39 protein-coding genes and 2 pseudogenes are annotated in these 46,431 nt (G+C 62.2%); 21 read left to right on the forward strand and 20 right to left on the reverse strand.

Annotated elements, in window-relative coordinates:
- A pseudogene (locus BM160_RS18800) lies at positions 1–329 on the forward strand (DDE transposase); the annotation flags it as partial.
- A 132-nt stretch (positions 330–461) separates the two neighbouring features.
- Here BM160_RS18800 and BM160_RS18805 read toward each other — a convergent pair.
- On the reverse strand, positions 462–1,283 hold the full coding sequence (locus BM160_RS18805) for a posphoenolpyruvate synthetase regulatory kinase/phosphorylase PpsR (protein WP_092007708.1): 822 nt from the start codon (positions 1,281–1,283) through the stop codon (positions 462–464).
- A gap of 178 nt (positions 1,284–1,461) precedes the next feature.
- Here BM160_RS18805 and ppsA point away from each other — a divergent pair, with 178 nt between their 5' ends.
- The 5 genes from ppsA (at position 1,462) to BM160_RS18830 (ending at position 7,437) form a co-directional block, all read left to right on the forward strand.
- Positions 1,462–3,861: a phosphoenolpyruvate synthase gene (gene ppsA, locus BM160_RS18810; protein WP_092007709.1), complete on the forward strand. Its 2,400-nt coding sequence runs from the start codon at positions 1,462–1,464 to the stop codon at positions 3,859–3,861.
- A 115-nt stretch (positions 3,862–3,976) separates the two neighbouring features.
- On the forward strand, positions 3,977–4,273 hold the full coding sequence (locus BM160_RS18815) for a hypothetical protein (RefSeq protein ID WP_092007710.1): 297 nt from the start codon (positions 3,977–3,979) through the stop codon (positions 4,271–4,273).
- Between the two features lie 35 nt (positions 4,274–4,308).
- On the forward strand, positions 4,309–4,902 hold the full coding sequence (locus tag BM160_RS18820; RefSeq protein ID WP_255369003.1) for a tetratricopeptide repeat protein: 594 nt from the start codon (positions 4,309–4,311) through the stop codon (positions 4,900–4,902).
- Positions 4,889–5,149, forward strand: coding sequence for a DUF4212 domain-containing protein (locus BM160_RS18825; protein ID WP_092007742.1), 261 nt, complete (start codon positions 4,889–4,891; stop codon positions 5,147–5,149). The genes BM160_RS18820 and BM160_RS18825 overlap by 14 nt, the downstream gene beginning before the upstream one ends.
- Positions 5,150–5,325: 176 nt before the next feature.
- The gene (locus tag BM160_RS18830) at positions 5,326–7,437 is read left to right on the forward strand and encodes a sodium:solute symporter family protein (protein WP_092007712.1); all 2,112 of its coding nucleotides are present in this window, start codon (positions 5,326–5,328) and stop codon (positions 7,435–7,437) included.
- A 94-nt stretch (positions 7,438–7,531) separates the two neighbouring features.
- On the opposite strand, the gene BM160_RS18835 is transcribed toward BM160_RS18830, so the two are convergent.
- Positions 7,532–8,461 (reverse strand): LysR family transcriptional regulator, encoded by a 930-nt coding sequence (locus BM160_RS18835; protein WP_092007713.1) that lies wholly within the window; start codon positions 8,459–8,461, stop codon positions 7,532–7,534.
- A 108-nt stretch (positions 8,462–8,569) separates the two neighbouring features.
- Between BM160_RS18835 and BM160_RS18840 the strand changes: the two genes are divergently transcribed.
- The 8 genes from BM160_RS18840 to dnaB all read left to right on the forward strand — a co-directional run bounded on the left by BM160_RS18840 (position 8,570) and on the right by dnaB (position 16,695).
- Complete coding sequence (locus BM160_RS18840) at positions 8,570–10,726, forward strand: thiamine pyrophosphate-dependent enzyme (protein ID WP_092007714.1); 2,157 nt, start codon at positions 8,570–8,572, stop codon at positions 10,724–10,726.
- Positions 10,723–12,246: an indolepyruvate oxidoreductase subunit beta family protein gene (locus BM160_RS18845; RefSeq protein ID WP_092007715.1), complete on the forward strand. Its 1,524-nt coding sequence runs from the start codon at positions 10,723–10,725 to the stop codon at positions 12,244–12,246. Before BM160_RS18840 ends, BM160_RS18845 begins: the two co-directional genes overlap by 4 nt.
- Positions 12,246–13,412 (forward strand): alpha-hydroxy acid oxidase, encoded by a 1,167-nt coding sequence (locus BM160_RS18850; protein ID WP_092007716.1) that lies wholly within the window; start codon positions 12,246–12,248, stop codon positions 13,410–13,412. Before BM160_RS18845 ends, BM160_RS18850 begins: the two co-directional genes overlap by 1 nt.
- Before the next feature lie 190 nt (positions 13,413–13,602).
- A complete protein-coding gene (gene rpsF, locus BM160_RS18855) occupies positions 13,603–13,968 on the forward strand; it encodes a 30S ribosomal protein S6 (protein ID WP_011801780.1) in 366 nt (121 codons plus the stop codon).
- Between the two features lie 60 nt (positions 13,969–14,028).
- Positions 14,029–14,328, forward strand: coding sequence for a primosomal replication protein N (gene priB, locus BM160_RS18860; RefSeq protein WP_092007717.1), 300 nt, complete (start codon positions 14,029–14,031; stop codon positions 14,326–14,328).
- Positions 14,329–14,338: 10 nt separating this feature from the next.
- Entirely contained in the window at positions 14,339–14,623 is a 285-nt protein-coding gene (rpsR, locus tag BM160_RS18865; RefSeq protein WP_092007718.1) for a 30S ribosomal protein S18, read from the forward strand.
- A gap of 13 nt (positions 14,624–14,636) precedes the next feature.
- Positions 14,637–15,089: a 50S ribosomal protein L9 gene (gene rplI / locus BM160_RS18870; RefSeq protein WP_092007719.1), complete on the forward strand. Its 453-nt coding sequence runs from the start codon at positions 14,637–14,639 to the stop codon at positions 15,087–15,089.
- A gap of 184 nt (positions 15,090–15,273) precedes the next feature.
- The gene (dnaB, locus tag BM160_RS18875) at positions 15,274–16,695 is read left to right on the forward strand and encodes a replicative DNA helicase (RefSeq protein WP_092007720.1); all 1,422 of its coding nucleotides are present in this window, start codon (positions 15,274–15,276) and stop codon (positions 16,693–16,695) included.
- Positions 16,696–16,730: 35 nt separating this feature from the next.
- Here the strand turns inward: dnaB and BM160_RS18880 are convergent, their stop codons facing one another.
- Positions 16,731–17,327 carry a 3'-5' exonuclease gene (locus BM160_RS18880; RefSeq protein WP_092007721.1) on the reverse strand — a complete coding sequence of 199 codons (597 nt, stop codon included), beginning with the start codon at positions 17,325–17,327 and terminating at the stop codon, positions 16,731–16,733.
- Positions 17,328–17,408: 81 nt separating this feature from the next.
- Here BM160_RS18880 and BM160_RS18885 point away from each other — a divergent pair, with 81 nt between their 5' ends.
- Positions 17,409–17,666 carry a hypothetical protein gene (locus BM160_RS18885; RefSeq protein WP_092007722.1) on the forward strand — a complete coding sequence of 86 codons (258 nt, stop codon included), beginning with the start codon at positions 17,409–17,411 and terminating at the stop codon, positions 17,664–17,666.
- Positions 17,667–17,728: 62 nt separating this feature from the next.
- Here BM160_RS18885 and BM160_RS18890 read toward each other — a convergent pair whose 3' ends face one another.
- Positions 17,729–19,729 carry an FAD-dependent oxidoreductase gene (locus BM160_RS18890; RefSeq protein ID WP_255369004.1) on the reverse strand — a complete coding sequence of 667 codons (2,001 nt, stop codon included), beginning with the start codon at positions 19,727–19,729 and terminating at the stop codon, positions 17,729–17,731.
- 252 nt (positions 19,730–19,981) lie between these two features.
- Positions 19,982–21,034: a quinone-dependent dihydroorotate dehydrogenase gene (locus BM160_RS18895; RefSeq protein ID WP_092007723.1), complete on the reverse strand. Its 1,053-nt coding sequence runs from the start codon at positions 21,032–21,034 to the stop codon at positions 19,982–19,984.
- Positions 21,035–21,155: 121 nt separating this feature from the next.
- Here BM160_RS18895 and rpiA point away from each other — a divergent pair, with 121 nt between their 5' ends.
- Positions 21,156–21,827, forward strand: a complete 672-nt coding sequence (rpiA, locus tag BM160_RS18900; RefSeq protein WP_092007724.1) for a ribose-5-phosphate isomerase RpiA — start codon at positions 21,156–21,158, stop codon at positions 21,825–21,827.
- 28 nt (positions 21,828–21,855) lie between these two features.
- Here the strand turns inward: rpiA and BM160_RS18905 are convergent, their stop codons facing one another.
- The 3 genes from BM160_RS18905 to BM160_RS18915 form a co-directional block, all read right to left on the reverse strand.
- Positions 21,856–22,518 carry a glutaredoxin family protein gene (locus tag BM160_RS18905; RefSeq protein WP_092007725.1) on the reverse strand — a complete coding sequence of 221 codons (663 nt, stop codon included), beginning with the start codon at positions 22,516–22,518 and terminating at the stop codon, positions 21,856–21,858.
- 46 nt (positions 22,519–22,564) lie between these two features.
- The gene (locus tag BM160_RS18910; protein WP_092007726.1) at positions 22,565–24,613 is read right to left on the reverse strand and encodes a M3 family metallopeptidase; all 2,049 of its coding nucleotides are present in this window, start codon (positions 24,611–24,613) and stop codon (positions 22,565–22,567) included.
- Positions 24,614–24,723: 110 nt separating this feature from the next.
- Entirely contained in the window at positions 24,724–25,203 is a 480-nt protein-coding gene (locus tag BM160_RS18915; protein ID WP_092007727.1) for a YhbY family RNA-binding protein, read from the reverse strand.
- A 42-nt stretch (positions 25,204–25,245) separates the two neighbouring features.
- On the opposite strand from BM160_RS18915, the gene BM160_RS18920 reads away from it, so the two are divergent.
- The 4 genes from BM160_RS18920 to glmM all read left to right on the forward strand — a co-directional run bounded on the left by BM160_RS18920 (position 25,246) and on the right by glmM (position 30,444).
- On the forward strand, positions 25,246–25,998 hold the full coding sequence (locus BM160_RS18920) for an RlmE family RNA methyltransferase (protein WP_092007728.1): 753 nt from the start codon (positions 25,246–25,248) through the stop codon (positions 25,996–25,998).
- Positions 25,999–26,124: 126 nt separating this feature from the next.
- Positions 26,125–28,047 carry an ATP-dependent zinc metalloprotease FtsH gene (gene ftsH, locus BM160_RS18925; protein ID WP_092007729.1) on the forward strand — a complete coding sequence of 641 codons (1,923 nt, stop codon included), beginning with the start codon at positions 26,125–26,127 and terminating at the stop codon, positions 28,045–28,047.
- Positions 28,048–28,150: 103 nt separating this feature from the next.
- The gene (gene folP, locus BM160_RS18930; RefSeq protein WP_092007730.1) at positions 28,151–29,002 is read left to right on the forward strand and encodes a dihydropteroate synthase; all 852 of its coding nucleotides are present in this window, start codon (positions 28,151–28,153) and stop codon (positions 29,000–29,002) included.
- A gap of 110 nt (positions 29,003–29,112) precedes the next feature.
- The gene (glmM, locus tag BM160_RS18935) at positions 29,113–30,444 is read left to right on the forward strand and encodes a phosphoglucosamine mutase (protein ID WP_092007731.1); all 1,332 of its coding nucleotides are present in this window, start codon (positions 29,113–29,115) and stop codon (positions 30,442–30,444) included.
- 115 nt (positions 30,445–30,559) lie between these two features.
- Here the strand turns inward: glmM and BM160_RS18940 are convergent, their stop codons facing one another.
- From BM160_RS18940 to BM160_RS18980, 9 genes are all read right to left on the reverse strand, one after another.
- A complete protein-coding gene (locus tag BM160_RS18940) occupies positions 30,560–32,011 on the reverse strand; it encodes an aldehyde dehydrogenase family protein (protein WP_092007732.1) in 1,452 nt (483 codons plus the stop codon).
- Positions 32,012–32,041: 30 nt separating this feature from the next.
- Positions 32,042–32,959 carry a dihydrodipicolinate synthase family protein gene (locus tag BM160_RS18945; RefSeq protein ID WP_092007733.1) on the reverse strand — a complete coding sequence of 306 codons (918 nt, stop codon included), beginning with the start codon at positions 32,957–32,959 and terminating at the stop codon, positions 32,042–32,044.
- A 2-nt stretch (positions 32,960–32,961) separates the two neighbouring features.
- The gene (locus BM160_RS18950) at positions 32,962–34,134 is read right to left on the reverse strand and encodes an L-rhamnonate dehydratase (protein WP_092007734.1); all 1,173 of its coding nucleotides are present in this window, start codon (positions 34,132–34,134) and stop codon (positions 32,962–32,964) included.
- 79 nt (positions 34,135–34,213) lie between these two features.
- The gene (locus tag BM160_RS18955) at positions 34,214–35,236 is read right to left on the reverse strand and encodes a 4-hydroxythreonine-4-phosphate dehydrogenase PdxA (protein ID WP_092007735.1); all 1,023 of its coding nucleotides are present in this window, start codon (positions 35,234–35,236) and stop codon (positions 34,214–34,216) included.
- Positions 35,237–35,252: 16 nt separating this feature from the next.
- Positions 35,253–36,533 (reverse strand): TRAP transporter large permease subunit, encoded by a 1,281-nt coding sequence (locus tag BM160_RS18960; RefSeq protein WP_092007736.1) that lies wholly within the window; start codon positions 36,531–36,533, stop codon positions 35,253–35,255.
- A gap of 10 nt (positions 36,534–36,543) precedes the next feature.
- Entirely contained in the window at positions 36,544–37,047 is a 504-nt protein-coding gene (locus BM160_RS18965) for a TRAP transporter small permease (protein ID WP_092007737.1), read from the reverse strand.
- Positions 37,048–37,067: 20 nt separating this feature from the next.
- A complete protein-coding gene (locus BM160_RS18970; RefSeq protein WP_177219075.1) occupies positions 37,068–38,090 on the reverse strand; it encodes a TRAP transporter substrate-binding protein in 1,023 nt (340 codons plus the stop codon).
- A 40-nt stretch (positions 38,091–38,130) separates the two neighbouring features.
- On the reverse strand, positions 38,131–39,111 hold the full coding sequence (locus tag BM160_RS18975) for an amidohydrolase family protein (protein WP_092007738.1): 981 nt from the start codon (positions 39,109–39,111) through the stop codon (positions 38,131–38,133).
- 26 nt (positions 39,112–39,137) lie between these two features.
- On the reverse strand, positions 39,138–40,100 hold the full coding sequence (locus BM160_RS18980; RefSeq protein WP_092007739.1) for a Bug family tripartite tricarboxylate transporter substrate binding protein: 963 nt from the start codon (positions 40,098–40,100) through the stop codon (positions 39,138–39,140).
- Positions 40,101–40,255: 155 nt separating this feature from the next.
- Here BM160_RS18980 and BM160_RS18985 point away from each other — a divergent pair, with 155 nt between their 5' ends.
- Positions 40,256–41,209: a LysR family transcriptional regulator gene (locus BM160_RS18985; protein ID WP_092007740.1), complete on the forward strand. Its 954-nt coding sequence runs from the start codon at positions 40,256–40,258 to the stop codon at positions 41,207–41,209.
- Positions 41,210–41,290: 81 nt separating this feature from the next.
- On the opposite strand, the gene BM160_RS18990 is transcribed toward BM160_RS18985, so the two are convergent.
- The 3 genes and pseudogenes from BM160_RS18990 to BM160_RS22690 form a co-directional block, all read right to left on the reverse strand.
- Entirely contained in the window at positions 41,291–42,724 is a 1,434-nt protein-coding gene (locus BM160_RS18990) for an efflux transporter outer membrane subunit (protein ID WP_092007745.1), read from the reverse strand.
- A gap of 8 nt (positions 42,725–42,732) precedes the next feature.
- Complete coding sequence (locus tag BM160_RS18995) at positions 42,733–45,981, reverse strand: efflux RND transporter permease subunit (RefSeq protein WP_092007741.1); 3,249 nt, start codon at positions 45,979–45,981, stop codon at positions 42,733–42,735.
- Positions 45,982–46,141: 160 nt separating this feature from the next.
- Positions 46,142–46,431 (reverse strand): annotated as a pseudogene (locus BM160_RS22690) (IS481 family transposase); the annotation flags it as partial.

Genomic DNA, 46,431 nt, shown 5'->3' on the forward strand with positions numbered 1-46,431 from the left:
AGCAGCCAGAATTAGTGATGCAAGAGGTCTGGGGCGTGTTACTCGCCCATACACTGCTTCGGCGGTGGATGCGTTTGATGGCTGAGCACGTGGGTGTGGCACCACTGAGGATCAGCTTTCATACGGCCAAGCACGCCATCATGGGAGCCTTGAACACCGTGCATCTGGCGCGAGCAGGCACTTTGCCAAAGCACTTGCAACTGCTGCTCGATCAGGCTCGTTACTTTGTGCTGCCGCCGCGCCGCCCTGATCGCAGCTTCCCACGCGAGGTCAAGCGATCCACCCGCAGCAAGTACCCATCAAAAAAATGCCAGTCAGCTCTTAACTGACTGGCATTGACCTCGCGGTGGCTTTTTTGTTGATCTGGCCTGTCTGGCGTTGGTTTTAGGCATGAAATATGCCAAAAGGCCAATGCTGATAAGCGCAGCCAGCTATTAAAAACAGAGCAAAATGCCGCTGTTTCAGTATTCCAGCCGCTCCGGCCTGATCTCCTGCAGTATGGTGGTGGCGATTTCCTCGATCGATTTGGTGGTGGTCGACAACCAGCGTATGCCTTCGCGCCGCATCATGGCTTCGGCCTCATGGATTTCGTCGCGGCAGTTGACCAGGCTGGCGTACTTCGAGTTGGGCCGGCGTTCGTTGCGAATTTGCGCCAGGCGTTCGGGCGCAATCGTCAGGCCGAAAATCTTTTTGCGGTGCGGCACCAGCGCCGGCGGCAGCTGGCGGCGCTCGAAATCTTCCGGGATCAGTGGGTAGTTGGAGGCTTTCAGGCCGTATTGCATGGCCAGGTAAAGCGAAGTGGGGGTTTTGCCGCTGCGGCTGACGCCCACCAGAATCACGTCCGAACCGGCCAGATCGCGGTTGCTCTGGCCGTCGTCATGCGCCAGCGAAAAGTTGATGGCCTCGATGCGGTCGTCATATTCCTTGCTTTTCGAGGCGTCCGAAAAACGCCCGACCCGGTGGTTGGACTTGAGGCCCAGCTCGTTTTCCAGCGGTGCGACAAAGGTGCCGAACATGTCCAGCAGCATGCCTTGGCAGCTGGTCTTGATGACTTCGAGCACCTGCATGTTCGCCAGCGTGGTGAAGACAATCGGCTTGCGGCCTTCCAGCTCGGCGGTGTGGTTGATCTGGCGGACCGCCTGGTGCGCCTTGTCCACGTTGTCGACAAAAGGCAGGCGGACATGGCGCGCCTTGAGCTCGAATTGCGCCAGGATGGCGTTGCCAAAGGTTTCGGCGGTGATGCCGGTGCCGTCGGAGATGAAAAATACGGTGCGTTGGGACATGGTGGGCGCTCAGTACGATAAAAGGCCGGGGCAGACGCAAGGGGCGGCCGCGTTCTACAATTGCGGCAATTATCCAGATTTGTCATGGCATGCCCCGCTTCAACCCCTTAAAACAACAACAAGGTTGCTGGCCGCGCATGCTCAATACCCCAGTTTTTAAACCTCCCGGAGTATTTTCATGTCCCAACTGTTTGAGGCGACCGCCCTGGTCGTGCCTTTTGAAAATCTGAGAATGACAGACGTCGAGGCCGTAGGCGGTAAAAACGCCAGCCTCGGCGAGATGATCTCGCAACTGCCCACCGGGCCCGAGGGCGTTCGCGTTCCCACCGGTTTTGCCACCACGGCCCATGCCTTCCGTGTGTTTCTGGCCCACGACGGGCTGGACAAGAAAATCAATGCCGTGCTCGATGCGCTCGACACCGAGGACGTGCGGGCCCTGGCCACGGCCGGCAGCCAGATCCGTGCGCTGGTCGAAGCGCAACCTTTCCCGGCCGATTTCGAAAAAGCCGTGCGTGAGAGTTTTGCCACGCTGAGCGCCGGCAATGCGCAGGCCAGCTTTGCCGTGCGCTCCTCCGCCACCGCAGAAGACTTGCCCGATGCCTCTTTTGCCGGCCAGCAGGAAACCTTTTTGAATGTGGTCGGCATCGAAGACGTGCTGCACAAGATGAAAGAGGTGTTCGCCTCGCTTTACAACGACCGCGCCATCAGCTACCGCGTGCACCAGGGCTTTGCCCATGCCGACGTGGCCTTGTCGGCCGGCGTGCAGCGCATGGTGCGCAGCGACCTGGGTGCGGCCGGCGTGCTGTTCACCATAGACACCGAAAGCGGTTTTGAAGACGTGGTTTTCATCACCTCCAGCTACGGCCTGGGCGAAACCGTGGTGCAGGGCGCCGTCAATCCCGACGAGTTCTATGTGCACAAGCCCATGCTGAAAGCCGGCAAACGTGCGGTGATCCGCCGCAATCTGGGCTCCAAGCTGCTGCAGATGGAGTTCACGACCGCTGCAGAAAAGCAAGCCAGCGGCAAGCTGGTGAAAACCACCGATGTGCCGGCAGAGCTGCGCAACCGCTATTCCCTGAGCGACGCCGACGTGGAGCAGCTGGCGCGCTACGCCCTGATCATTGAAGCGCATTACGGCCGTCCCATGGACGTGGAGTGGGGCAAAGATGGCACCGATGGCCAGCTCTATATCCTGCAGGCGCGTCCCGAAACCGTGAAAAGCCAGGCCAAGGGCAAGGCCGAGCAGCGCTACAAGCTCAAGGGCACGGGCACCGTGCTGGCCGAAGGCCGGGCGATTGGCCAGAAGATTGGCACCGGCCCGGTTCGCATCGTGCACGATATCAGCGAGATGGACCAGGTCCAGCCCGGCGACGTGCTGGTGACCGACATGACCGACCCGAACTGGGAGCCGGTGATGAAGCGCGCCAGCGCCATCGTTACCAACCGTGGCGGCCGTACTTGCCACGCCGCCATCATTGCGCGCGAGTTGGGTATTCCTGCCGTGGTCGGTTGCGGCGACGCCACCGAGCTGCTGAAAGACGGCATGCTGGTGACCGTGAGCTGCGCCGAAGGCGATACCGGCAATATCTATGACGGCTTGCTGGAAACCGAAGTCACCGAAGTGCAGCGCGGCGAGATGCCGCCGATTGACATCAAGATCATGATGAACGTCGGCAACCCGCAGCTGGCCTTTGACTTCTGCCAGATCCCCAATCAGGGCGTGGGCCTGGCGCGGCTGGAGTTCATCATCAACAACAACATCGGCGTGCACCCCAAGGCGATTCTGGACTACCCGAATGTCGATGCCGATCTGAAAAAGGCCGTGGAAAGCGTGGCCAGAGGCCATGCCTCGCCGCGTGCCTTTTACGTCGACAAGGTGGCCGAAGGCATCGCCACCATTGGCGCGGCCTTCTGGCCCAAGTCGGTGATCGTTCGGCTGTCTGATTTCAAGTCCAACGAGTACCGCAAACTGATTGGCGGCTCGCGCTACGAGCCGGAAGAAGAAAATCCAATGCTGGGCTTTCGCGGTGCGGCGCGCTACGTCAGCGCCGAGTTTGGCGAGGCTTTTGCCATGGAGTGCGAGGCGCTCAAGCGTGTGCGCAACGACATGGGCCTGACCAACGTCGAGGTGATGGTGCCCTTTGTGCGTACCCTGGGCCAGGCCAAGGCCGTGACCGAGTTGCTGGCCCAGCATGGCCTGAAGCGCGGCCAGGATGGTTTGCGCCTCATCATGATGTGCGAAGTGCCCAGCAATGCGGTGCTGGCCGACCAGTTCCTCGAGTACTTTGATGGTTTCTCGATCGGCTCCAACGACCTGACTCAGCTCACGCTGGGTCTGGATCGCGATTCGGGGCTGGAAATCCTGGCCAAGGACTTTGACGAGCGCGACCCAGCGGTCAAGGCTCTTCTGAGCATGGCAATTGCGGCCTGCAAACGCCAGGGCAAGTATGTCGGTATCTGCGGCCAGGGCCCCAGCGACCATCCAGACCTTGCCCAGTGGCTGAAAGAGCAGGGCATAGGCTCGATCTCGCTCAATCCGGACACTGTGATAGATACCTGGAAGCGTCTGGCGAACTGAGTTCGTCAGCAGCGCATTGAGGGAAAACCCCCGGTGCGCCGGGGGTGCGTATCAGGCAATTGGGAGCTTACTCCGATGACAATCGAAGGCAAGCTCCCAATGTCTTTTAGACCTCATGCTCACCCTCGTTCTCGTCGTCAAACTGCTCGCTGAAATCGCCTTGCTGGCGCTGTTGGGCCAGGGCGTGCTTGGCTTGCTGGCGGGCCCGGCGCGTGATCGCAACCCGTTTTATCGCCTGCTTCAGTTGCTGGGCCGCCCTTGGCTCAAGGCGGCGCGCTGGCTTTCACCGCGCATGGTGCTGGAGCGCCATTTGCCGCTGGTGGCTTTCGCTATCTTGCTGCTGATCTGGGCCGGGGCAACGGTGGCCAAGGTCGGCATCTGTCTGCGCATAGGCGTTGCGCTATGCCGGTGAAGTCCTCACTTCAGTCCCGGCTTGCCTATCTTCTTTTGCGGCTCCACGCTATGGCGCTGCTGGCCATCGGCAGGCGTTCACGTGCCTTGTCGGGCTTTGAGCGGATGCTGCGGTGCTGGCCGGCTGATCCTTATGCGCTCGCCAGCCGGGCTCATGTGCAGGTTCAGCTGAATCGATTTGATGAGGCCATCGTCGGCCTGCAGCAGCTTTGCCGCCTCACTGGCCCGGTGCCGCAACAGGCGGTGTCTTGCTTCAATCTGGGCTATGTGCTGCAACTGGCCGGGCGCCATGACGAGGCCGGGCCGGCCTTTCAACAAGCCCTGGCGCTGGATGCCCGCATGGACAGGGCCTGGTATGGCCTGGCTCTGGTGTTGATTGAGCAGCGGCAATTCCCCGAGGCGCTGAAGGCCTTGCAGCAGAACACGGCTTTGCAACCCATGAGTCCCCATGGCTGGTATCGGCTGGCGCAGGTCAGGCTGGCGCTGGGTCAGCCCGACGAGGCCCGCAAAGTGATTGCGCATCTGCGCCGCTTCGAGCCCAGGGTGGCGGCACAACTGGAGCGCGAAACCGGCCTGGGCCAGCCGGCTCGAATGAGCAACGCCAGTGTGGCTGGTGATGCAGCTTACTGACAAACATCGCCGCTATTGGCGTAAAAACCTCGTGGTCACGGCGCTGCTGCTGGTGATCTGGTTTGCCGTCACCTTTGGCGTGGCATTTTTTGCGCGGGCACTGAACTTCACTTTTTTCGGCTGGCCCTTCAGCTTCTGGATAGGCTCGCAAGGCGCCTTGCTGGTCTATTGCCTCATCGTCGGTTTTTATGCCTGGTACATGAACCGTCTTGATATTGAGCATGACGTGGCTGACGGAGACGATTGAACCTGGAGACGGCAGTTGACTGCTCACTCAAAACACACCGTATGTGCATGACATCTTTTGATCTCAAAGCCCTCTTTTTCCTCTTTTGCTTGCATCAGAGCGCTAGGCATCCGGTGATGCCGCCAGCCCACCCCATGACGGCCCACTCGAGCCCGTCCAACTGCCGCCTCTAGGTCATGGCCGGTTTCTTCGGTGCCCGCGACGGTGCCAGGCTCTCAAAACAGCAGTTCAAGAGACAGCTGGATCGCGTCTACCGCTGGTACACGCTGGGCTTTGTGCTGTTCGTGGTCGTGCTGGCCGGCCTGGAGCGCATGGGCCTGCCGCGTACCTGGATAGGTTTGACCTTTTTGTTGGCCACCATAGGTCTATACGCGGGCATAGGGGCCATGAGCCGTACCACCGATGCCACCGAATATTACGTGGCGGGCCGCCGTGTGCCTGCGGTCTACAACGGCATGGCCATAGGCGCCGACTGGATGTCGGCGGCCTCGTTCATCGGCCTGGCGGGCAGCTTGTACCTCACGGGTTACAGCGGCCTGGCCTTCATCATGGGTTGGACCGGCGGCTATTGCCTGGTGGCCCTGGTGCTGGCGCCTTATTTGCGCAAGTTTGGCCAGTTCACCATTCCGGATTTTCTGGGTGAGCGCTACGGCGGCAATCTGCCCCGGCTGATCGGTCTGGCGGCGGCCATTTTGTGTTCCTTCACTTATCTGGTGGCGCAGATTTATGGCGTTGGCTTGATTGCCTCCTATCTCACCGGCATCGCCTTTGAGCTGGGCATTTTCCTGGGCCTGGGCGGCATTTTGGTGTGCTCATTTCTGGGGGGCATGCGCGCGGTGACCTGGACCCAGGTGGCCCAATACATTATTTTGGTGGTGGCGTACCTGATTCCGGTGGTCTGGCTGTCCGTCACGCAGACCGGTGTTCCGGTGCCGCAACTGGTGTACGGCTTTCAGCTGGAAAAGGTCAGCGCCAAGGAAAAAGAGCTGGCCATGGACCCCAAGGAACTGCAGGTCCGCGCGCTCTTTCAGCAGCGTTCCGAGGCTTTGGCCGACAAGATCGCGCATCCGGCAGCCGCCCTGGCGGCGGACAAACTGGTCGCCAGTAAAAAACTGGAGGATTTGAAGGCCAACAATGCTTCTGTGGCAGAGGTGTCGGCCGCGGGCAAGGCGCTGGCGGCACTGCCCAAGAATGAGGCTGCTGCCAGCCAGGCCTGGGCCACCGCCAAGGCCATGGCAGACGTCAAGACCAGGCCGCTCAACGGCATGCCTGCCCACGCGGCCCAGTTTGCCGGTGATCCCGATGGAACGCCGCAGGAAAAAGAGCTTTACGACATCTCACGGCGCAATTTCCTGGCGCTGATTTTCTGCCTCATGGTAGGCACAGCCGCCTTGCCGCACATCCTGATGCGCTATTACACCGTGCCCAGTGTGCGTGAGGCGCGGCAGTCCGTGACCTGGTCCTTATTCTTTATTTTTCTGTTGTATTTCACCGCGCCAGCGCTGGCGGTGCTGGTGAAATATGAAATCTTCACGGTGCTGGTCGGAACGCCGTTTGACCAATTGCCGGCCTGGGTCAATGCCTGGAACAAGATAGACCCGACGCTGCTGTCGGTGGCCGATGTCAACAAGGACAACATCCTGCAGCTCAATGAAATGAGCATAGGCGGCGACATCATCGTGCTGCTCACGCCCGAGCTGGCCGGCTTGCCTTACGTTATCTCGGGACTGGTGGCAGCGGGCGGGCTGGCGGCTGCGCTCTCCACGGCAGATGGCTTGCTGCTGACCATTGCCAATGCGCTGGGTCATGATCTGTATTACAAAATGATAGACCCCAACGCCTCGACCGTGAGCCGGGTCACGGTGTCCAAAATCCTGTTGCTCATCGTGGCCTTGCTGGCGGCCTATGTCGCTGCGCAAAAGCCGGCCGACATCCTGTTTCTGGTTTCGGCGGCGTTTTCCTTTGCCGGCGCTTCATTTTTTCCGGCTCTCAGCCTGGGGATTTTCTGGAAGCGCGCCACCGGCCCTGCGGCAGTGCTGGGCATGGTGGCCGGCTTGGGCGTGACGTCTTACTACATGTTTACCAATCAGCCCTGGCTGCGCGCCACTTTCGGCATCAGCTCACCGGTACAGCTGTGGTGGGGCATAGACCCGATTGCCGCGGGCTTCTTTGGCGTGCCGGTTGGCTTTGCCGTGATCGTGCTGGTGAGCCTGGTGACGCCGCCGCCAGGCCCGAAAATCCAGGAGCTGGTGGAGTACATCCGCTATCCCGATCTGAGAAATTCCTGAGTGCGCCGGGCTTGGGCCTGGGTCGGCTAGTGGCCCTGCACAAAGCGGCAGGCCGCTTCATTTTTATTGGTGTTGCGCTATCTTTCTATGCTGTTCACGGCTGCAACGACCCGAGTGCCTGTGTGATCTGTTCTCGCAGCCAACGCTGGGCCGCAGCGTTTTCCTGGCGCTCGTTCCAGTGGAGCCGGACTTCAAACTCGGGCATCTTCACGGGCAGCTCCTTGATCACCAGCGGTGCGTAGCCGGCGAAGGCGCGAGCCACTCGCGAGGGCAGCGTTGCCAGCACGCCGCCGCTGCTGACCAGGCTGGCGAGGATGGTGAAGTGCGGCGTGATCACCGAAACCTCCCGGGCCACGCCTTGCTCGGCCAGCGCCTGGTCCAGCAGTCGGTGGCCGGAAAAGGGCGACGCGACCACCACATGCTTGGCCGTCACGAAGCGATTCAGCGTCAGCTCCTGCGTAGCCAGCGCATGGTGGGCGCTCATCATGCACACATAGTGCTCGGCGAAGAGCAGGGTGCTGCGCGTGCGCGCGCGCACGGTCGGAAGATTGCCGACCGCCGCATCGATGCGGCCAGCGGCCAGCTCGCCTGCCACCTGATCGACCGGCACCTCAACGATCTCGAGCTTCAGGTTGGGCGCATGGCGCTGCAGATGCCCGAACAAGGGCGGCAGGAACACCAGCCCGCCAATGTCGGACATGGCCACCCGCATCTGGCGTGTTGATCGCAGGGGATCGAAAGCCTGGGCCGACTCCAGGGCGCTGTCGATATGCGTCAGCGCCTCACGAAACTGCTGGCAGATCTGCTCGCCGCGAGGCGTAGGCACCATGGCGCGGGCGCTACGCAGAAAAATCGGGTCGCCGAACAATTCGCGCAGCTTGGCCAGGCCATAGCTCACGGTCGGCTGAGTCAGTGACAGCAGGTCTGCCGCACGCGTGACGCTGCCGCTTTCGTGGATGGCAACGCACACGCGAACCAGATTCAAGTCGATGCGATGAGGGTTCACAAGAGGCAAGGCATTCATATAAGTATCGATGTCATCTATTTGAAACAGTCAAAACATTGATTGGATAACTATAGCGGTCCTGCCTATGCTTTGGGATTGAGATAAAAAATTCAGGAGACATTCACGATGGAGCGTTCATTCAAGGCTGAAGTGCAAAGCCTCTCGCTTGGTGAGGGCGAGACTTTTCACGGCGAAGGCATTCTCGCCGTCACCAAAGCGCTGCTGCAATCCGGCGTGAGCTACATCGGCGGCTACCAAGGCGCGCCGATTTCCCACCTGATGGACGTGCTGGGCGACTCGCGCGAGTTGCTGGGCGGCCTGGGCATCTACTTCGAGAGCAGTGCTTCGGAAGCCGGTGCGGCGGCCATGCTTGGCGCATCTATTCATTACCCGGTGCGCGGCGCGGTGACGTGGAAATCCACCGTCGGCACCAACGTGGCCTCGGATGCGCTGTCCAACCTGGCCTCGTCAGGCGTGAAGGGCGGTGCGCTCGTCATACTGGGTGAAGACTACGGCGAAGGCTCCAGCATCATCCAGGAGCGTACCCATGCCTTTGCCATGAAGTCGCAGATGTGGCTCATGGACCCCCGGCCCAACCTGACCTCCATCGTGAACGCGGTGGAGCGCAGCTTCGAGTTGTCGGAGGCCTCGCAAACGCCGGTGATGATGCAGCTGCGCATCCGCGCCTGCCACGTGTACGGCAGCTTTGTTTGCAAGGACAACAAGGCGCCCCTGATTTCGAGCAAGGCGCCGATCACGAATCCGGTTTTCGACTTCACGAAAATCAACCTGCCGCCTTCGATCTACGAGCACGAGCGCCTCAAGATCGAATCGCGCTGGCCCGCCGCGGTCGACTTCATACGCAGTCGCCAGCTCAACGAAACCTTCGAGGGCGAACACACCGAACTCGGGATCATCGTGCAGGGCGGCTTGTATAACGGTGTTATACGCGCGTTGCAGCAACTGGGATTGGCCGATACCTACGGCAACTCCAAGATTCCGCTGCATGTGCTCAACGTGGTTTACCCACTGGTGCCCGACGAACTGGCGCACTTCTGCGCGCAGCGCAAGGCTGTGCTGATGGTCGAGGAAGGCCAGCCCAATTACATCGAGGACGCGCTGCACGCGCTGCTGCGCAAGGCGCAGATTGCTACGCCGCTGCATGGCAAGGATTTGTTCCCCCTGGCCGGCGAATACTCGGGCGAGGTGCTGCTGCGCGGGATAGGCGCGTATGTAGCGCAGGTGCGGCCGCAGGGGCTGAACGTTGACGAATTGCTGCTCACCCAGCGCGGGCTGACGGAGCTTCGCAAGGAAAGTGCAGAAGCACTGGCGGTGCCCGTGCCTAGCCGCCCACCCGGATTTTGCGTGGGATGCCCGGAGCGTCCGGTATTCGCGGCGATCAAGCTGATCCAGAAAGAACTGGGCAATGTGCATGTCAATGCAGATATCGGCTGCCACACCTTCGGCACGCTGGCGCCCTTCAATGTCGGCAGCACGGTGCTGGGTTACGGCCTGGGTCTGGCCAGCTCTTCGGGCATAGGCCCGCTGATGGGAGGCCGGGTGCTGAGCATCATGGGTGATGGCGGCTTCTGGCACAACGGCTTTACCAGCGGTGTGGTCAATGCGGCCTACAACGGCCAGGACTCGGTGCTGGTGATCCTGAAGAACGGCTACACCTCGGCCACTGGCACGCAGGCGATTCCGTCTTCGCCCAGCCAACCCGCCAACCATGCGCTGACGCTGGACATCGAGGCGGCCCTGCGTGGCGTGGGCGTGACGTGGATAGAGACGGTGCCTAGCTACAACGTGGCCGACATGATGGGCGTGCTGAAGAAGGCCATGACCACCGAAGTGGGCGGCCTCAAGGTCATCATCGCCGATGGAGAATGCCAGCTCGAACGGCAGCGCCGCATCAAGCCCGTGGTGGCCAAGCGCCTGAAGGAAGGCAAGCGTGAGGTGCGCACGCGCTTTGGCATCGATGACGACGTCTGCACCGGCGACCACTCCTGTATCCGCCTGTCGGGCTGCCCGTCGCTCACGGTCAAGCCCAACCCTAGCGCCTTGCGCACCGACCCGGTGGCCACGGTCAACCAGGGCTGCGTGGGCTGCGGCCTGTGCGGTGAGAACGTGCATGCGGCGACGCTGTGCCCCTCGTTCTACAAGGCAGAAATCATCCAGAACGCAAGCCGCTGGGAACGCTGGCTTTACCGCATGCGCTCCAGCGTGATTGGCATGCTGGCCGGCAAGGCCCGCAGCTCAGAAGAAGAAAGTCTTACAGCATGAAGCAGTTTCAACCCATCTCTATTTTGGTCGCGGCCCTCGGCGGCGAAGGCGGCGGCGTGCTGGCGGACTGGGTCATCTCGGCCGCGGCACACCATGACTTTCCGGTGCAGAGCACCTCGGTGCCGGGCGTGGCCCAGCGCACCGGTGCCACTACCTACTACCTGGAAGTGCTGCCGGTGCCGCGCAGCGAGCTCAATGGCCGTGAGCCAGTGTTTTCGCTCACGCCGACGCCGGGCAGTCTGGACATCGTGGCGGCATCGGAGCTGATCGAGGCCGGGCGCGTGCTGCAAGGCGGCTACGTGCATGCCAAACGCACCACGCTCATCGCCTCCACCCATCGCGAATACGCCATTGCCGAGAAGATGGCCATGGGCGACGGCCGCTTCGATACCCGGCGGCTGAGCGACGCGGCGAACAAGATGGCGCAGCGTGCCTTTCTGTTCGACATGCGCGCGCTTGCATGGCAGCACGGCTGCGTGATCAACACCTTGATGTTCGGCGCCATGGCGGGTTCTGGCGTGTTGCCTTTCTCGCGCGAAGCCTGCGAGAACGCCATTCGGGAATCCGGCAAGTCGGTGGAGGCCAGCCTGCGCGGCTTTGCCGCCGGTTTTGAGCATGTCACGCGTGGCCCGGTCGATGCTGCGCCGGCCGTGCCGCACAAGGCGACGCGCCACCCGCAACGCGTGCAGCGGCTTCCCGCACCGGTGCAGGCACTGGCCGGTGCCGGCGCCCGGCACACTGCGGATTTTCAGAACGCGAAGTACGCCGACCTGTACCTGGACCGCTGTGAAAGCGTGATCGCACTCGAAGCCGAGCAGCACGCGAGCGCCATGCCGGTGTCGTGTGAAACTGCGCGCTACCTTGCCTTGTGGATGGGCTATGAAGACGTGATCCGCGTGGCCGACCTGAAGACGCGCCGGGACCGGCTGGCCCGTGTGCGGCGCGAGGTGTCGGCCAAACAAGGCGAACCGCTGCGTCTGACCGAATATCTCAAGCCGGGACTCGATGAAATTTGTTCCGTGCTGCCAACCGGCCTCGCCGGCTGGATGCGCAAGCGCTACAAGGGCCGCGAGAACGCGCTCAGCGTCGGCCTGCACATGCGCACCGATACGGTGAGTGGCTTTTTGCTGCTGTGCGCCCTGCGTTCCCTGCGTCCGTGGCGACCGCGCAGCTCGCGCTACGCCGTCGAGCAGCAGATGATGGAGCGCTGGCTTGCCGCCATACGCCGTGCCATGGTGCGCGCACCGGGGCTGGCGCATGAACTGGCGCTGTGCGGCAACCTGGTGAAGGGCTACGGCGAGACCAGCGAGCGTGGGCACCGCAATCTTGGCGCGATTCTTTCCGATTTCGAAGGCCGTCAGCCCATCGATTTTGAAGCCCATGAGGCCCGTGTGCGCGAAGCACGCATTGCCGCGCTGGCCGATCCGGAGGGGCGCACGCTGGCCCAGTCGCTGGGCCTGCCGCCGCCCCCACCCAAGGTTCACCCCATACGGATAGTCCGCCGGACGCGAGGCGTCTGATGCTGCTCAATATCGAAGATTTCCGGCGCCAGGCCAGGAAAAACCTGCCTCGCTTTGTGTTCGACTATGTCGAGGGCGCTGCCGAGGACGAGCGTTGCCGCGATCGCAACGGCGCCAATCTCCAAGCCTTGCAATTGGTTCCGACTTGCCTGCGCGATACCAGCACGATTGACACTTCGCTCACCGTTTTCGGCCAGCGCTGGAATGCGCCCCTTGGCGTGGCGCCTGTCGGGTTCTGCGGCCTGGTCCATCCGCAAGGCGACAAGTTTCTGGCGCGCGCAGCGGCTTCTCGGGGTTTGCCCTTTGTGCTCTCGACGGCCTCCAATACCCGGCTGGAGGCGGTGCGGGAAGCGGCCCCTAAGGGCCTGCAGTGGATGCAGCTCTATGTGATGAGCGATCGCGCCATCGCAGAGCAATTGATCCGGCGCGCGCGCGAAGCCAACTACGGCGCTCTGGTGCTTACGGTCGACGTGCCGGTCAGCGGCTATCGCGAACGCGATGTCCGTAATGGCTTCAAGCTGCCGTTTCGGCCGACGCTGCGCACGTTGGCCAACCTGGCCTGCCATCCTGCCTGGCTGCTTCGTGTGGCCCGTTACGGTATGCCGAGCTTCGTCAATCTCGCCGAGTCGCAAGAGGCCGCTGCCTCGGCGCAGGTGCAGGCCGCGCTACTGGCTCGTGCGATGGACAGGCGCCTGGTGTGGGAGAGCCTGGCCTGGATTCGAAGCCTCTGGGATGGCCCTTTGCTGATCAAGGGTCTTTTACATGCCGACGATGCGGCCAGAGCGCTGAACCACGGCGTGGACGGCCTGATCGTGTCCAATCATGGCGGCCGTCAGCTCGACGCCGCCGTGGCCACCATAGACGCGCTGCCGGCGATTGCCGACAAGGTCGGCGCACGTGTGCCGGTTTTTGTCGATAGTGGTTTCAGACGCGGCAGCGATATCGCCAAGGCGCTGGCCCTTGGCGCCTCGGCAGTGTTCGTCGGCCGGCCGGCCGTCTACGGCATGGCCTGCGGCGGTGAAGCCGGTGCGCGCGCGGTCTTGCAGCTGCTGAGCGACGAGCTGGAGCGCACCATGACCTTGCTGGGAGCGGCCACCCTGAGTGACATAGCACCTCACCACCTGTTCGCCGGATCGACGCCTTCATTTGCTTGGAGTCCTACCTAAGCGACCTGCTGATCACGCACCTCGAGCCCCATGCCAAATGACGGTGAAAAAAGCTTGGGTTCGAGGCGAGTTACCTCCCTTGAAGGGCGATTTTGCGCTCCACCCCTTGTCCGGGCTATAATCTTGGGCTTCGCCTTGCTGCACCCTTAACGACGCTGGGGCAGCTTTCAATTAACCAAAAGGAGAGTTTATGCGTCACTACGAGATCGTCTTGCTGATCCATCCGGATCAAAGCGAGCAAGTCCCAGCCATGCTGGAGCGTTACAAGGGCATGATTACCGCCGGTGGTGGCACCGTGCATCGTGTTGAAGATTGGGGCCGTCGCCAGCTGGTGTACCTGATCCAGAAGCTCGCCAAAGCCCATTACCTCTGCATCAACATCGAAGCCAGCCAGGCCGTGATGGAAGAAATTGAACACGCGTTCAAGTTCAACGATGCTGTGCTGCGCCACCTGACCGTGGTCAAGAAAAAGGCTGAAACCGGCCCGTCCCTCATGATGCGCAACGTCGAGAGGGAAGAAGCCCGTAAAACCCAACAGCAGGAGTTTGCGGCTTAATTCGCCACAACGCTGTTGAACGCCTCGCTGCTGCATCAATGCAACTGAGCATGACTTGTAGTGAACCACGTTGAACTGACCGCCTGTATCGCTGAGCTGAGTGCTCTTCGCTACACGCCCGCTGGAATCCCCGCCGCCAATTTCGTTCTCGAACACGAGTCCGAGGTGCTTGAGTCGGGTGTTCTCAGGAAGGTCAAGTTGACGCTAAGAGCTGTTGCTTTCGGAATGCTGGCTGAACAAACCGTTCAGCTGCCCCTAGGCAATGCTTTCAGGTTCACCGGGTTTCTCATCAATGCACGCACCAGCAAAAGCGTTGTTTTTCATATTCAAGTAATCGATCAAGTACTGAACCCCATTTAAGGAGTCCACCATGGCCGGACCAAAACGTTTTAACAAAGACAAGCGCCCTAAGCGCAATACCCAATCCCTGCTGTTCAAGCGCAAGCGTTTTTGCCGCTTCACGGCTGCTGGCGTTGAAGAAATCGACTACAAAGACATCGACACCCTGCGCGATTTCGTAGCCGAAAACGGAAAAATCATCCCCGCACGCCTGACCGGCACGCGCGCGATTTTCCAGCGTCAAGTCAACACCGCCGTCAAGCGCGCTCGCTTCCTCGCGATGCTGCCTTACAGCGACCAGCACCGCACCCTGTAAGGAGTACACGACCATGCAAATTATTCTGCTCGACAAAGTCGTGAACCTGGGCAACCTGGGCGAGATCGTCAAAGTTAAAGACGGTTATGCACGCAACTTCCTGATCCCTTCCGGCCGCGCCCGTCGCGCTACCGCAGTGGCTATCAAGGAATTCGAAGTCAAACGCGCTGAACTGGAAAAAGCAGCCGCAGCCAAGCTGGCTGAAATGCAAGCTCAAGGCGAAAAGCTCGGCGGTACCACCGTCAAGCTGACGCAAAAGGCTGGCGTTGACGGCCGTCTGTTCGGTTCGGTGACCAACCATGACATCGCTCAAGAAGTGACCAAGCAAGGCTTCGCGGTTGCCAAAGCGCAAATCCGCCTGCCTAACGGTCCACTGAAGACCGTGGGCGACCACGCTGTCAGCGTGGCACTGCACACCGACGTGGTGGTTGACATCACGGTCACGGTCTACGGCGAAACCGCCTAAATCGGGATTGTCCTGTCTTAAAAAGCCGCTCCCAGGAGCGGCTTTTTTCATGGCGCAGTGGTTTGGGCGGGTTATGCACATGTTCAGAGGGTATTTCCACCAGATTTCCCCCGCTTGTCCACAGACTTGTCCCCCGGCGGCCCTGGCATGTCGGCGTAGTATTTAGCACTCTCTCAGGAATCCCATGTCCGCCCTAGCTCCCACCTTTGACGACCCCGCTTACAGCCCCGACCGGCAGATTGCCCAGCTGCGCATTCCACCGCACTCGATTGAAGGCGAGTCCAGCGTTCTGGGTGGCCTGCTGCTTGACAACAGCGCCTGGGACCGCGTCGGTGATCTGCTGACGGATCTGGACTTCTACCGCCATGAGCATCAGCTGATTTTTTCCGCCGTGGGCGGGCTGATCAATGCCTCCAAGCCGGCAGACATCATCACGGTCTACGAGCGCCTGCAAAGCCTGGGCAAGGCCGATGAAATCGGCGGCCTGAGCTACCTCAATGCGCTGGCTCAGTACGTGCCCAGTGCCGCCAATATTCGCCGTTATGCCGAAATCGTTCGCGAGCGCTCCATCCTGCGCAAGCTGGTCGCCGCCTCCGACGAGATTGCCACCAACGCTTTCAACCCCAAGGGCAAGGCCGTCTCCGCCATCCTGGACGAAGCCGAACAGAAAATCTTCAATATCGGCGAGCAGGGCTCGCGCGCGCAGCAGGGTTTTCAGAGCATGGACACCCTGGTGGTGGACTTGCTGGACCGCGTCACCGAGATGTCGGAAAACCCCAACGACGTGACCGGCGTGCCGACCGGCTTTGTTGACCTGGACAAGATGACTTCCGGGCTGCAGGCCGGCGACCTGGTGATTCTGGCGGCGCGTCCGTCCATGGGCAAAACCGCGCTCGCCATCAACATCGCCGAGCATGTCGCCCTCAACGAAGGCCTGCCGGTGGCCGTGTTTTCCATGGAAATGGGCGCCTCCCAGCTGGCTGTGCGTATCGTCGGTTCGATTGGCCGGATTGACCAGGGCAATCTGCGCACCGGCAAACTCACCGATGCGGAGTGGCCGCGCCTGACCGAGGCGATTGAAAAGCTCAGAACCATCTCGTTGCACATCGACGAAACCGCCGGTCTCACGGTGAGCGAGTTACGCGCCAATGCCCGGCGCCTGGCGCGCCAGTGCGGCAAGCTGGGCCTGATCGTGGTCGACTACCTGCAGCTGATGAGCGTGTCCACCGCCATGGGCGACGAGAACCGCGCCACCGCCGTCGGCGAAATCTCGCGTGGCCTGAAGATGCTGGCCAAGGAGTTGCAGTGCCCGGTGATTGCGCTGTCGCAGCTAAGCCGCGGTGTGGAGGCCCGTACCGACAAGCGCCCCATGATGAGCGATTTGCGCGAGTCCGGCGCCATCGAGCAGGATGCCGACATCATCATGTTCATCTACCGCGACGAGTACTACACCAAAGAGGCTTGCAAGGAGCCGGGTGTGGCCGAGGTCATCATCAGCAAGCAGCGTAACGGCCCGACCGGAACCGTGAAACTGGCCTTCATGAACCGCATCACCAAGTTTGAAAGCCTGGCGGCCGGTTGGAGCAGCGGCGGCGGCGATTATTAAGAGACGAGCCAGGCCGGAGCGGGCCAGCTTCCCCATTAGCTCAGTCCCAGCGCCTTGAAGGCCCTCAGCGCCGCATAAGCATCATTGGCGGCGTAGAGTATCTGGGCTTCCGACAGCCGCTCATTGGCCCAGTTGGATGTCGTCGCCTTCCTGGACTTGAAGAAGCGCTTGTTGAACAACACCGCCACGGCACCGCGCACCCCCATGTCCTTGCGGTAGCCGCGCTCTCTGAACACGTGGTTGAGGTCCAGCACGCCTTGTGGATCGACACCGAGTTTGCTGATGATGCGCCGACGGTCGTCGCCCAGACCAAAGCCGGCCTTGATGATGGCGGGCGACTCCAGCACTTGCGCCACGGCGCGCCGGCAGTCGGCGTCCTGCAGCTGGAAAATCCAGGCTTTGTCTAGCGTGGCGAGCTGCACGATGTGCGGGCCGTCGGAGGCCTCGTTTTTGGCAAAAGTGGGTTTGGACTCGGTGTCAAAGCCCAGGGCGCTGACACCGGCCAGTTCCTGCAGCGCGCTGGCGGCTTGCTGCGCTGTCGCGATGACTTCGATCTGCTTGAGTTCCAGACGGTCAAAAGGCTCCAGCAAGGCAATCTCTTCTTTGCCTGGGGTTGAATGGCGCTCGGTCATAGGCTTTCGTGCATGAAAATAGACCCAGAGCTTACAGCCTGCCGCTCTCCCCGAGCCTAACCACGGACAACATCACCCATCATGGCCACCGAACAGAGCATCACCACCGACGACTACAAGTTGTTTCCCTCGCCGCGCAACCAGCATCGCACGATTTTTCTGTATCAGGTGTTTGTGCCTTACCCCTACATGTTGATCGACCTGGAAAGCTATAACTTCAAGGGCAAGTACAGCCTGTTTGCGGCCTGCCGCCTGGCGGACATGAAAATGGGCCAAGTGGTGACGCTGGAGCTGCCCGAGGACGAAGAGCGCTTCAAGACCAGGTTTGTCCCCGATTAAGCATGAAAAGTGCCACTAGCCCTTGTGGGGCGGGCGAGTCAAGCTATTTAATTGATAGTGATTCAGAGCTGCGCCGCCAGCCGCGTGCCTTGGTCAATCGCACGCTTGGCATCGAGCTCGCTGGCCTCGTCGGCACCGCCTATCAGGTGGGTGCTGATGCCGGCGGCGCGCAGGGGCTCCAGCAGCTCGCGCAGGGGCTCCTGGCCGGCGCAGAGCACGATGTTGTCGAAGGCCAGCACCGCGGCGTCCTGACGCTTGGCGCCGAAGCTGATGAACAGGCTTAGGGCCGAGCCGCCGTCAGGGCTGTCGCCAATGCGCTCGTAGTTCACGCCCGAGAGCATTTCCACGTTTTTCATCTTCAGCGCCGTGCGGTGAATCCAGCCCGTGGTTTTGCCCAGACCGGCGCCCAGCTTGCCGGGCTTGCGCTGCAGCAGGGTGACCTGACGCGCCGCGGGCGTGCTGACAGGGCGCACCACGCCGCCGCGCACCTCGCCCGGGTCAGCCACGCCCCATTCGGCCAGCCAGGCCGGCAGGTCCAGCGCTGTGGAATGGCCGGGCTGGTTCACCAGAAATTCGGCAACGTCAAAGCCTATGCCGCCCGCGCCTATCAGCGCCACGCGCTGGCCCACCGCTTGGCGGCCCAGCAGCACGTCGATATAGCTCAGCACCTTGGGGTGTTCCTGGCCGGGGATGCGCGGGTTGCGCGGCGTGACGCCGGTGGCCAGAATGATTTCGTCAAATTTCTGCCCCAGCAGATCGGCGGCCTGGACGCGGGTATTCAGGCGCAGCTTGACGCCCGAGCGTTCAATGCGCTGGCCGAAGTAGCGCAGGGTCTCATTGAATTCTTCCTTGCCGGGCACGCGCCTGGCCAGGTTGAACTGGCCGCCAATCTGTGCGGCGGCGTCGTACAGCGTCACGTCGTGGCCGCGCTGCGCCAGGTTGGTGGCGGCGGCCAGGCCGGCGGGGCCGGCGCCGACCACGGCAATGCGTTTTCGGGCCAGGGCGAAATTAATGATCAGTTCGGTTTCGTGCGCGGCGCGCGGGTTGACCAGGCAGCTGGCCAGCTGGGCCTTGAAGGCGTGGTCCAGGCAGGCCTGGTTGCAGGCGATGCAGGTGTTGATGTCCTGGCTGCGGCCTTGCGCCGCCTTGTTGACGAACTCCGGGTCGGCCAGAAAGGGCCTGGCCAGGCTGACCATGTCGGCGCAGCCATCGGCCAGCACCTGCTCGGCAACCTCGGGCATATTGAGCCGGTTGCTGGTGATGACGGGAATGGTCAGGCCGGCGGCACGCAGCTCGGTGCGCAGCTTTTTCGTCACCCAGGTGAAGGCGCCGCGCGGCACCGAGGTGGCAATGGTGGGTACGCGGGCCTCGTGCCAGCCAATGCCGCTGTTGATCAGGGTGGCGCCAGCGGCCTCCACGGCCTTGGCCAGCAACACCACTTCCTCCCAGCTGCTGCCGCCCGGAATCAGGTCGATGATGGACAGGCGGTAAATCAGGATGAAGTCGGGGCCGAGGGCTTCGCGGGTGCGCCGCACGATTTCTATGGCCAGGCGCATGCGGTTGGCGTAGCTGCCGCCCCAGTCGTCGGTGCGCTGGTTGGTGTGGGTGACGAGGAACTGGTTGATGAAATAGCCTTCGCTGCCCATGATCTCGACGCCGTCGTAGCCGGCCTCGCGCGCCAGCAGGGCGCAGCGTATGAAGGCGCGGATCTGGCGTTCTATGCCGGCCACACTCAATTCACGCGGCGTGAAGGGCGAGATCGGGCTCTGGATGCGCGACGGTGCGACGCAAAAAGGGTGGTAGCCGTAGCGGCCGGTGTGCAGGATTTGCAGGGCAATCTTGCCGCCTTCGGCGTGGACGGCGCTGGTGACCTGCTTGTGGCGCCGCGCCGCGCCGGTGCTGGCCAGCATGCCGGCAAAGGGCTTGGTCCAGCCGGCGATATTGGGGGCAAAGCCGCCCGTCACCATCAGGCCGACGCCGCCGCGTGCGCGCTCGGCAAAATAGGCCGCCATGGCCGGGAAGTGCTTGCGCCCGTCCTCCAGCCCGGTGTGCATGCTGCCCATCAGCACCCGGTTTTTCAGCCGGGTAAAGCCCAGGTCCAGCGGGGCCAATAGATGCGGATAAGGGGAGGGAGTTGTCACGTGCAGGTCTCCGGGGCGAAGTTGCCTGCATGGTAGCCGCAATGCCGGGGCCGGCGTGAGGCCGCCAGCAATCTAGTCGACAAGCTCTAGCGCGCCCGCGGGAAAACCCCGGGGCGGCTCCCGGTTGGTTATTTACTATGAATTCAATAGCTGCTTGCGCCCGTGGTTGTTGCGCTAGCGGCTTATTTTGATTGAATTTGCGGCTTCGGCCACGAGCGCCGGGCCTTTGTAGATCAGGCCGGTGTAAATCTGCACCACATCGGCGCCGGCCTTGATTTTGGAGACGGCGTCCGCACCGCTCAAGATGCCGCCCACGCCGATGATGGGAAAGCCTTTGCCCAGGGCGGCGCGCAGCTGGGCTATCACGCGGTTGCTGGCAGCCAGCACCGGTGCGCCGCTCAGGCCACCGGCTTCTTCGGCATGGCGCAGGCCCTTGACGGCGTCACGGCTCAGCGTGGTGTTGGTGGCGACCACGCCGTCCATGGCGTGGCGTTTCAAGGTGGCGGCAATCACCTCGACCTGGGCGTCATCCAGGTCGGGCGCGATCTTGACGAAGATAGGCACGCGCTTGCCGTGTTGGCCGGCCAGGGTTTTGCGGCGCTCGGCAATGCGGCCCAGCAGGGCGTCCAGCGCTTCGTCGCTTTGCAGGGCGCGCAGGTTTTTGGTGTTGGGGCTGGAGATGTTGACGGTGACGTAGTCGGCATGCGGATACACGCCGTCCAGGCAGATCAGGTAATCGTCAACCGCATTTTCAATTGGCGTGGCGGCATTTTTGCCGATGTTCAGGCCCAGCAGCAGCGGGCTTTTGCTGCCTTGCTGGCGCACGGCGGACTTGCGCACATTGGCCAGGAAGGCGTCCAGGCCCTCGTTGTTAAAGCCCAGGCGATTGATCAGCGCGTTGGCCTCGGGCAGGCGGAACATGCGCGGCTTGGGGTTGCCGGGCTGGGCCTTGGGCGTGACGGTGCCGACCTCGACAAAGCCAAAACCCATGGCGGCCAGTCCGTCGATGCAGCGGGCGTTCTTGTCCAAGCCGGCCGCCATGCCGACGCGGTTGGGAAAGCTCAGCCCGGCCAGCTCGATAGGATCGCTGACCCGAGTTGTGCAATAGGCCATGGCCAGCGGCGTACCCTGGGTGCGCGCCAGCGAAGCCATGGTCAGTTCGTGGGCGGTTTCGGGGTCTAGCCCGAACAAAAATGGGCGAGCCAAAGCGTAGGGAAGCAGGGACATTGGATAATTCGGACTGATTGCAGTGGATGGTGCGGGCCGGACAGACTCCCGGGTCCGCGAGACATGAGCGCTGATTGTCGCAAAAACCGATTCCTCTATTTCCAACCCTTCAAAGCACCTTATGACTCAAGACGAACTCAAAACCCTGGTCGGTCAGGCCGCCCTGCATTACGTCGAAGCCGGCAGCATCGTCGGCGTTGGCACCGGCTCCACCGTCAACAAATTCATCGACGCGCTGGCCAGCATGAAGGACAGCATCAAAGGTGCGGTTTCCAGCTCGGTGGCTTCCACCGAGCGTCTGCAGGCGCTGGGCATCAAGGTGTTTGACGCCACCGAAGTGGACGAGCTGGGCGTGTACATCGACGGTGCCGACGAGATCGATCACGCCGGCTACATGGTCAAGGGCGGCGGCGCGGCGCTGACGCGCGAAAAAATCGTTGCCGCCCAGTCGCGCAAATTTGTCTGCATCGCCGACGAGAGCAAGCTGGTGGATGCCTTGGGCAGCTTTCCCCTGCCGGTGGAAGTGATTCCCATGGCCGCCAAGCGCATTGCACGCCAGTTTGCCGCCATGGGCGGAACCGCGGTGCTGCGGCAAAAGGACGGCGCCCCGCTGGTGACCGACAACGGTCAGCACATCCTGGATGTGACGGGTTTGAAGATTGCCGATCCACTGGCCTTTGAGTCGCAGGTCAACCAGTGGCCTGGCGTGGTGACGGTGGGCGTCTTCGCCTTCCAAAAGGCCAGCGTCTGCCTGCTGGGTACGGCCGCAGGCGTCAAGACGCTGGTGTTTTAGGCTTTAAACCAGGCGCTTGAAGCGCTGGCTAGAACTTGATGCCCGCCGGATTGTCGTTGGGCACAACTGCCGGCCGGGCTGGCCTGGCCGTCGTGGTAGCGGTGCTTGCTGCCGTGGCGCCGGCGGGAGCGGCCACCGCCACGGCCACCAGCGGTGTGGCTGCGGGCTGGCGATAGCTGGCCGGCAGCACCGAGGCGGTGGGGTAGCCGGCCGCGTTCAGGAACTGCGTCCACTCGGAATCAGAGAAGCCCTTGAGTTGCTGACCGCCAATGGTCAGAAAAGGCAATGAGTTGTCACCGCTGATGCGTTGAAGTGCCTGGGCATCTTCATGGGTGCTCACCGTTTTTTCAGTAAAAGGAATGCCTCGGCTGACCAGCATGGAACGGCCGACACCGCAGGGACCGCAGTTCTCGCCGCTGTACAAGGTGACCGGGTATTTGCTGGCAATCTGTCGCAGCTCAAAGGGCAGGCCGGCAGTGGCCGCGCCGCCGGCCGAAGCGGCTGGGGCGTTGCTGACTTGGGCATGGCTGGCGGGAGGTGGTTGCTGATCGGAAAAGGTCACCTTGCCGTCGGCCCCGACGATGCGGTAAACCTTTTGCGCATGCGCCAGGGGTGAGGCCAGGCTGCCGGCAAGCAGCAGCAAGGCCAGCAAGCCTTGGGGAGCGAAGAATTTAACAGCGTTTGAACTCATGAGTTTTCCAGTCAGTCTCGCCTGCGGCTTGTCTCGGTCGATGTGTTTACGCCATGCCCTGATGGCGCAGCAAGGCATCCAGTGAGGGCTCGCGACCCCTGAAGGCCTTGAAGGACTCCATGGCCGGCCGGCTTCCACCCGCCTCCAGAATGGCTTGCCGGTATTTTCTACCGATTTCCACCGTCACCGTGGTTTTGGCGTCGCCCCCATCGGTGGCTGTTGCGTTTTCCTCAAACGCCGCATAGGCGTCGGCAGACAGGACTTCGGCCCATTTGTAGCTGTAGTAGCCGGCCGCATAGCCACCCGAGAAGATATGGCTGAAGGTGTGTGCGGTACGGCTGTAGGCCGGGGCGGCAATCACCGCGACTTCCTGGCGCACCTGATTGAGCAGGTCCATCAGGGCGTCGGCCGGGTTGTGCGAGGTATGCAGCAGCATGTCGAACAGCGAGAATTCGACCTGGCGCAGTGTCTGCATGCCGCTCTGGAAGTTTTTCGCCGCCAGCATTTTGTCAAACAGGACGCGCGGCAGCGGTTCACCGCTGTCGACATGGGCCGTCATGTGCTTGAGCACATCCCATTCCCAGCAGAAGTTTTCCATGAACTGGCTGGGTAGCTCGACCGCATCCCATTCCACGCCGTTAATGCCGGAAACGTCGTGTTCGTTCACCTGCGTCAGCATGTGATGCAGGCCGTGGCCGAATTCGTGGAACAGCGTGGTCACGTCGTCGTGCGTCAGCAAGGCCGGCTTGCCGCCTGCGCCCTCGGCAAAGTTGCAGACCAGATGGGCCACCGGCGTTTGCAGTCGGCCGGTGTCGGGGCGCAGCCAGCGGGCGCGCACGTCGTCCATCCAGGCGCCGCCGCGTTTGCCGGTGCGGGCCGGCTGATCCAGGTAGAACTGGCCCAGCAGCTGGCCATTGCGTTCAATGCGGTAAAACGCCACGCCGGGCTTCCAGACCGGTGCCGAGTCCTGGCGAATCGCCACTTCAAACAGGGTTTCAACAATCTTGAACAGGCCTGCCAGCACCTTGGGCGCGGTGAAGTATTGTTTGACTTCCTGCTCGCTGAAGGCATAGCGCGCTTCCTTGAGCTTTTCGCCGATGTAGGCATAGTCCCAGGGCTGGGGATCGGTCAGTTTCAGCGCGTCGGCGGCAAAAGCGCGCAGGTCGGCCACGTCTTTTTCGGCATAGGGCCGGGCGCGGCGGGCCAGGTCGCGCAAAAACGTGATCACTTCTTCCGGGGATTGGGCCATTTTGGCCACCACCGAAACCTCGCCAAAATTCTGAAAGCCCAGCAACTGGGCTTCTTCGAGACGCAGCGCGAGAATTTCACGCATCACGGCGCTGTTGTCGAACTGGCTGAACTCCGCTGGGGCCTGGTCGCTGGCGCGCGTGGTGTAGGCCTTGTAAAGCGTTTCGCGCAGCGCGCTGCTGGCGGCAAACTGCATGACGGGCAAGTAGCTGGGCATCTTCAGGCTGAGCCGGTAGCCGGACTTGCCTTCGGCCTCGGCCTGCGTGCGGGCAGTTTGCAGCACGTCTTCAGGGATGCCGGCGACTTCATCGGCACTGGCGTAATAGGCAAAGGCGTCCGTGGCATCTAGGGCGTTTTCGCTGAACTTCTGGCTCAACTCGGCCTGGCGCTCCTGTATCTTGGCAAAACGCTCCTTGGCTGCGCCAGTGAGCTCGGCACCCGACAGCACAAAATTGCGGATGGCATTTTTGTGCGCCTGGCGTTGCTCGGCGTTCAGCGTGGTGACGTCTATGGCCTTGTATTTGGCATACAGGCGTTCATCGGCCCCCAGCCGGGCGCCAAACTCGGTGACCCGCGGCAGGGCGGCGTTGTAAGCGGCCCGCAGCTCGGGTGTATCGGCCACGCTGTTCAGATGGCTGACGGCGCCCCAGGCGCGGCCCAGGTTTTCCGTGGCAACGTCCAGCACGCGGGCAATCTCGCCCCAGGAGGCGGGAAAGGCTGGCGCCGTCACCTGTTCCAGCGCGGCTTCGGCCTTGACCAGTAACTCATCGACGGCAGCAGCGACATGTTCGGGCTGGATACGGTCAAACAGTGGAAGGTCGGAAAAGTCGAGGAGGGGATTGGTCATGAGGTCTAGCTGTGGGCAGGTGAGGCGAATCTAAAGGGCTTGCATGACAGCAGGGGCCCCGAAATGCAAAAACCGACCGGTGAGGGTCGGTGAGTGGCCAGCAAGAAGGGTCAGTCCTGCGACTGCGATCTTTTCTTGACGCTGAGCTGCTTGGGCTTGGCGCGCTTGACAGTGCCGCCCGGCGTCAGACGCTGGTTGCCCAGGACGCGCAGGGTTTTGACTTCGGGCCGCTGGCCGTAGCGCGAGCTGTTTTTCAAGACCTTGATATCGCGCGGGCCGGGCATGCGGTCTTCGTTGACCTTTTTTTCTTTTTCCGGCATGGGGCGCCACAGCACCAGCAGCTTGCCGATGTGCTGGATGGGGGCGGCGTTCAGCTCGTCGGCCAGGGTCTGGAATATCTCTTCGCGGCCGGCTCTGTCGTCGGATTGCACCCGGACTTTGATCAGTCCGTGGGCGTTGAGCGCGGCGTCGGTTTCTTTCTTGACGGCGGCGGTCAGGCCGTCTGAGCCAATCATCACGACGGCGTTAAGGTGGTGCGCTTCAGCGCGATGATCTTTGCGCTGGGCAGGGGTAAGTTGTATTTGAGCCATGCCCCAATTATCGGTCTTGTCTACAAGAGGACAATAGACGGCATGAAAGTAAATACAAAGACAGCCACGAATGCCACGGCAAAGGCAAGTACCAAGGTAAGCCCTAAAGGCAAAAAGGTTAATAAGGCGTGGTTGCACGAACACATCAATGACCCCTACGTCAAGGCGGCTCAAAAAGAGGGCTACCGTGCCCGCGCCGCTTACAAATTAAAGGAAATTGATGAAACGCTGGGCCTGATCAAGCCGGGCGACTGCGTGGTGGACTTGGGGAGCACGCCTGGCGCCTGGAGCCAATATGTGCGGCGCAAGCTCTCACCAACCGGGGCGGCCGTGGGCACGCTGAATGGCCGCATCATCGGTCTGGACTTGCTACCCATGGAGCCTATCGAGGGAGTGGTTTTTATCCAGGGGGATTTCCGCGAACCTGAAGTGCTACAAAAACTGGAGCAAGCCCTGGCCACGGACAAAGGCTTTGTCAAGGTTGATCTTGTTATTTCGGACATGGCGCCTAATCTCTCGGGGATTGAGTCGGCGGACGCCGCACGCATTGCCCATCTGGTGGAGCTGGCGGTGGAATTTGCTCAGACCCGCATGAAACCGGATGGCGCGCTGGTGGTGAAGCTGTTTCACGGCAGCGGTTATGACGACTTGGTCAAGCTCTTCCAGGCATCCTTTAAAGTCGTGAAACGCATGAAGCCCAAGGCTTCGCGTCCCAATTCTTCTGAAACATTTCTGGTCGGCCGGGGGCTGAAAAACCTGGCGAATGCAGGGGCTGGCGCGGGCCCGGGAGGCTGAATTTCAGCTAATTCCGTTTCGAATCTAGGGCTGCCCATGGTTTCATTCGGTAATTGCCCTTGAAACGCCTAAAATCATGCCAATGTGCCATCCCATAGCCTTTGGGTTCTTACACCGGAGTAGTCCTTGAATAATCAGTGGTTTTCGAAAATTGCAATCTGGCTGGTGATCGCCATGGTGCTGTTCACCGTTTTCAAGCAATTTGATACACGTGCTGGCGCGGGCTCCAGTTACCTGGGATATTCCGATTTCCTGGAAGAGGTGCGTGGCAAGCGCATCAAGAACGCGACGATCGCGGAAGGTCAGGGCGGCACCGAAATTGCGGCCACGACCATCGACGACCGCAAGATCCGCACCACGGCGACTTACCTCGACCGCGGCTTGGTGGGCGACCTGATCGCCAATGACGTGAAGTTCGACGTCAAGCCCCGCGAAGAAGGCTCGCTGCTCATGACCCTGCTGGTCAGCTGGGGCCCCATGCTGCTGCTGATTGGCGTCTGGGTTTATTTCATGCGGCAAATGCAGGGCGGCGGCAAGGGCGGTGCGTTCAGCTTCGGCAAGTCCAAGGCGCGCATGCTCGACGAATCCACCAACCCCGTGACCTTTGCCGATGTGGCCGGTTGCGACGAGGCCAAGGAAGAAGTCAAGGAAGTCGTGGATTTCCTGAAAGATCCGGCCAAATTTCAGAAGCTGGGTGGTCGCATTCCGCGCGGTCTGCTCTTGGTTGGCCCTCCGGGTACGGGTAAAACCCTGCTGGCCAAAGGCATTGCCGGCGAGGCCAAGGTGCCGTTTTTCTCGATCTCTGGCTCAGACTTTGTTGAAATGTTTGTCGGCGTGGGTGCTGCCCGCGTGCGCGACATGTTTGAGAATGCCAAGAAAAACGCACCCTGCATTATTTTCATCGACGAAATTGATGCCGTTGGACGCCAGCGTGGCGCCGGCGTGGGTGGCGGCAATGATGAGCGTGAGCAGACGCTGAACCAGATGCTGGTCGAGATGGACGGTTTTGAAACCAATGTCGGCGTGATCGTGGTGGCTGCCACCAACCGCCCCGATATTCTGGATGCCGCCTTGCTGCGTCCGGGCCGTTTTGACCGTCAGGTCTATGTCACCTTGCCAGATATTCGCGGCCGCGAGCAGATCCTGAATGTTCACATGCGCAAGGTGCCGCTCGGCCAGGATGTGAACGCGAGCGTGATTGCCCGTGGTACGCCAGGCATGTCCGGTGCCGACCTCGCCAATCTCTGCAACGAAGCCGCGCTTATGGCGGCACGCCGCAGCGCCCGCGTCGTGGAGATGCAGGACTTTGAGAAGGCCAAGGACAAAATCCTCATGGGCCCTGAGCGGAAGAGCATGGTCATGCCAGAGGAAGAGCGTCGCAACACGGCTTATCACGAGTCCGGCCACGCCCTCATCGGCAAGATGCTGCCCAAGTGTGATCCGGTGCACAAGGTCACCATCATTCCGCGTGGCCGCGCTTTAGGCGTCACGATGAGTTTGCCAGCACAAGATCGCTATAGCTACGACAAAGAATTCATGCTGAGCCAGATCAGCATGCTGTTTGGCGGCCGTATCGCTGAAGAAGTCTTCATGAACCAGATGACGACGGGCGCCAGCAATGACTTTGAGCGCGCCACGGCGCTGGCCCGCGACATGGTTACCCGTTATGGCATGACCGATGCCTTGGGCCCCATGGTTTATGCAGAAAATGAAGGCGAAGTGTTCCTGGGCCGTTCTGTCACCAAGACCAACAACATGAGCGAATCGACGCTGCAAAAGGTCGATATCGAAGTGCGCCGCATCATTGACCAGCAGTACCAGCAAGCACGCAAGCTGATTGAGGACAACAAGGACAAGATGCATGCCATGGCCAAGGCCTTGCTGGAATGGGAAACCATAGACATGGATCAGATCGACGACATCATGGCGGGCAAGGAGCCCAGGCCACCCAAGGACTGGACGCCGCGCAACCCTTCCGTGGGTGGCAACAATGGCTCCGACGGTGGATCGCCTGCCGTCAGCACCGAGCCAGCACCGACGGTGGCTTGAGCATTGAGAAAGTTTGTTTAGATGAATCATGAAAAACCGGGGCCAGTCCCCGGTTTTTCTTTGTCGGCGGGGCATCAGCTCCGGCTACATGAAAAGGTACCCAGTGATTTGGCAAACCTCACGCTTTCAGATTGACTTGTCCCGGCCGCGTGTCATGGGCATTGTCAATGTCACGCCCGACTCCTTTTCCGATGGCGGCAAATACTTTGCGCCGGGTCGTGGCTTCTCCGCCGTGCTTGAGCACTGCGAGCAGCTGATCCGCGAGGGCGCAGACCTGCTGGATATCGGCGGTGAGTCTACCCGCCCTGGTGCGCCACCGGTGTCGCTGGAGGAGGAGCTGGCGCGCGTGCTGCCGGTCGTGCGCCATGCCGCCACGCTTGGCGTGCCGCTCTCCATAGATACCTACAAGCCCGAGGTCATGCAGGCCGTGCTGGATCTGGGCGCCGACATCATCAACGACGTCTGGGCGCTGCGTCAGCCCGGCGCAGCCCAGGCCGTGGCGCAGCACCCCAGCTGCGGTGTCTGCCTGATGCACATGCATCGCGAGCCGCAAACCATGCAGGCGGCGCCCATGGAAGGCGATGTGGTGCCGCAGGTGCTATCGTTTCTGGAGCGCGCAGCGCAGGATCTGCAAGCGTTGGGGGTCGAAAAAGCCCGCATCGTGCTGGATGCCGGCGTTGGTTTCGGCAAAACCGTGGCACAGAATTTTGCGCTGCTGGCACGCCAGCGGGAGTTCCTGAGCGCCGGCTATCCGCTGCTGGCGGCCTGGTCGCGCAAGTCTTCTTTGGCGGCCGTTTGCGGCAGTCCGGACGGTGAACCGCTGGACATCGCCGAGCGCATGGTGCCCAGCGTGGCCGCAGCCTTGCTGGCCGTGGAGCGCGGCGCCCGCATTGTGCGCGTGCATGATGTGCGCGAAACCGTGTCCGCCCTGCAGGTTTGGGCGGCTGCGCGCTAGTTTGCCTGGCTGCGTCAGGGCCGTTGCTAACTGGCCTCTAAAATGAGCCACGCTTTTGCTTGTCAGGCAAAAATCAGCAAAAGAAAACAGTTTTCACAGAGACAAACCCCATGAGCAGAAAATACTTTGGCACCGATGGCATTCGCGGCACCGTGGGCCAGGCGCCTATCACGCCTGATTTTGTGCTGCGGCTAGCGCATGCGGTTGGCCGCGTGCTGCGCAGAACCGAAGCACGGCCCACCGTGCTGATAGGCAAGGACACGCGTATTTCCGGCTACATGCTGGAGAGCGCACTGGAGTCCGGCTTCAATTCCGCCGGCGTCGATGTGGTGCTGCTTGGCCCCTTGCCCACGCCTGGTGTGGCGTATCTCACGCGGGCTCAGCGTGCCAGCCTGGGCGTGGTGATCAGTGCCAGCCACAATGCTTTTCCCGACAATGGCATCAAGTTCTTCAGTGCCCAGGGCACCAAGCTCAATGACGAGTGGGAACTGGCGGTGGAGGCCGCCCTTGAGGAAGAGCCGGTGTGGGCCGATTCTGCCTCGCTGGGCAAGACGCGCCGCCTGGATGACGCGGCTGGGCGCTACATCGAGTTTTGCAAGAGCACCTTCGCCCATGATCTCACGCTCAAGGGCCTGAAGATCGTCGTCGATGGCGCCCATGGCGCGGCCTATCAGATCGCACCCATGGTGTTTCATGAACTGGGCGCCGAAGTGATCGCCATCGGCTGCGCGCCGGACGGCCTGAACATCAACCACGAGGTGGGAGCCACCCACCCCGAGGCGCTGGTCGCTGCGGTCAAGGCGCATCAGGCCGATTTCGGCATCGCGCTGGATGGTGATGCCGATCGCCTGCAGATGGTGGACGCCGAGGGGCGGCTTTTCAACGGCGACGAGGTGCTCTACCTGATGGTCAACGAGCGGCTGGCGCGCGGCGAAAAAGTGCCGGGCACCGTGGGCACGCTGATGACCAATATGGCGGTGGAAGTGGCGCTAAAAGCTAAGGGTGTGGAGTTTGTTCGCGCCAAGGTCGGCGACCGCTATGTACTGGAAGAACTCGACAAGCGCGGCTGGCTGCTGGGCGGCGAGGGCTCAGGCCACCTGCTGGCACTGGACAAGCACACAACCGGCGATGGCCTGATCAGCGCCTTGCAGGTGCTGCAAGCCTGCGTGCGCAGCCAAAAGACACTGGCCCAGTTGCTGGCCGATGTGGTGCTGTTTCCCCAGACCCTGATCAATGTACGGCTCAAACCCGGTCAGGACTGGAAAAGCTGCGAGGCGCTGTCGGTGCAAACCAAGGCCGTGCAAGCCGAGCTGGGCGACAACGGCCGAGTGCTGATTCGCGCCAGCGGCACCGAGCCGCTGCTGCGCGTGATGGTGGAGGCGCGAGATGCCGGCCAGGCTCAGGCTTGTGCCGAACGCGTGGCCGACACCGTGCGAGGCTGAAAGCCTGATCTTTAAGAAAAACAAGCCTCTAGCCCATGACTGATGGGTGGAGCATGCTATCAAATAGATAGCGTTCGGCTCGCGCAATGACACAGGCGCTGGCCTGTGTCATCTTTCAGGCCAGCGTATACGCCGTCTTCACCGTGGTGAAAAACTCCTGCGCATATTTTCCCTGCTCGCGCGGGCCGTAGCTCGAACCCTTGCGGCCGCCGAAAGGAACGTGGTAGTCCACGCCGGCCGTGGGCAAGTTCACCATCACCATGCCGGCCTGGCTATGCCGCTTGAAGTGCGTGGCGTACTTCAAGCTGCTGGTGGCGATGCCCGCCGACAGGCCGAAGGGCGTGTCGTTGGCGCAGGCCAGTGCCGCTTCGTAGTCTTTCACGCGGATGATGCTGGCCACCGGGCCGAAGATTTCTTCGCGGTTGATGCGCATGCCTGCCGTGCTTTCGCTGAACAGCGCCGGCGCCATGAAGAAGCCTTCGGCGCCGCTGCCGGTGTGGCATTGAATGCGTTCGCCACCGAAGGCCAGGATCGCGCCTTCGGCCTTGCCGATGGCCACGTAGCTCAGGTCCTGCTCCAGTTGCGACTGCGACGAGACCGGGCCGATGTCGGTTCCGGTGGTCAGCGCATCACCGACCTTGATGCGTGCCATGCGCTCCTGCAGGGCCTTGACGAAGGCCGGGTAAATGCCGTCGGTAACTATGAGCCGGCTGGAGGCCGTGCAGCGCTGGCCGGTGGAGTAGAAGGCGCTTTGCGCGCTCAGCTCGACCGCCTGGGTCAGATCGGCATCGTCCAGAATGACTTGCGGGTTCTTGCCGCCCATCTCCAGCTGCACCTTTTTCAGGTTTTTGGCGCAGGCCTCGGCAATGCGGCTGCCGACACCGACCGAGCCGGTGAAGCTGATGGCGTTGATGCCGGGATGGTTCACCAGCGCATCGCCAATCACACGGCCGGCGCCCATCACCAGATTGAACACGCCGGCCGGAATGCCGGAGCGCGAAATGATCTCGGCCAGCGCCCAGGCGCTGCCGGGCACCAGATCGGCCGGTTTCAAGACCACGCAGTTGCCAAAGGCCAGCGCCGGCGCAATTTTCCAGGCCGGAATCGCGATCGGGAAGTTCCAGGGCGTGATCAGGCCGACCACACCGACCGGCTCGCGCGTGATCTCCACGCCGATATTGGGGCGCACCGAGGGCAGGGTCTCGCCCGACAGGCGCAAGCACTCGCCGGCAAAGAACTTGAAAATCTGGCCGGCGCGCGTGGCCTCGCCAATGCCTTCCGCTTTGGTTTTGCCTTCTTCGCGCGACAGCAAGGTGCCCAGCTCTTCACGCCGTGCCAGGATTTCCGTGCCTATCTTGTCCAGCGCATCCGAGCGCGCCTGGATGCCGGAGGTGGACCAGGCCGGGAAGGCCGCTTGCGCCGCCTGCACGGCGGCATCAAGTCCGGCCGCATCGGCTTGCGCGTACTCGCCGATCACGTCGGCCAGGTTGGAGGGGTTGCGGTTGGCGCTGGTACCGTTGCCGGGAACCCATTCTCCGTTGATGAGGTTGTGGTGCAAAGTGCTCATGAATGTCCTGAATAAGTCGAAAGGCCTGGTTTACTTTCCCCAGCGCAAGACCATGGGGTCCAGGCGGCGGGCGGTTTCCAGGAGGTCGGCGCGCACCGCCGGATGCATGGTCGGAAAGGGGTGGCGTGGTGCGTCACACGCAATGATGCCACCTTCTTTCATCAGTGCCTTGGCGCTCAGGATGCCGCCCTGGCGGTTTTCGCAGTTGATCAGTGGCAACCAGCGTGTGTACTCGGCCACTGCTTCTTCCCGGCGGCCGGCCGCGTAGGCATCGACGATGCGGCGTATGCCGTCAGGGTAGGCGCCGCCCGTCATGGCGCCGGTGGCACCGGCGTCCAGGTCGGACAGCAGGGTGATGGCTTCCTCGCCGTCCCAAGGGCCTTCAATGGCATCGCCGCCCAGGCGAATCAGCTCGCGCAGCTTGGCGGCGGCGCCGGCGGTTTCAATCTTGAAGTAGGACACCTGCTTGATTTCCTTGGCCATGCGGGCCAGGAAGGCCATGGACAAAGGCGTGCCGCTCATGGGCGCATCCTGGATCATGATGGGAATGTCAATCGCATCCGACAGCGCGGCGTAGAACTCGTAAATCTTCTCTTCGCTGGCGCGCAGGGTGGCGCCGTGGTAGGGCGGCATCACCATCACCATGGCGGCGCCGGCGTCCTGCGCGCGGCGGCTGCGCTCGGCGCAGACCCGCGTGCCAAAGTGCGTGGTGGTCACGATGACCGGGACCCGACCGGCCACATGCTTGAGTATGGTTTGCGTGAGCGTTTCGCGTTCGTCATCCGAGAGCAGAAACTGCTCGGAGAAGTTGGCCAGAATGCACAGGCCGTTGGAGCCCGCATCAATCATGAAATCGACGCAGCGTTTCTGGCTCTCAAGGTCCAGTGCGCCGGCCTCGTCAAAGGTGGTGGGCACCACCGGGAACACGCCCTTGTATCTTGCTGTCATATTTATTCGACGATGTTGAATTGGTCCAGAAACTCGGTCTTCATGCTCAGGCCAAGGCCTGGCACATCGTCGCGCAATTGCACAAAGCCGTTTTCGGCCACCGGTTCGCCATCAAAGATGTAGTAGAACAACTCGTTGCCCACTTCCACATCGAACATCGGGAAGTACTCGGCCATGGGCGAGGCAATCGTGCTCATGGTCAGGTGGTAGTTGTGCATCTGGCCGGCGTGTGGAATCACCGGAACGCTATAGGCTTCGCACAAGGCATTGATCTTGTGCGCCGCCGTGATGCCGCCGACGCGATTGGTGTCGTACTGCACCACGCTGACGGCTTTTTTATCTAGCAGCTGCTTGAAGCCATAGAGGCTGAATTCATGCTCGCCGCCAGAGATCGGGATGCTGGTGAGCTGGTTCAGTTCGGCATAGCCGTCAATGTCGTCGGCAATCACCGGCTCTTCCAGCCAGCGCGGCTCGAACTTCTCTAATTTTGGCAGCATGCGCTTGGCGTACTCCAGGTTCCAGCCCATGTAGCACTCCAGCATCAGGTCGGTGTCGTAGCCTATGACTTCACGGATGGCTGCGACCGACTTCAGGTTTTCCGCCACGCCTTTTTGCAGATGCGCCGGGCCGTAGCCAAAGCGCATCTTGAAGGCGGTAAAGCCCTGGTTCAAAAACTTTTCGGCCTCGGCCTGCATTTCCTTGAGGTCGGTGCGATAGAGCTTGGAGTAATAAACCGGGATTTTCTCCTTGGTGCGTCCGCCCAGCAGCTTGAACACCGGCTTGTTCACGCTCTTGCCCAGAATGTCCCAGATCGCCAGGTCGATCGCCGAGATCGCGGCCATGGTCACACCCTTGCGGCCCCAGGCATGGGTGGCGCGGTACATGCGCTGCCACAGGTATTCGTAATCCCAGGGGTCCTGGCCCAGCACCAGCGGCGTCAGGTACTGGTCGATGATGGCCTTGGCGATGTGCGGCGCCAGGGCAACATTGCCCAGGCCGATGATGCCGTCGTCGGTCTCTATCTCGACCACGGTCCAGGAGTGAAAGCGAAAGGTGCTCATGGATTCGGTGTTGGAGTACACCAGGTCCATGGCGTTGGAGCAGAAGTTGCCTTGCGGTGGAACGGTCTTGCCTTTCCACTCGAACACGCGTGCGCGAACTGATTTGATCTTCATGATGATTTTCTGAGGGCTGGTTGATAGGAAATAGGAGAAAGAGAAGCCGAAAACGCTTGGGGGTGCTCCGGCCGGGTGTTTAAGCAGCCGCAGCCAGACGAGCGGCGCCCATGCGCTGCGCAATCTGGAAGGCGTTCAAGGTGGCATTGACATTGGCCAGGCCCTGGCCGGCAATGTCGTAGGCGGTGCCGTGCGCCGGTGTTGTGATGGGGATGGGCAGGCCGCCTTGCACCGTCACGCCCTTGCTAAAGCCCATCAGCTTGATGGCGATCTGGCCCTGGTCGTGGTACATGGTCACGATCGCCTGGTACTGGCCATCTTGAGCTTTGAGGAAGATGGTGTCGGCAGGGAAGGGGCCGTCGACCGGAAGGCCGCTGGCGCGCAACTCGCGCACCGCCGGCTCGATGATGTCGATCTCTTCGCGCCCGCAGACGCCGCCGTCACCGCCATGCGGATTGAAGGCCGCCACTGCCACCTTGGGGTTGGCGTTGCCGCTGGCCTGCAGTGACTGGTAGATCAACCGCGTTGCGGCGACGATGCGTTCCTGCGTGAGGAAGGAGGCCGCGTCCTTGAGCGGAATGTGGGACGACACCCGGGCCGTCCACAAGTCTCCCAGGGTGTTGAATTCGCAGAAGTAGCCGGTGACGCCCAGGTACTCGGCAAAGTGGTGCAGTTCGTCTTCGTGCTTCAGGTCGCCCAGTTTCATGGCCTGTTTGTTGAGCGGGGCAAAACAAATGGCATCAACCTCGCCGCGCTGGGCGCCGTCCATGCAGAGATTGAGCACCTTCAGAACGGCATTACCGCAAGCGGCTTGCGCCTGGCTGGGGAGGACCTGATCCGGACGAATCGTATCCACCGCCAGAAAGGCCGGCTGGCTTTGCTCGGCCCGTGTTCTGACCGCAGCCAGACTCTCGGTGGGCTGGGTGGTTACGCTGAGGCCGGCCGTTGCCTGGCCTTGTTCCCACAGCCAGGGGTCACCCAACAAGACGATGTTGGCGTTTTCATTGACGCCGGGCTGGCTCAGCAGCCTGGCGATCAGCTCCGGGCCGATACCGGCAGCATCGCCTAGCGTTAGCGCCACGACGGGCTTGAATGTGTTCATTTTTGACTCCTTAGATTTAATAGAACCAGCGCGCCGGCACCATGACGAGTGCGGGGAACAGGATGAACAGTGTGAGCAGGATTAGCTGCGCCAGCAGGAAGGGCCATACGCCGCGCGTGACGCGGCCCAGGCTCTCGCGGGACACGCCGGCCACGACATTGAGCACCGTGCCCACGGGGGGCGTCAGCAAGCCGATGGCGTTGTTCATGATGAACAGCACGCCAAAGTAGATGGGGTCAATGCCTGCCTCTTTGACGATGGGCATCAGCACGGGCGTCAGAATCATCACGGTGGGCATCAGGTCTAGCGCTGTGCCGACCACCACCACCAGGGCCATCATGGCAAACATCAGCAGGATCTTGTGCTCCGTCAGTGGGCGCAGCATGGCATTGACCTCTTGCGGAATGTTGACCACCGTGATCAGCCACGCGGAGACCAGTGCGGCCGCGACGAGAAACATCACCACGCTGGACATCTTGACTGCGGCCAGCATCAATTGAGGGAGCGCCTTGAGGGAGAGTTCACGGTAGACAAACATGCCCACCAAACCGGCATAGACGGCAGCGACTACAGCCGCTTCGGTTGGCGTGAAGACGCCAAACTTCATGCCGCCGATGATGAGGACTGGCAAGGCCAGCGCCCAGACACCCTCGCGCAAAGCCCGACCCAGCCGGGGCAGCTCAAAGGAGCGTGCCTCCACGGGCGGCGTGGATTTTGGAGCGCACAGCCACCAGGTGAACCACAGGGCCACACCCATCATGAGGCCGGGCGCAATACCGGCGAGGAACAGCTTGGTGATCGATATCTGCGCGGTCACCCCAAAAATCACGAAGGGGATGGACGGCGGAATGATGGGGGCAATGATGCCGCCGGCCGCAATCAGTCCGGATGAGCGGGGGATGTCATAGCCGGCCTTGCGCATCAACGGAATCAGCACGGCGGCCAAGGCCGCCGTGTCGGCGACGGCAGAGCCTGAAATGCTGGCCATGACCAGGGCGGCAATGATGGCCACGTAGCCCAGGCCGCCGCGGACATGGCCCACCAGCGCTTCCGCCATGGCAATGATGCGGGTCGAGATGCCACCGGCGTTCATCAATTCGCCTGCGAGCATGAAAAAGGGAACTGCCATCAGGGGATAGTTGTTCACGCCTTCTAGCAGGTTTTGGGCCAGGATCTGCGTGTCGAAGCTGCCCATAAACAGCATCAAGGCTACGCCGCACACGAGCAGCGCAAAGGCAATCGGCATGCCTAGCGCCATGGCGCCCAGCAGCGAAGCGATAAAGACAAAAATCGTCATGTGGCACTCCCTATTCCACGTTCGCGGCATGGGTGGCGACCAGCTCGGAGGCCGGCATGCGCCCCGTCAACTGGCGCCACAGCGAGTGCAGCAGGATCAGGGCAATCCCGCCGCTGCAGATCAGCAGCGCGGAGAACACCAGACCCATGGGAATGCCTGTGACAGGCGCCATGTCGTCCATGCCGATCACGACCTGCTTCCAGGTGCCGTCGGCCAGCAGGACGCAGCAGACCAGCATCAGGAGATCAGAGGCAAAACGAGCCGCCCGCTGCCCCGCCACCGGGAGCGCTGCAATCACGCTGTTCATGCCAAGGTGGGCGCCATCGTGCATCGCGACCAGCGTGCCTATGAGCGTGACCCACATGAACAGAAAACGCGAGACCTCTTCCGAAAAAACAATACCGGAATTGAAGCCATAGCGCAGCACGACGTTGCCGAAGACCAGCACAACCATCACGCCGAGCAGCAGCACCAGCAGGTACTCAACCAGACGAATTGCAAAGCGGGGGATCATTTTGTGAAAGTCCTTCTGCCTTACTTGGGCGCTTTGGCGATGGCGGCGAAGAACTCCTTGGCCGTTTCGTCACCGACTGCCGCCTGATGCTTGGCGATCACCGGTGCGAGTTTGTCGCGCATGCGCTGGCGCTCGGCATCGGAGACGTCATTGACCTGCATGCCCAGTTTGACCAACTCGCCCCGCATCTTGCCGTTCAGCTCACGGCTGGTTTGGCGCTCAAATGCCGTTGCTTCCACGGCGGCTGCCTGCAGGGCAGTGCGGTCCTCGGGCTTCAAGCCATCCCAGAATTTCTTGGAAGCGACAAGCGCCAGCGCGTCATAGGCGTGACCCGTCACCGACAGGTACTTTTGCACGTCGTAAAACTTTTGCGCGTGGACGACCGTGAAGGGGTTTTCCTGGGCATCGACGGCACGCGTTTCCAGCGCGGTGAACAGCTCATTGACCGGCATGGGAACGGCGTTGCTGCCCAGGCCGTTGAACAGGTCGATGTAGAGGTTGTTCTGCATCGTGCGGACCTTCAGGCCAGACATGTCTTCGGCCTTTTGAATCGGACGCTTGCTGTTGGTGAAGTTGCGAAAGCCGTTTTCCCAGAACGCCAGTCCAACCAGCCCCTTCTCGGGCAGCCTGGCCATCAAGCTCTGTCCGAAAGGACCATCGAGTACGGCGTCAGCCTGTTTTTCGCTGGCAAACGAGAAGGGCAGGCCGATGACGCCGAACTCTTTCACCAGATTGGCGAGCGTTGCCGTGGAGGGAACGGAAAACTCCTGCGTTCCGCCGCGCATCGCAGCTTGCATTTGCTGGTCGCTGCCCAGTTGCGCGCTGGAGTACACCGTGATCTTGATGCGGCCATTGCTTTTCTTGTCGGCCAGCTCGGCAAACTTGCGTGCGCCAATGGTCTGGGGATGGGATTCCGGCAGGGAGGTGCCCAGCTTTGCTTTGACCTCTTGCGCCATGGCGGGTGTGCCAAGGCTAAAGAGGGCCGCTCCGACCATGGCGGCGGTCAAGGTGTTCAGGGTGATGCGTTTGGTCAAGGTTTTCATGTTTGTCTCCGTTTATTGGGCTAGTTGTTTTTGAAAAGGCTCAGCTCAGCTGGTAAAGATTCATGGCGTTGTCGCAGAAAAGTGCCAGTCGCTGTTCGGGCGGCAGCTCGCGGGTTAATGCTTTGAAGCCGCTCCACAGGTCTGACAGGCTGACGACAAGGGCGTCGACAGGGTGGTTGCTGGCAAACATGCAGCGCGCCGGGCCGAAGTCGGCCAGCAGTGCTTGCAATACCGGCGCCTGCTGCGCGAGCGTCCACGCTTGCCCCTTCACACCCAGCCCTGAAATCTTGACGCTCACATTGGGATAGGGTGCGAGTTGAGCCATGGCGCGGCGCCAGGCGGACAGGGTTGGCGCATCACGTGTGCCTGGCATGCCTGCATGGTTGACGATGACTTGCGTGCCGGGGAAGTCGCGCGCCAGCTCAAGCGCTTCCGCCATGTGCCACCAGGGCGCCTGCAATTCAAACATCAGCCCAGCGCCAGCCAGTTGGGCATAACCGGCTCGCCAGCGCGGGCAGCGCATGGAGCCGGGCTCCGCCCATGACTCGCGGTATTGCTCCCGCGAGGTGCAGTGCGGCTTGTGGCGGACACTGCGGACAAATCCCACCAGTGGCGCCTGGCTGTACGCCTGCAGAACGTCGCCCACGTCGGCCCGGTCAAGCCAGATTTGGGCGGCCAAGGCGTGTGGCCTCTGGTGATGCACCGACGTTGTCTCGGCCAGGCGCTGCATCCACAAGGCCTCGCCGGTTGGATCTTGCGACGTCCATTCACCCTCCATGGCGATATGGCGCAGCACCAGGTGGTCGCCGCAATTAGTGGCGTAGTCCGCCGGCAGGAAGTCTTTGCAGATGGCTTCGTAGTCGCCGTAGCGAAAGGAAATCCGCGGAAGATCAGTTAACCAGGGGTGGGGATTGCGCGGTACGTCCCAGTAATGATGGTGTGCGTCCACGATGGGCAGCCAGGCTTCGTCACCGGTGGTCAGAAAGGTTTGGCGCACTTGCGCCACATCGGGGCTCGACATTTCTTGCCTGGCGTTCACAAGGGGGCTCAGTCCAGCTTGATGTTTTTCTTGCGGATCAGATCGCCGTAGCGCTTGTTTTCAGCGGTGTGAAACTGCGCGAACTGGGCCTGCGTCATGGGCGTGAGGTCGGCCCCGATGGCGCTCAGGCGGCTTTGCGTTTCCGGCATGGCCAGCACCTTGGTGACTTCTGCGTAGACCCGGTCCTGCACCGCCTTGGGTGTGGATGAAGGCATGTAGATGCCATACCAGGCGCTCATTTCCACGCCCTTGAGGCCGGCCTCGGCCATGGTCGGCACATTGGGCAATTGTGGGTTGCGCTGGGCGGCGGCCACGGCCAATGGCTTGATGCGGCCACTCTTGATCTGTCCTATCACCGAGGGCATGGTGTCAAAACTCAGTTGCACCTGACCGCCCACCAGGTCTATCAGTGCCGGGCCGCTGCCGCGGTAGGGGATGTGGGTGATGAAGACGCCGGCCTGGTCCTTGAACAGCTCGGCGGCGATGTGCTGGGTGCTGCCTGCGCCGCTGGTGGCGTAGTTGAGCTGGCCGGGCTGGGACTTGGCCAGCTTGATCAGGGACTGGACCGAATCAACCGGCAGGGCGTTGTTGACCACCAGCACATTCGGTACGGCGCCGACAAACACCACAGGCACCAGGTCCTTGTTGCTGTCATAGCCGAGCTTGAGCAGGTGCGGCGCAATGGCGTGCGCGGTGGAGACCCCCATGATCATGGTGTGGCCGTCGGTGGACTTGGCCGTCACATCGGCGGCCAGGGTGTTGGATGCGCCGGGGCGGTTTTCCACCACCACGGCTTGCTTGAGCAGCGGGCCCAGCCGGTCGGCCACGGCGCGCGCCATGGCATCGGTGCCGCCGCCCGGGGCCGAGCCGACCAGGATGCGCACCGGCTTGCTCGGCCAGTCCTGGGCCATGGTTTGGGTTTGGACGGCCAGTGCGCAGGCGGCTACCAGCAGGGCGGGCAAAAGTTTCATGTTGTCTCCAGTTGTTGTTGTGAACGAATGGGCTGATCGTAGGGGGGCGAACTGTTAACGTAAATTGAAAATAAATGATTATTTGATGCCTTGTAGTTATCATTGATCTCGGTTCAGCTTCGCTACATTCCGGCCGCCAAGCCGCGCCCACTTTGATGTCCAACAGCACGCTTCTTCCGCAACTTCTGAATCGCCTGCGCATGCGGCAGGTGGCCCTGATCCTGGCCGTCGGCGAGCACGGCACCTTGCGCAAGGCCTCCTGCGAACTGGGCATGACCCAGCCCGCCGCCACCAAAATGATCCAGGAGCTGGAGTCGGCGCTGGGCCAGCGCCTGTTCGAGCGGGTCGGGCGCGGGCAGAAGCTGACGCCGGCCGGCACCAGCGTGCTGCGTTATTTCCGCGGCATGCGCGGTTCCATAGAGTCGATGTCGCGGGAGCTGGCCGAGTTGCAACTGGGCTCGTCGGGCCGGGTCTCGATAGGCAGCATCATGGCGCCGTCACCAACCCTGCTGACGCAGGCCATCATTGCGCTGAAAAAAGCCTATCCCTTGCTGTCGGTGGATGTCACCATGGACACCAGCGACCGCCTGTTCGAGTTGCTGCGTGAAGGCGTGCTGGACGTGGCGATAGGGCGCATTCGCGAGGAGCATTGGGCCGACTACGCCTTCACGCCACTGGAAAACGAGACCCTGGCCGTGGTGGTGGGCGTGCAGCATCCGCTGGCCAACAAAAAGGTGGTGAAACTGTCCAGCCTGCTGGGCTACGGCTGGATCCTGCAGCCCAGCGGCAGCCCCATGCGCGAGGTGCTGGAGCAGGAGTTTCGGGTGCTGCAGGTGCCCACGCCGAAGGGCCTGATAGAAACCGCGTCCATACTCACCACCACCAACCTGATTGCCGAGACCGACATGGTGAGCGTCATGCCGCAGTCGATTGCCGACAGCTATGCCCAGCACGGCCTGCTCAGGATTTTGCCCTGCCACATCCAGCACAAGATGGAGTCCTTTGGCTCCATCACCCGCAAGGACAGGCCGCTGAGCGAGGCGGCGCGGTTTTTTCTGGCGGCGCTGCACCAGCGCGAGTCGGTCTTTCCGGTGGGCCAGGTGTTTTAGGCGGATTTTAAGCCAAATTGGCCTCTGGCCCAATGTGGATGAGCGCAATACGCTATTTAAATAATAGCAATTTCGAGTTGCTTACGGCCCCACCTGCCAGCCGCCGCCCAGCGACTGGATCAGCGCCACGGCGGTGGTCTGGCGGTCCGCCATGGCTTGCACCAGGGCGCGGCGTGCGCTCAGCGCGGTGGCCTGGGCGGTGATGACTTCGGTGTAACTGAGCTGGGCGCTGCGATAACGGTTGAGCACCTGCTGCTCGACCTGGTCGGCCGCCACCGATGCCTGGCGGCGCAACTCCTCCTGGGTTTGCAGCACGCGGGTGGCGGCCAGCTGGTCTTCGACATCCTGAAAGGCGGCCAGCACGGTTTGCCGGTAACGGGCCACGGTTTGTGCGTAGGCGGCTTCGCTGCCTTCCACGTTGGCGGCGGTGGCCCCGGCATTGAACAGCACTTGCGCGGCCGACAAGCCCAGGCCCCAGACGCTGCTGGAGGCCTGGAACAAATCGGCCACGCGGCTGGCGCCAAAGCCATAGGAGGCACTGAGGGACAGGTTGGGGAAATAGGCGCTCTTGGCAATGCCGATCTGCTCGTTGGCGGCGGCGACACGGCGTTCGGCGGCGGCAATATCGGGCCGGCGCTGCAGCAGTGTGGACGGCACGCCAACCGGGACGTCTGGCACCAGCGGCGTCCAGTCGGCAACCGCGAGCGAGAAATTGCCGGGTGCCTCGCCCACCAGCACCGCGATGGCGTGTTCGAGCTGGGCCCGCTGACGCACCAGGCCGGCGTTGTCGGCCTGGGCATTGGCCAACTGGGTCTGTGCCTGCAGCACATCGGTTTTGGCGGCAATGCCGGCGCTGTAGCGGTTTTGCGTGATCTCCAGGCTGCGTTGGTAGCCGGCGATGGTGCTTTCCAGCAGAACTTTTTGTGCGTCGGTCTGGCGCAGCGACAAGTAGTTGGTCGCCAGCTCGCCTTGCGCCGACAGCCTGGCGGCGGCCAGGTCGGCGGCGCTGGCCTGGGCGCCGGCGGTGGCGCCCTCCACCGCGCGTCCCAGCCGGCCCCAGACATCGGGCTCCCAGCTGCCGCCTATGCCGATCTGGTAGTTGTTGCCGACGCGGGCTCCCGTGCCTGTGCTGCTGCTGCCGGCGCCGCTGCCGGAGCGTGTGGCGCCGCCATTGAGCGTGACCGTGGGGAAGAGCCCGGCCCGCTGGCTGCGCACCAGCGCGCGCGCCTGGGCATAGCCGGCCACGGCGACGGCCACGTTCTGGTTGGACACCTCGACGCGCGCCGCCAGCTGGTCCAGCACCGGGTCGCCAAACAGCGTCCACCAGGGGCCGCGCTCCAGCGCATCGGCGGGCGCCGCAGCAACCCAACCCTCGGCCTCCTTGAAGGCGCTGACATCGGGCGTGGCCGGCCGCTGGTAGTTGGGGCCGACGGCGCAGCCGCTCAGGGCCAGCGCTAGCACTATGGCCGTCAACGCCGGGTGGCCAGTGGCGGGGGATTTTCTTTTCAGGTGCATGGCATGCCTCATTGCGGTTGCAGCGCGCTGGCCGCGGGCGGCTCATCGGGCAGATCATGGGGGTGGCGGCTCAGATGGCGCTCAGAGGGGCTGCGGCGGCGCAGCTTGTCGAGCAGCACATAGACCACCGGTGTGGTCAGCAGGGTCAGCAACTGGCTGGCGATCAGCCCGCCAATGATGGTGATGCCCAGGGGCCGGCGCAGCTCGGCACCTTCGCCAAAGCCTATGGCCAGCGGCAGCGCGCCCAGGATGGCCGCCAGCGTGGTCATGAGGATGGGGCGAAAGCGCAGCAGGCAGGCTTCACGCACCGCTTCCACCGCGGAAATGCCGCGCGCACGCTCGGCATCGAGCGCAAAGTCGATGATCAAAATGGCGTTTTTCTTGACGATGCCTATCAGCAAGAAGATGCCGATCAGCGCGATCAGGGAGAAATCCATCTTGAACGCCAGCAGCGCCAGCACGGCGCCCACGCCGGCCGAAGGCAGGGTGGAGAGCACGGTCAGCGGATGGATCAGGCTTTCGTAAAGAATGCCCAGCACGATGTAGATCACGATCAGCGCCGCCAGGATCAGCATGGGCTGCTCGTTTTGCGACTGCTGCGCACTGAGCGCCGTGCCGGCAAAACTGCCGCGCACATTGTTGGGCAGGCCGATGGCGGCTTCGGCCTCCTTGATGGCCGCCTGGGCGTCGCTGAGGGTGTTGCCATCGGCCAGGTTGTAGGACACGGTGGTCGACAGCTCGCCGTCGTCGTGGCTGACGGAAGCGGCCGTGGGGTTTTCGCTGAAGTGCGCAATCGCCGACAGCGGCACCATGGTGGTCACTGCGCTGCTCAGCGCCTGGCCGGTGGACGGGTCGCGCAGGGCCGGGTTGCTCACCGCCGCGGTGGCTGTGGGCGCCGCCGTGGCCAGCGTGGTGCCGCTGCCGCCCTTGGCCGGAATGTAGATGTCTGTGAGCGACTCGGGGCTGCGGATATAGCGCGGCGCTATTTCCATGATCACGTGGTACTGGTTCAGGTCGCTGTAAATGGTGGCCACCTGACGCTGGCCGAAGCCGTTGTAGAGGGCGTTGTCCACGTCCTTGGAGCTGATGCCCAGCCGTGCCGCACTTTCCTTGTCCACCGTGACCATGGTCTCGACGCCGTTTTCTTCCTGGTCGGTGTCCACGTCGATCAGCGCATCCTGGCGTTTCATCTGCTCGGCCAGGCGCGTGGCCCACAGGCTCAGGTCGGCGGAATTGTCGCTTTTCAGGGTGTACTGGTAGGTCGAGTTGCTCGACCGGCCGCCGCCGCGCAAGTCTTGCACCGGGTTAAGAAACAGGCTCACCCCCGTGACCTTGGCCAGTTGCGGGCGCAGCCGCGCAATCACCGCCAGGCCCGAGTCGCTGCGCTGCGCCACCGGTTTCAGGTTGATGAACATGAAGCCGCCGCCAGAGCGGGAGCCGCCGGTAAAGCCGACCACGGTGTCCACCGCCGGATCGCGCCGGATGATATCCACCAGCTCCTTGAGCTTGCCCTGCATGGCCTGAAAGGAAATGCTGCGGTCGGCGCGCAGGCCGCCGTTGATCTGCCCGGTGTCTTGCTGCGGAAAAAAGCCCTTGGGCGCTGCGATGTAGAGATAGACATTGAGCGCGACCACGCCCAGCAGAATCACCATCACCAGCCCCTTGCTGCCTAGCGCCCAGTCCAGGCTCACCTCGTAGCCGCGCAGCACGCGCTTGAAGGCCGCGTCAAACCAGCGTGCCAGCCGTCCGGGCGGCTTGGTGTGGGCATCGGGCTTGAGCAGCCAGGCGCACATCATGGGCGTGGTGGTCAACGAAATCACCAGCGAAATCAGCACCGCAGCCGACAGGGTGACGGCAAACTCGCGGAACAGTCGGCCGGTTTGTCCGCCCATGAAGAGCAGCGGGATGAATACCGCCACCAGCGACAGGCTGATGGACAGCACGGTGAAGCCGACTTCGCGCGCGCCCAGCAGCGCCGCCTTGAAGCGGTCCATGCCGGCTTCGATGTGACGGCTGGTGTTTTCCAGCACCACGATGGCGTCGTCGACCACAAAACCGGTGGCCACCGTGAGCGCCATCAGGCTCAGGTTGTTGAGGGAAAAACCCAGCAAATACATCACGCCAAAGGTGCCCAGCAGCGACACCACGGTGGCTACCGCCGGAATGACGGTGGCGCGCGCGCTGCGCAAGAAGGCGCTGACCACCAGCACCACCAGCACGATGGAGATCAGCAGCGTGAGCTCGATCTCGTGCAGCGAGGTGCGGATGGAGTTGGTGCTGTCCGAGGCCACTTGCAGGTGCACATCCTGCGGCAGCTGGGCCTGCAGCTCGGGCAGCAGGGCGCGCACGCCGTCGACGGTTTCAATCACATTGGCGCCCGGCTGGCGCGTGATCAGCACGATGACGGCCGGCTCGCCATTGAAGAGGCCTAGCGTGTTGGTGTTTTCCACGCCGTCAAGCACCTGGGCCACGTCGCCCAGCCGTATCGCCGCGCCATTGCGCCAGGCCACGATCAGGTTGCGGTAATCGATGGCCTTGAGCCCGCCCGTGGCCGTGCTGGCGCCCGAGTAAAGCTGCAGGCGCTTGCCGTCGCCTTCAATCGCCCCCTTGGGCCGATTGGCATTGGAGGCCTGCAGGGCGGCGCGCACGTCTTCCATGCTGACGCCGTAGTTGTTGAGCGCAAACGGCAGCAGCTCGACGCGCACGGCGGGCAGCGAACCGCCGCCCAGTTCGACGTCGCCGACGCCGGGGACCTGGGCAATTTTTTGCTGCACCAGGTTGGACACCTCGTCGTAAATCTGGCCTGGCGAGCGCGTCTTGGAGGTCAGCGCCAGGATGATGACGGGGGCGGAGGCCGGATTGGCCTTGCGGTAGGTCGGGTTGCTGCGCAAGGTGGCTGGCAGGTCGGCGCGGGTGGCATTGATGGCGGCCTGCACCTCGCGCGCGGCGGAGTCAATCTTGCGGTTCAGGTCAAACTGCAGGTTGACGCGGGTCGAGCCCGTGCCGCTGCTCGATGTCATTTCGTTGACGCCGGCGATCACGCCCAGGCGGCGCTCCAGCGGCGTGGCCACGCTGCTGGCCATGGTGTCGGGGCTGGCGCCTGGCAGCGAGGCACTCACCGAGATCACGGGAAAGTCAACCTGGGGCAGGGGGGAGACCGGCAGCACGAACAGCGCGCCCAAGCCGGCCAGCGCCAGGCCTATGGTCAGCAGCACGGTGGCTACGGGGCGGCGGACGAAGGGTTCGGAAAGATTCATGCTCTTGCGCCTGCTTCTGTTGGGAGCTCGGGCTTTTGTAGCGCTTCTGAGGGGGGCTGGCCGGGGGTAGCCCGGCGGCTACTCACTTTCTTTTGCTTCGCTGTATGGACCGGGGACATGGGAAACGGGTGTGCGGGGAGATAGGAAACACCTGGGAGTCTCAAGCGGCGGCTGCCGGCGCATTCAAATCGAGCCGCATGAAGCGGTGATGGCAGAAGAATACATCGTAGCAACCGTCGTCTTCGGCGTCTGCTCTGAAGGCTATTGGCAGCTTGAGCAGCGCGCTCGATACCCGCAGTTTGTTGCCCTTGAAGTGCACCTCGCCGTTCCACTTGACGAGCGCAACCGTGTCGCCATCGGGGTACTCGATGGGCGGCAAAGTCTGCGGATAACTGATCAGGCTGGGCTGGTAGCGCTTGGCTGGCGTTTGCAGGTTCAGCGCATCGTGGG

Origin of the sequence: Polaromonas sp. OV174 (assembly GCF_900112285.1) — a bacterium.
Taxonomy (GTDB): Bacteria; Pseudomonadota; Gammaproteobacteria; order Burkholderiales; family Burkholderiaceae_C; genus Polaromonas.

Excerpts from the sequence above, each read along its gene's own strand:
- BM160_RS18805 (WP_092007708.1), bottom strand. The coding sequence starts at position 1,283 with ATGTCCCAACGCACCGTATTTTTCATCTCCGACGGCACCGGCATCACC.
- ppsA (WP_092007709.1), top strand. The coding sequence starts at position 1,462 with ATGTCCCAACTGTTTGAGGCGACCGCCCTGGTCGTGCCTTTTGAAAAT.
- BM160_RS18815 (WP_092007710.1), top strand. The coding sequence starts at position 3,977 with ATGCTCACCCTCGTTCTCGTCGTCAAACTGCTCGCTGAAATCGCCTTG.
- BM160_RS18825 (WP_092007742.1), top strand. The coding sequence starts at position 4,889 with ATGCAGCTTACTGACAAACATCGCCGCTATTGGCGTAAAAACCTCGTG.
- BM160_RS18830 (WP_092007712.1), top strand. The coding sequence starts at position 5,326 with ATGGCCGGTTTCTTCGGTGCCCGCGACGGTGCCAGGCTCTCAAAACAG.
- BM160_RS18835 (WP_092007713.1), bottom strand. The coding sequence starts at position 8,461 with ATGAATGCCTTGCCTCTTGTGAACCCTCATCGCATCGACTTGAATCTG.
- BM160_RS18840 (WP_092007714.1), top strand. The coding sequence starts at position 8,570 with ATGGAGCGTTCATTCAAGGCTGAAGTGCAAAGCCTCTCGCTTGGTGAG.
- BM160_RS18845 (WP_092007715.1), top strand. The coding sequence starts at position 10,723 with ATGAAGCAGTTTCAACCCATCTCTATTTTGGTCGCGGCCCTCGGCGGC.
- BM160_RS18850 (WP_092007716.1), top strand. The coding sequence starts at position 12,246 with ATGCTGCTCAATATCGAAGATTTCCGGCGCCAGGCCAGGAAAAACCTG.
- rpsF (WP_011801780.1), top strand. The coding sequence starts at position 13,603 with ATGCGTCACTACGAGATCGTCTTGCTGATCCATCCGGATCAAAGCGAG.
- rpsR (WP_092007718.1), top strand. The coding sequence starts at position 14,339 with ATGGCCGGACCAAAACGTTTTAACAAAGACAAGCGCCCTAAGCGCAAT.
- rplI (WP_092007719.1), top strand. The coding sequence starts at position 14,637 with ATGCAAATTATTCTGCTCGACAAAGTCGTGAACCTGGGCAACCTGGGC.
- dnaB (WP_092007720.1), top strand. The coding sequence starts at position 15,274 with ATGTCCGCCCTAGCTCCCACCTTTGACGACCCCGCTTACAGCCCCGAC.
- BM160_RS18880 (WP_092007721.1), bottom strand. The coding sequence starts at position 17,327 with ATGACCGAGCGCCATTCAACCCCAGGCAAAGAAGAGATTGCCTTGCTG.
- BM160_RS18885 (WP_092007722.1), top strand. The coding sequence starts at position 17,409 with ATGGCCACCGAACAGAGCATCACCACCGACGACTACAAGTTGTTTCCC.
- BM160_RS18890 (WP_255369004.1), bottom strand. The coding sequence starts at position 19,729 with ATGGGCAGCATGCACACCGGGCTGGAGGACGGGCGCAAGCACTTCCCG.
- BM160_RS18895 (WP_092007723.1), bottom strand. The coding sequence starts at position 21,034 with ATGTCCCTGCTTCCCTACGCTTTGGCTCGCCCATTTTTGTTCGGGCTA.
- rpiA (WP_092007724.1), top strand. The coding sequence starts at position 21,156 with ATGACTCAAGACGAACTCAAAACCCTGGTCGGTCAGGCCGCCCTGCAT.
- BM160_RS18905 (WP_092007725.1), bottom strand. The coding sequence starts at position 22,518 with ATGAGTTCAAACGCTGTTAAATTCTTCGCTCCCCAAGGCTTGCTGGCC.
- BM160_RS18910 (WP_092007726.1), bottom strand. The coding sequence starts at position 24,613 with ATGACCAATCCCCTCCTCGACTTTTCCGACCTTCCACTGTTTGACCGT.
- BM160_RS18915 (WP_092007727.1), bottom strand. The coding sequence starts at position 25,203 with ATGGCTCAAATACAACTTACCCCTGCCCAGCGCAAAGATCATCGCGCT.
- BM160_RS18920 (WP_092007728.1), top strand. The coding sequence starts at position 25,246 with ATGAAAGTAAATACAAAGACAGCCACGAATGCCACGGCAAAGGCAAGT.
- glmM (WP_092007731.1), top strand. The coding sequence starts at position 29,113 with ATGAGCAGAAAATACTTTGGCACCGATGGCATTCGCGGCACCGTGGGC.
- BM160_RS18940 (WP_092007732.1), bottom strand. The coding sequence starts at position 32,011 with ATGAGCACTTTGCACCACAACCTCATCAACGGAGAATGGGTTCCCGGC.
- BM160_RS18945 (WP_092007733.1), bottom strand. The coding sequence starts at position 32,959 with ATGACAGCAAGATACAAGGGCGTGTTCCCGGTGGTGCCCACCACCTTT.
- BM160_RS18950 (WP_092007734.1), bottom strand. The coding sequence starts at position 34,134 with ATGAAGATCAAATCAGTTCGCGCACGCGTGTTCGAGTGGAAAGGCAAG.
- BM160_RS18955 (WP_092007735.1), bottom strand. The coding sequence starts at position 35,236 with ATGAACACATTCAAGCCCGTCGTGGCGCTAACGCTAGGCGATGCTGCC.
- BM160_RS18960 (WP_092007736.1), bottom strand. The coding sequence starts at position 36,533 with ATGACGATTTTTGTCTTTATCGCTTCGCTGCTGGGCGCCATGGCGCTA.
- BM160_RS18965 (WP_092007737.1), bottom strand. The coding sequence starts at position 37,047 with ATGATCCCCCGCTTTGCAATTCGTCTGGTTGAGTACCTGCTGGTGCTG.
- BM160_RS18970 (WP_177219075.1), bottom strand. The coding sequence starts at position 38,090 with ATGAAAACCTTGACCAAACGCATCACCCTGAACACCTTGACCGCCGCC.
- BM160_RS18975 (WP_092007738.1), bottom strand. The coding sequence starts at position 39,111 with ATGTCGAGCCCCGATGTGGCGCAAGTGCGCCAAACCTTTCTGACCACC.
- BM160_RS18980 (WP_092007739.1), bottom strand. The coding sequence starts at position 40,100 with ATGAAACTTTTGCCCGCCCTGCTGGTAGCCGCCTGCGCACTGGCCGTC.
- BM160_RS18985 (WP_092007740.1), top strand. The coding sequence starts at position 40,256 with ATGTCCAACAGCACGCTTCTTCCGCAACTTCTGAATCGCCTGCGCATG.
- BM160_RS18990 (WP_092007745.1), bottom strand. The coding sequence starts at position 42,724 with ATGCACCTGAAAAGAAAATCCCCCGCCACTGGCCACCCGGCGTTGACG.
- BM160_RS18995 (WP_092007741.1), bottom strand. The coding sequence starts at position 45,981 with ATGAATCTTTCCGAACCCTTCGTCCGCCGCCCCGTAGCCACCGTGCTG.